The 57,671-nt window shown below is 60.6% G+C and carries 44 protein-coding genes, 1 tRNA gene and 1 other annotated feature (1 of these 46 running past the window's edge); of the genes, 23 read left to right on the forward strand and 22 right to left on the reverse strand.

Annotated elements, in window-relative coordinates; genetic code table 11:
- Window positions 1-162: 162 nt before the first annotated feature.
- The 3 genes from VH599_17055 (at window position 163) to VH599_17065 (ending at window position 1,838) form a co-directional block, all read left to right on the forward strand.
- Window positions 163-357: a hypothetical protein gene (locus VH599_17055; GenBank protein ID HEY7350030.1), complete on the forward strand. Its 195-nt coding sequence runs from the start codon at window positions 163-165 to the stop codon at window positions 355-357.
- 105 nt (window positions 358-462) lie between these two features.
- Window positions 463-1,053 (forward strand): RNA polymerase sigma factor, encoded by a 591-nt coding sequence (locus tag VH599_17060; GenBank protein HEY7350031.1) that lies wholly within the window; start codon window positions 463-465, stop codon window positions 1,051-1,053.
- A gap of 86 nt (window positions 1,054-1,139) precedes the next feature.
- Window positions 1,140-1,838 (forward strand): metalloregulator ArsR/SmtB family transcription factor, encoded by a 699-nt coding sequence (locus VH599_17065; protein HEY7350032.1) that lies wholly within the window; start codon window positions 1,140-1,142, stop codon window positions 1,836-1,838.
- A gap of 63 nt (window positions 1,839-1,901) precedes the next feature.
- Here VH599_17065 and VH599_17070 read toward each other — a convergent pair whose 3' ends face one another.
- Together VH599_17070 and VH599_17075 are read right to left on the reverse strand one after the other, a co-directional pair.
- Window positions 1,902-3,449, reverse strand: coding sequence for an aminotransferase class V-fold PLP-dependent enzyme (locus VH599_17070; GenBank protein HEY7350033.1), 1,548 nt, complete (start codon window positions 3,447-3,449; stop codon window positions 1,902-1,904).
- A 746-nt stretch (window positions 3,450-4,195) separates the two neighbouring features.
- The gene (locus VH599_17075) at window positions 4,196-6,967 is read right to left on the reverse strand and encodes a LuxR C-terminal-related transcriptional regulator (protein HEY7350034.1); all 2,772 of its coding nucleotides are present in this window, start codon (window positions 6,965-6,967) and stop codon (window positions 4,196-4,198) included.
- A 528-nt stretch (window positions 6,968-7,495) separates the two neighbouring features.
- Here VH599_17075 and VH599_17080 point away from each other — a divergent pair.
- The gene (locus VH599_17080; protein HEY7350035.1) at window positions 7,496-8,812 is read left to right on the forward strand and encodes an MFS transporter; all 1,317 of its coding nucleotides are present in this window, start codon (window positions 7,496-7,498) and stop codon (window positions 8,810-8,812) included.
- 191 nt (window positions 8,813-9,003) lie between these two features.
- Complete coding sequence (locus tag VH599_17085; protein ID HEY7350036.1) at window positions 9,004-10,311, forward strand: glycosyltransferase; 1,308 nt, start codon at window positions 9,004-9,006, stop codon at window positions 10,309-10,311.
- A gap of 96 nt (window positions 10,312-10,407) precedes the next feature.
- Here the strand turns inward: VH599_17085 and VH599_17090 are convergent, their stop codons facing one another.
- The 4 genes from VH599_17090 to VH599_17105 all read right to left on the reverse strand — a co-directional run bounded on the left by VH599_17090 (window position 10,408) and on the right by VH599_17105 (window position 15,620).
- Window positions 10,408-11,412, reverse strand: a complete 1,005-nt coding sequence (locus VH599_17090; GenBank protein HEY7350037.1) for an NAD(P)-dependent alcohol dehydrogenase — start codon at window positions 11,410-11,412, stop codon at window positions 10,408-10,410.
- A gap of 41 nt (window positions 11,413-11,453) precedes the next feature.
- Entirely contained in the window at window positions 11,454-12,434 is a 981-nt protein-coding gene (locus tag VH599_17095) for an NAD(P)-dependent alcohol dehydrogenase (protein HEY7350038.1), read from the reverse strand.
- A 49-nt stretch (window positions 12,435-12,483) separates the two neighbouring features.
- Window positions 12,484-12,756: a hypothetical protein gene (locus tag VH599_17100; protein HEY7350039.1), complete on the reverse strand. Its 273-nt coding sequence runs from the start codon at window positions 12,754-12,756 to the stop codon at window positions 12,484-12,486.
- Between the two features lie 215 nt (window positions 12,757-12,971).
- On the reverse strand, window positions 12,972-15,620 hold the full coding sequence (locus VH599_17105) for a LuxR C-terminal-related transcriptional regulator (protein ID HEY7350040.1): 2,649 nt from the start codon (window positions 15,618-15,620) through the stop codon (window positions 12,972-12,974).
- Between VH599_17105 and VH599_17110 the strand changes: the two genes are divergently transcribed.
- Together VH599_17110 and VH599_17115 are read left to right on the forward strand one after the other, a co-directional pair.
- Entirely contained in the window at window positions 15,598-15,885 is a 288-nt protein-coding gene (locus VH599_17110) for a hypothetical protein (protein HEY7350041.1), read from the forward strand. The two genes, VH599_17105 and VH599_17110, sit on opposite strands and share 23 nt — an antisense overlap.
- 160 nt (window positions 15,886-16,045) lie before the next feature.
- A complete protein-coding gene (locus VH599_17115; GenBank protein ID HEY7350042.1) occupies window positions 16,046-17,365 on the forward strand; it encodes a P-loop NTPase in 1,320 nt (439 codons plus the stop codon).
- Between the two features lie 27 nt (window positions 17,366-17,392).
- On the opposite strand, the gene VH599_17120 is transcribed toward VH599_17115, so the two are convergent.
- Complete coding sequence (locus VH599_17120) at window positions 17,393-18,247, reverse strand: Cof-type HAD-IIB family hydrolase (protein ID HEY7350043.1); 855 nt, start codon at window positions 18,245-18,247, stop codon at window positions 17,393-17,395.
- Between the two features lie 143 nt (window positions 18,248-18,390).
- On the opposite strand from VH599_17120, the gene VH599_17125 reads away from it, so the two are divergent.
- The 3 genes from VH599_17125 to VH599_17135 are packed head-to-tail and all read left to right on the forward strand — an operon-like array spanning window position 18,391 to window position 20,651.
- Complete coding sequence (locus VH599_17125; GenBank protein HEY7350044.1) at window positions 18,391-19,611, forward strand: threonine synthase; 1,221 nt, start codon at window positions 18,391-18,393, stop codon at window positions 19,609-19,611.
- Window positions 19,612-19,663: 52 nt separating this feature from the next.
- On the forward strand, window positions 19,664-20,194 hold the full coding sequence (locus VH599_17130; protein ID HEY7350045.1) for a methyltransferase domain-containing protein: 531 nt from the start codon (window positions 19,664-19,666) through the stop codon (window positions 20,192-20,194).
- A 16-nt stretch (window positions 20,195-20,210) separates the two neighbouring features.
- A complete protein-coding gene (locus VH599_17135) occupies window positions 20,211-20,651 on the forward strand; it encodes a hypothetical protein (protein HEY7350046.1) in 441 nt (146 codons plus the stop codon).
- Between the two features lie 55 nt (window positions 20,652-20,706).
- Here VH599_17135 and VH599_17140 read toward each other — a convergent pair whose 3' ends face one another.
- Together VH599_17140 and serS are read right to left on the reverse strand one after the other, a co-directional pair.
- The gene (locus VH599_17140; GenBank protein HEY7350047.1) at window positions 20,707-21,750 is read right to left on the reverse strand and encodes a CapA family protein; all 1,044 of its coding nucleotides are present in this window, start codon (window positions 21,748-21,750) and stop codon (window positions 20,707-20,709) included.
- Window positions 21,751-21,797: 47 nt separating this feature from the next.
- Complete coding sequence (gene serS, locus VH599_17145; protein ID HEY7350048.1) at window positions 21,798-23,078, reverse strand: serine--tRNA ligase; 1,281 nt, start codon at window positions 23,076-23,078, stop codon at window positions 21,798-21,800.
- Between the two features lie 651 nt (window positions 23,079-23,729).
- On the opposite strand from serS, the gene VH599_17150 reads away from it, so the two are divergent.
- The 6 genes from VH599_17150 to VH599_17175 all read left to right on the forward strand — a co-directional run bounded on the left by VH599_17150 (window position 23,730) and on the right by VH599_17175 (window position 29,417).
- A complete protein-coding gene (locus tag VH599_17150; GenBank protein HEY7350049.1) occupies window positions 23,730-24,914 on the forward strand; it encodes an FHA domain-containing protein in 1,185 nt (394 codons plus the stop codon).
- Between the two features lie 115 nt (window positions 24,915-25,029).
- Entirely contained in the window at window positions 25,030-26,106 is a 1,077-nt protein-coding gene (locus VH599_17155; protein HEY7350050.1) for an FHA domain-containing protein, read from the forward strand.
- Complete coding sequence (locus tag VH599_17160) at window positions 26,045-27,229, forward strand: FHA domain-containing protein (protein HEY7350051.1); 1,185 nt, start codon at window positions 26,045-26,047, stop codon at window positions 27,227-27,229. The genes VH599_17155 and VH599_17160 overlap by 62 nt, the downstream gene beginning before the upstream one ends.
- 24 nt (window positions 27,230-27,253) lie before the next feature.
- On the forward strand, window positions 27,254-27,973 hold the full coding sequence (locus VH599_17165) for an NTF2-like N-terminal transpeptidase domain-containing protein (GenBank protein ID HEY7350052.1): 720 nt from the start codon (window positions 27,254-27,256) through the stop codon (window positions 27,971-27,973).
- Window positions 27,974-27,980: 7 nt separating this feature from the next.
- Window positions 27,981-28,439 (forward strand): NUDIX domain-containing protein, encoded by a 459-nt coding sequence (locus VH599_17170; protein HEY7350053.1) that lies wholly within the window; start codon window positions 27,981-27,983, stop codon window positions 28,437-28,439.
- A 6-nt stretch (window positions 28,440-28,445) separates the two neighbouring features.
- Entirely contained in the window at window positions 28,446-29,417 is a 972-nt protein-coding gene (locus VH599_17175; GenBank protein ID HEY7350054.1) for a hypothetical protein, read from the forward strand.
- A gap of 147 nt (window positions 29,418-29,564) precedes the next feature.
- Here VH599_17175 and VH599_17180 read toward each other — a convergent pair whose 3' ends face one another.
- From VH599_17180 to VH599_17200, 5 genes are all read right to left on the reverse strand, one after another.
- Window positions 29,565-29,828, reverse strand: coding sequence for a hypothetical protein (locus VH599_17180; GenBank protein ID HEY7350055.1), 264 nt, complete (start codon window positions 29,826-29,828; stop codon window positions 29,565-29,567).
- 52 nt (window positions 29,829-29,880) lie between these two features.
- On the reverse strand, window positions 29,881-30,735 hold the full coding sequence (locus VH599_17185; GenBank protein HEY7350056.1) for a hypothetical protein: 855 nt from the start codon (window positions 30,733-30,735) through the stop codon (window positions 29,881-29,883).
- 202 nt (window positions 30,736-30,937) lie between these two features.
- Window positions 30,938-35,302, reverse strand: a complete 4,365-nt coding sequence (gene acnA, locus VH599_17190) for an aconitate hydratase AcnA (GenBank protein ID HEY7350057.1) — start codon at window positions 35,300-35,302, stop codon at window positions 30,938-30,940.
- 393 nt (window positions 35,303-35,695) lie between these two features.
- Window positions 35,696-37,276, reverse strand: coding sequence for a sensor histidine kinase (locus tag VH599_17195; protein HEY7350058.1), 1,581 nt, complete (start codon window positions 37,274-37,276; stop codon window positions 35,696-35,698).
- On the reverse strand, window positions 37,276-37,989 hold the full coding sequence (locus VH599_17200) for a response regulator transcription factor (protein ID HEY7350059.1): 714 nt from the start codon (window positions 37,987-37,989) through the stop codon (window positions 37,276-37,278). Before VH599_17200 ends, VH599_17195 begins: the two co-directional genes overlap by 1 nt.
- A gap of 237 nt (window positions 37,990-38,226) precedes the next feature.
- On the opposite strand from VH599_17200, the gene erpA reads away from it, so the two are divergent.
- Window positions 38,227-38,631, forward strand: coding sequence for an iron-sulfur cluster insertion protein ErpA (gene erpA / locus VH599_17205; protein ID HEY7350060.1), 405 nt, complete (start codon window positions 38,227-38,229; stop codon window positions 38,629-38,631).
- A gap of 95 nt (window positions 38,632-38,726) precedes the next feature.
- On the opposite strand, the gene VH599_17210 is transcribed toward erpA, so the two are convergent.
- Genes VH599_17210 through VH599_17220 form a run of 3 tightly spaced genes read right to left on the reverse strand, consistent with a single transcriptional unit; the run spans window position 38,727 to window position 41,497 of the window.
- Window positions 38,727-39,515 (reverse strand): ABC-2 family transporter protein, encoded by a 789-nt coding sequence (locus tag VH599_17210; protein HEY7350061.1) that lies wholly within the window; start codon window positions 39,513-39,515, stop codon window positions 38,727-38,729.
- 1 nt (window position 39,516) lies between these two features.
- A complete protein-coding gene (locus VH599_17215; GenBank protein HEY7350062.1) occupies window positions 39,517-40,365 on the reverse strand; it encodes an ABC-2 family transporter protein in 849 nt (282 codons plus the stop codon).
- Between the two features lie 43 nt (window positions 40,366-40,408).
- Window positions 40,409-41,497 carry an ATP-binding cassette domain-containing protein gene (locus VH599_17220; protein ID HEY7350063.1) on the reverse strand — a complete coding sequence of 363 codons (1,089 nt, stop codon included), beginning with the start codon at window positions 41,495-41,497 and terminating at the stop codon, window positions 40,409-40,411.
- Between the two features lie 601 nt (window positions 41,498-42,098).
- On the opposite strand from VH599_17220, the gene VH599_17225 reads away from it, so the two are divergent.
- The 3 genes from VH599_17225 (at window position 42,099) to VH599_17235 (ending at window position 44,179) form a co-directional block, all read left to right on the forward strand.
- On the forward strand, window positions 42,099-43,007 hold the full coding sequence (locus VH599_17225; protein HEY7350064.1) for a CHRD domain-containing protein: 909 nt from the start codon (window positions 42,099-42,101) through the stop codon (window positions 43,005-43,007).
- A 196-nt stretch (window positions 43,008-43,203) separates the two neighbouring features.
- Window positions 43,204-43,288 (forward strand) — tRNA-Ser (locus VH599_17230).
- A gap of 114 nt (window positions 43,289-43,402) precedes the next feature.
- Window positions 43,403-44,179 (forward strand): DUF4388 domain-containing protein, encoded by a 777-nt coding sequence (locus VH599_17235; GenBank protein ID HEY7350065.1) that lies wholly within the window; start codon window positions 43,403-43,405, stop codon window positions 44,177-44,179.
- A gap of 27 nt (window positions 44,180-44,206) precedes the next feature.
- Here the strand turns inward: VH599_17235 and glp are convergent, their stop codons facing one another.
- The 4 genes from glp to VH599_17255 all read right to left on the reverse strand — a co-directional run bounded on the left by glp (window position 44,207) and on the right by VH599_17255 (window position 49,359).
- The gene (glp, locus tag VH599_17240) at window positions 44,207-45,421 is read right to left on the reverse strand and encodes a gephyrin-like molybdotransferase Glp (protein HEY7350066.1); all 1,215 of its coding nucleotides are present in this window, start codon (window positions 45,419-45,421) and stop codon (window positions 44,207-44,209) included.
- A gap of 119 nt (window positions 45,422-45,540) precedes the next feature.
- The gene (locus VH599_17245; GenBank protein HEY7350067.1) at window positions 45,541-46,737 is read right to left on the reverse strand and encodes a transposase; all 1,197 of its coding nucleotides are present in this window, start codon (window positions 46,735-46,737) and stop codon (window positions 45,541-45,543) included.
- 338 nt (window positions 46,738-47,075) lie between these two features.
- Window positions 47,076-48,239, reverse strand: coding sequence for a hypothetical protein (locus VH599_17250; protein HEY7350068.1), 1,164 nt, complete (start codon window positions 48,237-48,239; stop codon window positions 47,076-47,078).
- Between the two features lie 10 nt (window positions 48,240-48,249).
- Window positions 48,250-49,359, reverse strand: coding sequence for a hypothetical protein (locus tag VH599_17255; GenBank protein ID HEY7350069.1), 1,110 nt, complete (start codon window positions 49,357-49,359; stop codon window positions 48,250-48,252).
- Window positions 49,360-49,875: 516 nt separating this feature from the next.
- Here VH599_17255 and VH599_17260 point away from each other — a divergent pair.
- Complete coding sequence (locus VH599_17260) at window positions 49,876-54,669, forward strand: glutamate synthase-related protein (protein HEY7350070.1); 4,794 nt, start codon at window positions 49,876-49,878, stop codon at window positions 54,667-54,669.
- A gap of 115 nt (window positions 54,670-54,784) precedes the next feature.
- Here VH599_17260 and VH599_17265 read toward each other — a convergent pair whose 3' ends face one another.
- On the reverse strand, window positions 54,785-56,173 hold the full coding sequence (locus VH599_17265; GenBank protein ID HEY7350071.1) for an ammonium transporter: 1,389 nt from the start codon (window positions 56,171-56,173) through the stop codon (window positions 54,785-54,787).
- A gap of 377 nt (window positions 56,174-56,550) precedes the next feature.
- Window positions 56,551-56,814, forward strand: a binding site (T-box leader).
- 55 nt (window positions 56,815-56,869) lie between these two features.
- Between VH599_17265 and lysW the strand changes: the two genes are divergently transcribed.
- Window positions 56,870-57,031 (forward strand): lysine biosynthesis protein LysW, encoded by a 162-nt coding sequence (gene lysW / locus VH599_17270; GenBank protein ID HEY7350072.1) that lies wholly within the window; start codon window positions 56,870-56,872, stop codon window positions 57,029-57,031.
- A 118-nt stretch (window positions 57,032-57,149) separates the two neighbouring features.
- A protein-coding gene (gene lysX / locus VH599_17275) for a lysine biosynthesis protein LysX (protein ID HEY7350073.1) crosses the window boundary here: on the forward strand, window positions 57,150-57,671 show its 5' portion. 324 nt of this gene lie beyond the right edge of the window; 522 of the gene's 846 nt are visible here — the first part of the coding sequence; it begins with the start codon at window positions 57,150-57,152; the stop codon falls past the right edge of the window.

The raw sequence follows: 57,671 nt of genomic DNA on the forward strand, positions 1-57,671 counted from the left end.
GGACGACCTGCACGAGACCCAAGCCAGCCGCTGCTTGACGCTTCAGGCAAACCCTGAGCGTATCTGTGGCCTCACCGCCTTCCATTGGTGGCCGCAACTCGCATGATAGCACTGCTATTTAACAGGATTTGGTATAAGACCGACGTGGCAAGGCAAGCATTCATGAGGCGTATATTACAATACATCAGCGGCTTTGCAAGAGGCTATGGTCGTCATAACCACGCTGCTTGTTCCTTTTGGGGGATTTCGGATATTTTCGGGCGCGTGCGGCTCTATACCGTGGGGTTTGCGATCTTTACCGTCGGCAGCACGCTGGATGGTTCCTGGTGTGCCTCTGCCACTGCACTCTCTTACTAGACTGTGAACTAGCTCACATTCCTCCGTATTGGCGCCTTTTCTCTGTAATGGTTTCACCCTGGCAGCGATGTACTGAGTAGCACATCCTGACTACAGAGGTGTCTGATGCAACCGAGTCCTTCCAGTTCGCACATGGATAGTCCAGCCGCCCTCTACCAGGAGTACGCGCCACTTCTGTTCGCGTACCTGCGTCGGCAGACGGCTTCGCTGGAAGAGGCGGAAGACCTGCTGGTGGAGGTCTTTCTGGCCGCGTTGGAACGCAACCAGCTTCTTGCCGTGCCCGAAGGGGAGCGGCGGCGCTGGCTGTTTGGCGTAGCGCAGCACAAGCTGGTGGACTCGTATCGGCGCTCGGCGCGCCTGCGGATCGTCCCGCTGGACGCGCTCCCCAAGACCTTGGAGGAAGACGCGACACAGACTCCCGAACAGGTCGTGCTGCGCCAGGAGGCGCAGATAGAACTGCGCGCAGCGATCCGGCGCTTGCCGCCGCCGCAGCAGCAGGTGCTGTACCTGCGCTTTGCGCATGGACTCGGCGCTGCCGAGATCGCTGCTGTCCTGGGCAAAGGCGAGGGGGCCGTGCGCATCTTGATCTGGCGCACACTCAAGCTCTTGCGCACCTATTTCGCGGCAGCCCTCCTGCCAGTGAGGATGGAGGACATACTGGCTGTCTTGCTGGTCAACCTGCGACTGGACAAATAAGTGAAGATGTTGTAACATATCATGAGAAGCTGATGTATCTAATGTATCATTACAACCAAATGTATTTCACCCTCCAGGAGATGATGATGAGTGAAAGTGATCAACTGGTCATCCTTGCTCAAGCACTGGCTGACCCGGTGCGGCTTGGGATACTTCAACACTTAATGGCAGGCCCCGCAACCGTGTCGGAATTGCAGTCCCTCACTGGCGTCTCTCAATCAAACGTCTCCAACCATCTGGCTTTGCTGCGCGAACGTGATCTGGTGCGAGCGGCACGAGAGGGGCGGCACATTATCTATGCCCTGCGCGATGCATCGGTGGGCCACCTGGTTGAGTCCCTCACGGTAGTGGCGGGGATGGTCCCGGTCAGGCTCTGGAAATCACCACAGCTCGTTGCTGCCCGTACCTGCTACGATCATCTTGCAGGCCGCTATAGTGTGGCTCTTTTTGATGCCCTGCTGGCTCTGGAGGCCATCAAGGAACCAGGAGCCATGCATGCTGAGGTGGAGCTTGGGGCCAGGGGGGAGGAGGTGTTTGGCAAGCTTGGACTCAATCTAAGCGCCGTGCGACGAGAACGGCGTCGCTTTGCGTTCGCCTGCCCCGACTGGACCGAGCGGCGCCCCCACCTGGGAGGCAGCCTTGGGGCAGCACTGTGGGCCACCTGTGTCGAGCATGGCTGGGTAGTCAAGCAGCAGGGGACACGTGCTATCGTTGTCACCGATCTGGGCAAGCAGCAGTTCTGGGAACAATTGGGTGTCCAGATGCCATTGCCAGAGGGAGCGTGACTGATTCATTTCCCCAGAAATGACCGGGATGAAGAAGGCAACTCGCCTGCTTTACCTCCTTCTTCACTCCATGCTATCAATGAAGGTCCGGGCGCCCTGTAGAAACCGATAGGCATCACTAAACGTCGTTGCCAGTCCAACAGAAGCGCGCAGGGCGCCTGTCTTTTGCCCATCAATCACCAGGAGAAATTGCTCATACGTCATCCGCTCTTTCTCCCCGAAACAGTTCGCCAGACGCTCTTTCGTAAAGTCCAGGGCAACCTCTCGGACTCCCGGATTGCAGAAGCATCCGCTGCGTAAGGAGATAGAAAGGTGATTGGTCTTTGCTTGTGCCTGATAGCAATCGAGAAGTTTTCCCTCTGGGTTCAAGAAATTGAAGGCAATCGTCCCGCCACGCCGGTCTGTTGTGAGGGGGCCATAGATTTGCACCACTGGTTTGCCATTGCTGTGACGCAGCGCGGTCAACTGCTCCAGCAGCCATCCGGTCAGGCACAACACACGCTCGTGAATCATTTCGATGCCAATGCTCGCAATATAGTTCAGCCCGATTTCTACCGCAGGGATGTTGAGGTAATTGACTGTGCCGTCTTCAAAGCCTGCCGCGCCCGGTGTCAGATAAAATCCAGCGCCGGTCTCTTCGGCGGCAATAACCGATGACAAGGTAATTGTGCCTCCAGCGTACCAGGGGCGTTGCAGTTTTGCCAACGCTTGTTTGCGCGCTAGCAGGCATCCGATGCCAGTCGGGTACCCGAAAATTTTGTAGAAGGAGAGGGGCACAAAATCGGGATGCCATTGACCCAGGTCCAGGCGATTGGTCGGGACAAAGGCAGCACAATCCACCAGTACATCCCATCCTTGTTCATGCGCCAGTTCGATCCATTCCAGGGGATGTTGCACGCCGCTGACGTTGGATTGGGCCGGGTAGGCGAAGAGGTTCGCATGTTTTCGTCGCGCCTGATGGAGTTGTTGCAGTAGATGCGCTTCGTCCACCCGCAAATCCGGCGGGGTAATCGGCACATAGGAGAACAGCGCGCCTTTCGCACGGGCAAACTCACGAATGCCGTTCACCGAGTTGTGATTATCAAAGGTCAGCAGGTACTGGCCGCTGGGGCCAAAAGGGTAGGCTTCACCGACGAGCTTGAGCGCCCCACTGGCATTGGAAGTAAAGATCACCTCATATTCCCTGGGATCAGCGTTGAAATACTCGAGGACGTAGCTGCGCGTGTGTTCCACCAGGTCTGTCATAGCCTGAGAGGCTGGGTTCGTAGAATGGGGATTGCCAAACACCTGACTGGTCAACAGGGCCATATGCGCACGCAGTTGGGATTCTGCGTACAGCCCACCGCCCGTGTAATCCAGATACACCTGCCCTTGCTGATCCAGGCGGTTGTACTCCCGCGCGCGCAGTTCGTCCAGATACCCGGTGGAAGCATACGTGGGATACCGCTGCTGAAAAGCCGCCAGCGCCTCCTCTATGGAAGGGAGAGGGCTGATCTGAGGTACGAGCGTGGATTCCCGGAGGGGCCTTCCACACTCGCCACCAAAAGGCGCATTGGCTGGTAATGGCTCACAACAAGAGGAGCAGTCACCAGGCGCAGAAGCCCAGGCCATAGGAGCGTCCTCCTTTTCCGCAAAGGGGCAGCATGCCCCAAAACACAACTGGGCACAGGCGGGTATGAACCATGATGGACAAAGTGGTCTATAGCTCCTCTACTCTTCACACCATCCGCGCAGCGTACTCAAATTCAGTAGATCCCCTCCACAGCCCGGGCATATCGGCTCGATGGCAGCTATGAGCCACCCCCCTTCGCCTAGCTTTCTCGTGACCCTCCAGAGTTCGTGGGCCTCGGCGCACCGATGCACCATAAGGAAGCTGCACTGGCAAAATGCTGTCGTGCAGAAGCCCATCTCCCAGGTTCTGGCCTTTTGTTGAGTGTCTTGCTGGAATGTGTCCATGATTCCTCTTTGCTGTTTATCAATCATTCTTCCCCCGCCCTCCCCTGGATGCGGACAGCGCCGCCGTGTGGTCTGCCAGAGCCGAGCCAGAGAGGCCCTACCACCTTTTGGTGAGTGAAACACGACCAGGTGCTACGCACCTGGGTACTGTACAAGCATCAGTCTAAAGGTTCAGCGCCAAGCGCGCATCGGGGGAATCTCCCAATTGGCAAGCCAGGCGTAAATTAGGAGGAAACCCCTATGCGCGCTTGATGGCCTGCACCATTCCATGCCGCCTGGAGCTTGGCAGCAAGGCGCTTCCGGCACGAAGGCTTGTGCCAGGGCTATTGGAGGAGCAGAGGAGGAGCCGTAGAGTGATCTCAAGGCACAGCAGAGTGCTGGAGAGGTGGGAGAAAGTCCTGCTATGCCAGCCCATGCCGGATGGCATAGGCGACGGCAGCGGCCCGGTTTTCGCAGCCAATCTTCTGGAAGATGCTGGTCAGGTGGTTGATGATGGTTTTCTCGCTCAGACCCAGGGTGTCAGCAATGGCGCGATTGCTCTGCCCCCCGGTGAGCAGTCGGAGAACCTGGGCCTGACGGGTGCTGAGTCCGGCTGGCAGAGTCACTCGTTTCCGTGAAGCAGGCAGAGCATTCGGCAGGGTTTCCTGGGTGCTGATCTGTGCTTGATCGGCGGCCCTGGACGATGGAGTGGGTTCAGTGAGCGCGACCTGAAGCGCCTGCTTTAAGGTCATCGTCTGTCCCTGTGCCCACAACTGCGCAAACAGCATCTCCCCACCCTGAGATGACGCTGCATTGCTCATCGGCGTCTCCAGGAGAGCGCGCAGGTCGTCCAGGTGTTGCTCACAAGCCGCCCGTTCGGCGGGCGCGAGTTGAAGACTGCGGCTGAGCCGGGGCAGGGCGGCAGCGAAGAGGACCGTCGCGTGCTGTAAGGCGCCTTCGGTGTGAGCGACGGAGGCGAGACCCAGCAAGCAGTGACCGGCTGGTTCGCTGGCTGCGATGCTCGCGGCCAGGCGCAGCCCGTCACGGTAGGTCGCTTTTGCCTGTTCCACCTGGCCCTGTGCCTGGGCTACCTGCCCCTGGATGGACAACAGGCGACCCGTCGCATAGCGATCCCCTGCCTGGTGCGCCAGTAACAGGGCTTCTACACACAGGGCATCGGCGCGCGCGTAGTCACCAGCCAGGCGGGCGAGGGTGGCTAAGCCTGCCAGCGACCAGTAGACGGCCCCGGCATAGCCGATGTGCCGGGCCAGCGTCAGGTTCTCCTCCAGCAAGGCATGCGCCTGGCCCAGTTCTCCGCGCGCGAAAGCAAGCGCGGCCAGGTGACGCCGGGTGCGCGTGCCAAAACCTGGGTGATGGTCAAACGCCTGTACCAGGTGTCGGGCCTGCTCCCAGTGGGCGATGGCGCGCGCCTCGTCGCCCTGTTTCTCTGCGAGGAGGGCGAGCAGGCTCTCGTGAAAGGCGACAAACCCCGGCTCGCCCAGAGCCTCACTCAGGGCCAGCCCCCGCTCGGCCAGGCGCTCGACTGCCGGGTAATCGGCGCGATAGAGCTGCACCTGGGCCGCCCAGCCCAGCGTCAGGGCCAGCCCCTCCTGATCGCCCAGCCGCGCCGAGAGCGCGCAGCTCTCCTCCAGCCAGGCCAGGCCCTCGGCTTGTTGGTGGTGCAGATACGCGGTCAAAAACCCCAGCCCGCACAGCGCCCGCGCCCGTGCCACGGTGAGCGCTTCCGCGCCGGGAAGGTCGAGCGCCTGCTGGAGCCAGGAAAGCGCCTCGAAGCGGGCGCCCTGGATGGTCCAGTACCGCCACAGCGCCCCAGCCAGGCGCAGCAGCGCCTGGGTCTCGCCGCGGTCGCGCAGCCAGGTCAGGGCCGCTCGCAGATTCGCTTGCTCCTGCTCCAGGCACATGTACGGAGGCGCTGGCTGGCCGCGCATCTCCTGGTAGGCCGCCTGCTCTGCGAGTGCCAGGTAATAGGCCGCATGGGCCTTCTGGCTGGTTTCGTGTTCCCTCTGGGCCACCAGGGCTTCCAGGCCATAGGCGCGCATGGTCTCCAGCATTCCGAAACGAGGCTCCCCGCCCTCGTGCGCGACAGGCACGAGCAAACTCTTATCTACGAGCGCCGTCACGTCATCCAACAGTGGCTCCTGGTAGCCCATGATGGGCACGGCGACCATTTCCAGTGCTTCGAGTGTGCAGCCACCGACGAAGACCGAGAGCAAGCGGAAGAGCCGTTGTTCTTGAGAAGAGAGCAGGTCGTAGCTCCATGCCAGTGTGTTGGACAGGGTTTGCTGGCGAGCAGGGAGGGTAGGTGAGCCACCTGTGAGCAGGGTCAGGCGCTCGTTGAGCCGGGCGAGCAACGCTTGCGGAGGCAGAACCTTGATCCGAGCCGCCGCCAGTTCCAGGGCAAGCGGTAAACCATCCAACTGAGTACAAATGTTTGCCACGACCTGCGCGTTGGTTGGCGTGAGCTGGAAGGTGGGGACGACGGCCTGGGCGCGCTCCAGGAAGAGTGCAACCGCCGGGTTCTGCGCAAGATCTTCTGGCGTAGCGCAGTAGCCAGGATCGGGCAGCGGAAGCGGCGCCACCGGGAACTGGTGTTCTGCGCGCAGGTGTAAGGCGGCGCGGCTGGTCACCAGCAGGGTGAGCGTCGGACAGGCGATGAGCAGATCCTCCAGGAGCGGCGCGGCCTGGAGGATCTGTTCAAAATTGTCCAGGACGAGCAGGGCGTGCCGGTCGTGGAGCGCCTCCTGTACCTGCTCCAGGAGGGAGAGTCCGCGACGCTCATGGACCTGCAAGGCGTTGGCAAGCGTTGGCGCCACCAGACCTGGCTCGCTGATGCTTGCCAGTGACACAAAGCTCACCCCGTCGCGGAAGGCCGTATGTAGGCGGCGGGCCACCTGCGCGGCCAGGCGGGTTTTGCCCACGCCTCCTGGTCCCACCAGTGTCACCAATCGCACGGTGGGACGGCGCAGCAGCGTTAAAAGCTGGTCCACATCGCGCTCACGACCGATCAAAGAGGTCAGTTCGGCAGGCAGGTGATGCTGGACAGCAGCTCTGAAACCGCTGACGGAACTGGACAGGATAGGAGGCCGGTTCGGTGTCAGGTGGTCGGTATGCTTGAAACGTTGTTCCGGCAAGCGCCGCCTCCGGGTAGCGCGGGTGTCGTGAGACTGGTGCAAAGAAGACTCCTCCCTATCGGCAGCTCCGCTCGCTGGTTGGTGTCGTGTGGCGATGCTGGGCGAACCAGGCAGATCAGCGTGTTAGATGATTGGCTCGTTATCATCAGTATACCTGAAGCGCTCACATCCGACATGGGTAAAATACGCCATCTTGGCCCTGGCGACGACCAGATGGGGCATCTGGTCGCCTAAGAGGCTAGACTGCGTGCGCGCTGGACCAGGAGAAGCTGAAAGAGGCGAGGACAGCGGCCTTTCGGCATTTATGGAAGGCGCCGTCTCATCTTCAGCGCCTCACTGCCTACCCTTGGTGGAGCAAAGGGACGACATCTATCCCCTCATCTTCATTGTGAAAGAGTATCACCTGCTTAGAAAACCCCTTTAATTCTGATACCAAGTCGAGATTGACGTTAACGTAAATGTCTGATATACTTAGAGATAAAGCTAACGATTTATGAGGTTTTTATGTTCGCTCGATTAGTTCGAAATCAAGCACGACGCCCACTGAAGATGCGCACTGGGGGATTAGTAATGGCACGGGCTTTCAGGGCACTGCGCCATTATAATTTCCGGTTGTTCTGGTTTGGTCAACTTATTTCGTTGATTGGCACCTGGATGCAATCCATCGGCCAGGTCTGGCTTGTTCTGGAACTCTCGCATAACAATGCGTTGCTACTTGGTCTGGTAGGCGCACTTCAGTTCCTTCCCGTGCTAATTTTGTCGCTCCTGGGGGGCGTTATCGCTGACCGCTGGCCTAAACGACGATTATTGCTCATCACCCAGAGCAGTGCTATGCTCCTGGCCTTCCTCCTGTATGCGCTCACTGTGACTCATATCGTGCAGATCTGGCAAATCCTGGTATTGGCTACCCTCCTGGGGACGATAAATGCCCTCGATATGCCAACCCGCCAGGCGTTTGTCGTAGAAATGGTCGGGCGCGAAGATGTCTTGAACGCCGTAGCACTCAACTCCTCCCTGTTTAATACCGCCCGCATAATCGGTCCAGGCATCGGAGGAATATTGATCGGCTGGTTGGGTGTCGCCCCGCTCTTTTTGCTCAACGGGATCAGCTTTATCGCCGTAATTATTGGTTTGGCGCTCATGCGCATTGACAAATTACTGTCGGTAGCCCATTCCAATAAGGGAGGTGGCTGGAAATCATCCTTTATTCAGTTGAGAGAGGGTCTGGAGTATATACGGCAGACCCCTATAATGCTCACCATCGTCCTCCTGATAGCTGCCGTAGGGACTTTTGCGCTGAACTTTAATATTATTCTCCCTTTGTTTGCTGCTGACGTGTTGAAAGTGGGAGCGTCCGGCTACGGAGCAATGTCTGCCATCACCGGGCTTGGCTCTTTGATAGCTGCCCTGGTCATTGCAGCTATTGGGCGCAAGCCACGCATGAGCGTCTTGCTTATCAGTGGAGCAGCGTTGGCCGCCTGCGAGGTAGGATTTGCATTGTCGCGTTTCTATCCACTTTCGCTCCTTCTGCTGGCAGCCATCGGGTTTGCCACCATCTCATTCTCTGCAACCGCCAATACCGCGTTGCAAACCGGCAGCCCTGATCACCTTCGTGGACGGATTATGGGCATGTATGTAGTCGTTTTTGCGGGTACAACGCCCATTGGCAACCTGTTTTCTGGAGGGCTGGCTAGTTGGTGGGGGCCTCCGTTCTCGTTGATCGTAGGCGCCACTGTCGCTGCGTTGGTAGTGGTTTTAAGCCTGCCGAAGCGTACAGCGGCCATCACTCCACCTCCAGATGGGATACCACCGGAGATGCTGCTAGATAAATCCGCCGCACCGATCCCGCCAGCGCCGGACCAGGCAAGCGTATCCAGCGCGAGATGAATGCTCGCGGAGCCGGGGGGATGCTCTCCCTTCAGTACATCAAGCTTGCGTAAGAAGCACTACTTCCTTACAATACCCACAAGGTCCGCATTTTAAGGGCTGGGCACTACACGAGAGGTCCATGAAAGCTGAGCCAACCGGAAATAGGTTATCTCATGCACCAATCATTCTAACGTGAGGAATTCTTTGTTATGGCGCGTATCATGCTTTCGACCTTTGGGTCATCGGGCGATCTGAATCCGTTTTTGGCGCTAGGGCTGCGGCTGCACGAGCGCGGACATGAGGTCCGATTCGCGATGCAGGAGCACTTTCGCGCGACGGTGGAATCGCTCGGCTTCCCAGTTGATGTCCTCAGCGGCAATGTGGTTGCCAACCTGGCACCCGCTGCTCGCCAGATGCTGGGCAAAAGCAACCCAATCAGATCGATCTCGCTGCTGGTGCAGCAAGGCATTCTGCCGACGCTTTCGGCCAATGTGGAGGAATTGCGCCAGGCGTGTGGCAATGCCGATCTGCTGGTCGCTTCTTCCGCGCAGCTGGCCGCGTCGTTTGTAGCCGACCTCACTGGCATACCCTGGGTAACAGCGGCGCTAACGCCTGTGACCCTGCCTTCCGCGCACATCATCACGCAGCCGCCGCCATTCACCTTACCGGGGCCAGTGCAGCGCGCCAGCAATCGCTTCTCCTGGGGGCTGGGCGGGCTAATCCTGGGGCGCATCGCGGATCGTCCTATCAATCGCCTGCGGGCGGGCTATGGTCTGCCGCCGCGCCGGGAACTGCTCTGGCTAGGCAATGCGTCGGAGCAGTTGGTATGCCTTGCCTGTTCTTCCGTGTTTCAGCCACGCCCACCTGATTGGCCTGCCTACGTGCAGGTGACAGGGTTCTGCTTCTGGGATACACCCTCCACCTGGCAAGCGCCTCCCGAACTCGAAGCCTATCTCGGCGAGGGACGCCCGCTGGTGGCCGTGACAGCGGGATCGATTGGGCCAGAGATGCGCCGGGCGTTTGCGCCCTACTTCCAGACCAGCATCGCGGCCATCCGCCAGGCAGGAGCACGTGCCCTGGTGATTGGAATGGCTGCTGATGATCTGGGTCAGCCAGAAGATAGGGAGGTGCTGGCGCTGCCCTTTGCGCCCTATTCGGCAATTTTCCCCCACTGCGCGGCGATCATCCAGCATGGCGGCATCGGTACCATCGCCCAGGCATTGCGCTTCGGAGTGCCCGCGCTGGTCGTTCCTTGGGGCTTCGATCAATTGTACTCGGCTAGCCAGGTGGCGCGCCTGGGTGCAGGCGCATACCTCCCCTGGAGCCGCTTCACTGTTGATCGGGCTGCTCGCATCCTCAACCAGTTCCTGCACACCTCCCGCTACCTCCAGGCAGCCCGGCATCTGCGTGACCAGATCGCCCAGGAGGACGGAGCGGCGGCTCTGTGCGCGGCGATTGAACAGCAGTTGGCCGCTCCTCAGATGTCTACGATCATCAGTGAGCGCCAGCAACCATAACAATCCGATCCCTTTTCGAGGAGGAGTCCGCCCTATATGGGCATTCGGTTGTCTGAAGTACCTCGGCGTGTCAGACGTCTCAGGGGCCGTGCTTTGTTAGGTTTTATTATCCTGTGTCACCGTGATGACGACATGGCCCTTTTTCTGTCCGGTTTCGACATATCGGTGGGCCTGGGCTGTTTGTTCTAACGGATAACATCGATCGATGACCGCGTGTATCTTTCCCGCTTCAATTAGCTCTGTGAGGAACTTTGAGTCTTCAGCGTATTCGCTCCCTGTCCTTGCTGCCCAGGGGATAACCTGCTTGTTGCTTCTCCGCGACGTCCATTGCCCTCGAACCCGGTGTGACAGCGGAGGGTTCCCTAGCAGATAGCGCCCATTCGGCGTGAGCAACCTGAAACTCCGGGAAAACGAACTCTTGCCTATCACGTCAAAAATCACATCATAGGTCTCACCCCTTTTCGTGAAATCCTCTTGCGTGTAATCAATGACGTGGTCTGCTCCAAGCGAGCGCAGCAGGTCTAACTTCCCGGCGCTATCCACCCCCGTCACCTCCGCCCCAAAGTACTTGGCAAGCTGTATCGCAAACGTCCCGATACTTCCTCCTGCACCGTTAATCAACACCTTTTCTCCGCTCTGCACCTGGCCTCTTCTCAGAAAATGCACGGCTTCCAGTCCACCTACAGGAAGTGTGGCAGCTTCCTCATAGGTCATGTTGGCTGGTTTGATTGCCATCACCCCCTTTTCAGGCAGACATTTGTACTCAGCATAACCACCCAATCCGATACCAGTCCAGGCAAAAACCTGGTCCCCTTTGCTAAAGCGTTGTACATCTTTGCCGACGGCTTCAATTTCACCAGCTATCTCCTGTCCCAGGATAAAGGGCCTTGGTCTTAGGCGTCTTAGGAGACCCACACCGATGAATATAGGAAGCCGATACGCGAGAGGGAGTTGTAAACTGCGCAGCTGACAGTCCCCTGCTGTGACGGTCGTCGCATAGATTCTGATCAGAACCTCATGATCCGAAAGCGCAGGTTTTGCTAGCTCTTGGAGCTGAAGCACTTCCGGTGGTCCGAATTTGGTCCATACCATCGCTTTCATGAGACCCCTCCAAGATGACATTGATCCGGGCTGTGTCTGGGCTAGCTGTTCTGATCCATTGTGATGACGACTTTTCCTCTGGCGTGCCCCTCTTCAAGATACCGGATAGCCTCCGCCGTCTCGTGTAACGGGTAACATCTATCAATTACAGGTACGACTTTTCCGGCTTCAAGTAGCTCTTTCAGAAACACCAAATCCTTCTGGGTTGGGTGCGCCAGCATGAACCCCAGTTTCTGTCTCCCCTTCCTTGACAGCACTGGCCCCAGGAGCAGGGTCTGGAGTAAAGCCTGGATTAAATGCTCCTTAGAGGCTCCGACCATAGCATAAATTCCCTTGGGGCGTAATGCACGCCGATACGCGAAAATGGAATGATAGCCGTTCACGGCCAGTACCAGATCATAGCGCTGCCCATTCTTGGTGAAATCCGCTTGCGTGTAATCAATGACATGATCTGCACCAAGCGAACGGACCAGGTCCACATTGTGTGTGCTGCACACAGCCGTGACTTCTACTCCGAATGCTTTGGCAAGCTGCACGGCAAAGGTTCCTACACCCCCGCCGGCGCCATGAATCAAAACCTGTTGGCCGGGCTGAACCTGTCCAGTATCTCGCAGACTCTGAAGCGCGGTGAGGGCTGCTACCGGGACGGCAGCGGCTGCCTCGAAAGTCAGCGCGGTTGGTTTCACTATTACGGCGTCTTCACGCGCACACGCATATTCGGCAAACGCGCCCAACCCCCTCCCAAAGACTTCATCACCGACCTGAAACTGTGTGACAGCCCCGCCGACCGCCTCCACTCGTCCCGCCAGGTCAACGCCGAGTCGCTGATCTTTTGGTTTGAGCAGCCCATTGCTCGTGCGGACCAGGAAAGGTTTCCCTCTCAGGCTATGCCCGTCAAGTGCATTGACGGAGGCCGCAGATACTTTTATCAGGACTTGATGATCTTTAGGGAGTGGTTTTTCTACCTCTTTGAGTTGAAGGGTGTCCGGTGTCCCGTAGCGGGTGAGTAGTATGGCTTTCATGCGTTTCCTCCACGTTTGCTTTGCTTCATCTTAAGGAGCTTGCCTGGATTTACTGTGTAACCTCTGACGCATCTGCCTGGCCGGGTGTAAGACAAATAACCGAGAGCAATGGCAGTCCGACATCCCGCACTTTTCTGAGCACCCCATACAAGGCGGCCTGATCAACCACCGGGCCGGTTAACAGCGTCTCGCCGTTGTCGAGAGCCGTGATGGTCAGTCCCCCAAACCAGTCTGACCAGTGATGGCCCAGATGGCCCTTGATCCTGATCTGATAGATCATTGGCTGACCCGGATCAATTTCCGCGTTCATGTCGTTGGTCATGATCCCGTCCCCCTTGTGGTCAGTCAGAACCATCGGTGCCGCGTGCTTGACCTATCAAGAGCATAACTCCATACCCCCTTCACAACGAGACACGAAAGTGTTGTTTGGAGTGTTGTTTTGGGGGCGCTGAGAGGATAGAAGGTTAAAACGTTTGGGTGCTGGAGAGCTGGCGGACAGTTCTTGAGACGGTGGTTGCGGACCAGTTGATGGTTCAGCTACAACAGATCCAACTCGCGGGCACGCGCGACTGCTTCGGTGCGCCGCTGGACCTGCAACTTACCAAAGATTTTCCGATTGTGCCCTTTCACGGTGTCCAGAGCCAGGAACAGCCGCTCGCTAATCTCATCATTGGAAAGTCCCTGCGCAATCAGGCGAAGCACCTCTAACTCGCGTCGGCTCAGTGGCTCGATCAAGGGCTGGGCAGGAGATCGCGGCGATGGGTTTGCGCTCTTCTGTGCCTCAACTTTACATACAGCCAGCAACTTCCCAATATAGTCTGGCATCCTCCCAAGAGCGGCTGCTTTGGACAAGAGCTGAGCCATTGGCCTCCCTTCGTCAACAAAGAGCCGGATGAAACTCTCCGGCTCAGCCAGCGCCAGCGCGTCCAGGAGGAGCTGCACCGCCTGGTCCCGTTCCCCCTGCGCCTGGAGAGCAACCGCCTGGAGCACCAGCACCTTGAGCCGTTCATCCGCCCACCCCCTGGCCTCCACCTGCTCTCGCCAGGGTGCGAGCACCGCCAGTGCTGCCGATGGATCTCCCTGCGCCAGGTACACACGAGCCTGGCTGACAGGGAGTTTGTGCGTCTCTGCCAGATGCGCGGCTGCCGCCAACTGGCCCTGGCGCAGCAACGGCAGCACCTGTGCGGCAGCCACTTCCGGGATGCGATGCACAAAGTTGTGCTGGCGCGCGGACTGGCTGGCCTGAGCTAAAAGCGTGGCCGCGCCGTCCACGTCGCCCTGCGCCAGTTTCAGGCGAGCCAGCAAGACCTCACAGAGAATGAATCGGTCAATCACACTCTCGTATTGCCGCGCCAGGTGGAGGCTCTGTCGCCCATGCTGCTCGGCAGCCTCCAGGTCGTTCCATTCGTAGCGGATGCGGGCCAGACCCAGATGTGCTTCGTAGATAATCTGAAGGGGTTGATCACCTGTCAGTTCCAGGACGCGCTGGTAGGTCTGGGCTGCCAGATGAAGCTGGTTATCTGCCTCCTGGATATTGCCCAGGCCGATGGTCGCCAAGAGGATGAAGAAGATATTCCCGGATGCCTGGCTGAGCGCAATGGCTTCGGTATAGGCCCGGCGGGCGGCAGTTCGATCTCCCTGGAGTTGGTAGGCAAACCCCAGCGTCCAGTAAGCGTTAGCACGGAGAGACAGGTTGGCAGGATGCAGATACTCCAGGGCGCGGCGCGACTGGGCCAGCATGGTTTCTACCTGATACCGAGTGAGCGCCAACGTCGCTCTGGCGGTGGCAATTTGCCCGACCAGGTTTCGGGTCTCGTCATCCCCCTCGGCGCCTTGCAGGGCGACTTCAGCCGCGCGCAGTTTCTCCTCCACGCCAGTCGTTTGACCATTCACCAGCAACAACGAGGCATACCTCACCCACAAGGAGGGCCTGGCATTCAGCACGGCCTTTGGCAGCGACGCCAGCCAGTCCAGGAGAGCCGCTGCCGCGCCACGGAGATGCATAGGAATCTTCTTGCCTTCCATCAGGCGCTCGGCGCGCTCTACATCATGAGCGGCAGCAGCGTGGTGAAACGCTTCTATTTCCAGGCCATTGTCTTCATACCACTGGCTGGCACGTCGGTGTAATTCGTCTATGCTCCTGCTTTCATCCTTTGGAGACGAGGCGATGCTCTGGCGCAGCCGCTGCCGCAGCAACTCCGCAAAGAGATGGTGGTAGCGGTACCACCGCCGCTCGTTGTCCAGGGGGACGAGAAACAGATTGGCATGTTCGAGATAATCCAGGGTGGCTTGCCCGGAAGCCGAGGAGGTGCACAGCACGGCATCACACAGGGGACCGCACAGGCGGTCGAGGATGGAGGTGCGCAGCAAGAACGCCTGGACGCTTGCGGGTTGCTGCTGCAAGACTTCTTCCGCCAGATAGTCCATCACGAACTGGTGGCTGCCGGTGAACGCGGTGATGAAGTCGGCGGCATCTTGATGTCCTTGCATGGAAATCGCAGCTAATTGCAGCCCGGCAATCCAGCCTTCGGTGCGGGTGGCAAGCAGCCCGATGTCTTGGGCTGAGAGGTTGAGGCCCATCACCTGGGTGAGAAATCCGGCGGCTTCAGAGGGGGTAAACCGCAAGTCGGCAGCGCGCAGTTCGGTCAAGTGGCTCCGGGCGCGCAGCCGGGCCAATGGCAGTTGGGGATCCTCACGGGTGGCAATGACCAGGTGCATCTGGGGTGGCAGATGCTCCAGCAGAAAGGTCAGGGCCTGGTCCACCGGTTGGGCATCCAGCACGTGGTAATCGTCCAGGACGAGGACGAACGGATCCGAGAGGGTGGTCAGGTCATTGAGCAGGGCCGTCAGAATTGATTCGATAGGCGGTGGCTGAGGGGAGTGGAGTACCCCCAACACGCTTTCTCCAATAGTCCTCTTAATCGCCTGTAAAGCAGCGACCAGGTACATCAGAAAGCGCGCGGGGTCGTGATCCCCTGCCTCTAGCGACAGCCAGGCTGCCGGTCGGTGGCAACTGGCGAGCCATTCACTGATCAGTGTAGTTTTCCCAAAGCCAGCCGGGGCCGAGATGAGGGTCAGTTTGCGGTGCAGCCCCTCGTTCAGCCGCTCGATCAGGCGGGGACGGCTGACCAGTTTAGATCGAGGCGGGGGGATATACAGTTTCGTGGCTAAAATCGGCGTAGACATACCACCACACCAGGCGTGCGCTGCGCCACAAGGCGTCATTCTCATCGGCCAGTATACCAGAGATCTGCACAAAAGACCAGTGGTGCGCCTTTGCGGTTCCACCAATTATCGGGGGTCACTGGTAGCGCCGCCTTCCAGGCGGCCAACGCTGCGCCCTGGCGAGCGTTCGCCCTGGGGGCCAGCGGACCAGCAGGCCAACGCTGGCCGCCAAGATGGCGGCGCTACCAGTAACACGCCTCGCTTGCCAACACCTCAGATTTGGTAGAACCCCGCGCGGCAGCCCTCTTTCTATTTTTCCGGCTCTATGTTAGTATGGGAGCAGGAATGGTAGAGGTAAGGAGGGGGGAGCATGGAGCGAGACGCAGGAAATAGCGTATATAGCTGTGGCGTTGGGGCTTTCAGTATTGCAGGGAAGGGTTGAGGCGATGGCAACAAGACCATGCGTACTTGTGTATACCAGGGAGCATAAGGAGATTGCGCCGGTTCTGTGGCGTGAGGGTCTGGATGTTGAAGTCGTGACTTCACAAGCAGAGCTTGAGAATGCGGCGGTGCGCAAGCGTTTCAAGCTGCTCCTGGTTGATTCGCTGATCAGTCCACCGGCCTCGCAGATTCGGGTATTACTGGACCAGAGACAATCACCTGGGCCAACAGAGCAAGGGAATACTTCTGAGGCTCCATCACCAGCGGCGGCAATTCCGGCGCTGATTATTATGCCGCCAGCAGACTCGTATTCTCTGGTGCAGGAGCAGATGCTGAAAGGGATTGTGGAGCTAGACGAACTGCTGTTCCGGCCCTATCGTATGGACGAACTGGTCTTGCGCGTGAAGGCTCTGCTGATTCGCAGTGGGGTAGACCTGACCGATTTGACACGCCTGGCCCCGCTGAAGCCCGACCGACCACAGGGGCGGGTGATCGCGGTTTTTTCGGCCAAAGGCGGAGCCGGAAAAACGGTGCTGGCCTGTAATCTGGCGGTGGCTCTGAAACGGCAGATGGGGCCTGGCGAACTGCTGTATCTGGTGGATGGCAACCTTCAGTTTGGGGATGTGCGTGTGGTGATGGATGTGCGCTCGCCGCAGAACGTGTTTGAGACCGGCGCCTACGAAAAGGGTATGTTGGATGGCGATGTCGTCAAGCAGATAACGTATGTCCATCCTTCGGGAGTCTCTATCTTATTATCGCCTACGTATTCGGATACAGCCGAGCGGGTCACACCCAATTCGCTTCAGCAGCTTTTCACGATTATTCGCGGGCTGGCCTCGCTGGTGGTGGTGGATTTGCCTACCTCCTATGAGGATAGGACGCTGACGATACTGGAACTGGCCGATGAGATTCTTCTGGTGGTCACGCCAGAGATGTCGGTGGTGGCGAACACGACCAGATTTCTGGAGGTGGCCGCGCAGTTGGAACTGGATGAGAAGGTACACATTGTTATCAACCGTTCAACCAGCCCATCAGGGATGACGCCCGCGCAGGTCAGGCAGGTCTTCGGCCAGCGTGTGCTTGGGGAGATCGTGAGCGATGAGCGCATGGTGATGCGCGCCGTCAATACCGGCCATCCTTTTACGATCAGCCAACCCAGGAGCCAGGCCGCGCAAGATGTGGCCCAACTGGCTCAAGGTCTCTGGCAAAGGCACCAGATCGAGCAGACATCCGCCCATAAAGCCATCAAGCTGACCGGCAAGACGGCCACGAGGCCGCTGAAGGGTCGGCGATTTGGCTTATTCAAGCCCACCACCAATACCTGACCTCCCCATGCTTCCCGAATGGACGCCTCATTTGTCGGGTCTGTTGCCGTTGAGTAAATAACGTTCGATGGCGAGGGCTGCGCCGTCCTGGGTATTTGAGAGTGTGACCGCGCGAGCCACCGCGCGTACTTCCGGCGGGGCATGGCCCATCGCTACCCCCAGGCCCGCGAGGCCGAGCATCGAGAGATCATTGAAACTGTCGCCCAGGGCCATTGTCTGGCCTGGCGCTAGCTGCAAACGGCTGCTGAGAACACTCAAGGCAGCGCCTTTGCTGGTCGTGGGACTCATCACCGAAAGTTCGGCGCTGCCATAACTGCCCAGCGGATTGAGATACGCCTGGCAGGGCAGATGACGCATATCGGCGGCAATGCGTTCCAGGCGCTCTTCCGGCCCAAAGGCGACGACGCGCAGGGGATCGTGTCCCCCGGCGCAGAGTTCGTCCAGGGGATGGCGCTCAAGCGGAGATGCCAGGAGCGTAAAATAGTCGCCTTCCCAGGGAGTGTCGCCGGATTCGGGGCCGGTCAGAACGCGCTCGCCGTCGTCCAGATCGTACTGCGCCAATGGTTGCAGGCCATGCCTGGCGATGGCGTCAACGGCTGCCTGGCCGACGACGGCAGGCAGCGGGTCGCTGTGCCAGCGTTCGCCGGAAGGGTGAACGCGGATGAGCGCACCATCATAGCTGGCGATAGGCCCCGTCAGGCCGAGGTCAGCGGCGAATCGGGCCGCGCTGAAATAGCGCCGCGCCGTCGCCAGCACTATCAGGACTCCGGCAGCCTGCGCCGCTGCGATAGCCTGGCGTGTGCGCGGGGTAATCTGGCCCTGTTCATTCAGCAGCGTGCCGTCAATATCCAGCATGAGCAGTTGGTACGGGGGAGTGGTCATCAGATATATCCTTTGGGCGCGCTAAAAAACAAAGAGGCGCGCGAGACACCTCGCTGTGTTTTGCTGATCGTTCAAGTCCTATAATAACAGATGTGCGAGAAAGCAGTGCAAGGAAGCAGTGCAAGAGAAGAGGATACCAGCCAATGTCAGCCTATAGTTATCTGACGCATCTGGAGTGCAGCCGCTGCGGGCAGGCGTATGAGGCCGAGCGGTTGCAGACGGTGAGCGCCTGCTGTGGCAAGCCGCTGCTGGCGCGCTATGACCTGGCGCGGGCGCGGCGCGAATGGGAACGCGCGGCGTTGGCAGAGCGCCCGGCAACGATGTGGCGCTATCATGAACTGCTGCCAGCGCGTCGGGGAGCGGATGTGGTGAGCCTGGGCGAGGGAATGACGCCCTTGCTGGCCTGCGAGCAGCTAGGCCGGGCGCTGGGGTTTGTGGGGGCGCGGGTGTTGGTGAAAGATGAGGGGCAGAATCCAACCGGCAGCTTTAAGGCGCGCGGGATGAGCGCGGCAGTGAGCCGGGCGCGGGCGCTGGGTGTGCAGGCGCTGGCGACACCCAGCGCGGGCAACGCCGCCGCGGCGCTAGGAGCCTACGCGGCGCGCGCGGGATTGCCCGCAGCGGTCTTTATGCCCGCAGACGCGCCGGAGAGCGCAAAAGTCCAGGTGGCCGCGAGCGGCGCGAACCTCTATCTGGTGCAGGGACTCATTAACGACGCGGGGGCGATGGTGGCGGCGCTGAAAGAGGAGCGCGGCTGGTTCGATGTGGCGACGCTCAAGGAGCCGTATCGCGCCGAGGGGAAGAAGACAATGGGCTTTGAGCTGGCAGAGCAGCTTGGCTGGCGGCTCCCCGCTGCGATCATCTATCCGGCGGGCGGCGGCACAGGTATTGTCGGCATGTGGAAGGCGTTTGAGGAACTGGAGGCGCTGGGCTGGATTGGTTCGGCGCGCCCGAAGATGAGTATCGTGCAGGCGGAGGGCTGCGCGCCGCTGGCGCGCGCCTTTCACGCCGGAGCGGAGAGAGCGGAACCCTGGCAGGGGGCGCAGACGTTGGCGGGTGGATTGCGCGTGCCAGCGGCTATCGGCGATTTTCTGATTCTGCGCGCGGTGCGCGAGAGCGGCGGGACGGCGCTCTCGGTGAGCGACGCGGAGATGCTGGAAGCGGCGCGCCTGCTGGCGGCCACCGAGGGCATCTTCGCCGGGCTTGAGGGCGCGGCGACGGTGGCCGCCTATCGCGCGCTGCTGGCGAATGGCGCGCTGAAGCCGGAAGATGAGGTGGTGTTGTTCAATACCGGCAGCGGGCTGCTGAACCTCGATCAATTTCCGGTGCAGGCTCCGGTCTTGCGCCCAGGCGAAAAGCCCTGGTGAGGCGATCTATGTTGGCAGGTTCTTTATGTAAAGAATCTGCCCAGGAGACCCTATGAATCATAACGACCATGTGCGCTTGCTGCGCGCTGGTGTGTCTGAGCCAGAAGGAGGCGTCTGGGCCGATCTTGGCTCTGGCTCAGGCGCTTTTACGCTGGCGCTGGCCGATCTGCTCGGCCCAACCGGCGAGATCTATTCAGTGGACAAGGACCGGGGGGCGCTGCGCGAGCAGGAGAAGGCGCTGCGCGCCCGTTTTCCGGCGACGACGGTGAACTATCTCGCCGCTGATTTTTCACAGCGGCTGGACCTGCCGCCGCTGGATGGGGTGGTGATGGCGAACTCCTTGCACTTTCAGCGCGAGAAAGGTCCGGCGCTGCAACTGGTGCGCGGCTATCTCAAGCCCCCAGGGCGGTTGATTCTGGTGGAATACAATGCTGATCGGGGCAACTGGTGGGTACCGTATCCGCTTTCGTATCGGACGTGGGAGGCGCTGGCCCGCCAGCAAGGGTTTACCAGCACCACGCTGCTGGCGACGATCCCCAGCCGCTATTTGGGCGAGATCTACTCGGCGCTCAGCCTGCGCTGAGCAAAGGATAGAGGCTATGAGCGAGACGAAAAAAATCCTGCTGCTTGAACGGGATTTGTTTTTTAGCGTGAAGATTCGGGATACGCTCAGTCCCCTGGGCTACGAGACGCAGGTGGCGCGTAACGCGGAAGATTTTGCGCGCAAGCTGGCGGCAGGCGCGCCCGCGCTTGCGATTGTCCATGCAGGGATAGCTGGCGTGGAGTGGGAGCAGGTGATCGCCCAGGCCAGGGGAGCGCGTATACCCACGCTGGCCTTTGGTTCGCATATCGATCTGGAGGCGCAGCAGGCTGCGCGGCGCGCGGGGGCGGATCGCGTGATCTCGAACTCGAAGCTGGCGAGCGATCTGCCCGCGATTGTTGCGCGCCTGACGAACGCTGATAAAGCAAATAGTCAGGAAGAAGTGGATGAGGAGGACGCTGAAGAGGAGGGCTTTATGCGCGAGACGAATCTGCCGTAAAGCCTGCTGAGCCTGAAGCAAAGCATCTTCTAACCAGTATAAGGCCATTGAGGGGTTAGCTCTTCAGGAGCTTTGGCTCGCCCCAGTCGCCGATGCGCGTGGCGACAAGCTCCCACGCGAGCAACTGATTTTTCTGGACAGTCAGAGTAAGGATGCTGCCGCGTCGGACAACCTCTTCATACATATTATCGAAGACGAAGTTCCCCAGGCTGTAGACGATGAGCCTGCCCTTGTAGGTTTCGTGCGGCTCGATGACATGTGGGTGCGCGCCGACGACCACATCGGCGCCGGAGTCTATGGCGACCTGGGCCAGATGGCGCTGATGCGCGGTGAGTCCGGTATCGTATTCGATGCCCCAGTGTAGATAGGGGATGACGAAATCGGCCTGGGCGCGGGCGCGCTTGATGTCTTGCCGGAGCGCGTCTTCGGTGAGCCAGGCATGGCCGGGCGTGCTGTCGGTGGCGGCAAAAGAAAAGGGGTCGATCTCGTCGTAGGCCAGGAAAGCGATAGTAGTATCGCGGACCGTCTTGAAGACGGGCGTGTGCGCCTGCTGCTTATTCTGGCCGCCGCCAATGGGGGTTAAGCCGCGCCTGGGCAGGGTGGTCAGTTCGTCGAGGAAGGCGGCTTTCCCATAGTCACCGCTGTGGTTGTTGGCAACCGAAACCAGATCGAAACCGGCGTTGAGCAGCCGATCATAGGCGCGAGCGTCGCCGCGAAAGTTGTACGACTTGGGGACCGGCGCGCCGAGTTTGGAGATAACGCATTCCAGGTTGCCGATGGTCAGATCGAAGCCGCGCAGGAAATCGGCGGTGTAGGTGAAGGGGTAGGGATCGTTGAGAGCCGTCGCCAGCATGTGGCTGTTGACAGTGCGCCCAAACATGACATCGCCGGTGTAGGCCAGCGTGACGGGCGCTGGCGGAGGAGTTGGCGTCGGCGTGCTGGTCGGCTGAGCCGTTGCCGGGCTGCTGAGCGGCGGGGGCGTGGTGTCTGTGCCGCAGCCTGCCAGCCCCAGCAGAGCTAAGCCACCCGCAGCTTTCAGCACTTCGCGGCGGCTCCAGGCGTGGGCTGATGATTGGCTGGTATGCTCGTGGGTTTTCATGGCGCTATTTTATCATGAGTTGGTCAATGCTTCCCAGCAGCCGGAGCTTATGCCTCTTCAATTGTTGCCACGCCCATGTAGGGGCGCAGGACGGACGGGACGACGATGGAGCCGTCGGCCTGCTGGTAGTTTTCGAGGATGGCGGCGAGGGTGCGCCCGACGGCCAGGCCAGAGCCATTGAGGGTGTGGGCGTATTCGGCGTGCGCGTCGTTGGCCGGGCGATATTTGATGCTGGCGCGGCGCGCCTGAAACGTTTCGCAGTTGCTGACCGAGGAGACTTCGACGAAACGCTGCTGGCCGGGCATCCAGACCTCCAGGTCATAGGTTTTGGCCGCGCTGAAGCCAAGGTCTCCCACGCAGACGAGCATGACGCGATAGGGCAGCACCAGACGCTGCAAAATATCCTCTACGTCGGCGACCAGCCCTTCCAGGGCTTCATAGGAGTGGTCCGGCTCGACGAGCTGCACCAGTTCGACTTTGTTGAATTGATGCACGCGTGTCAGGCCGCGCGTGTCGCGTCCGGCGGAGCCTGCCTCGCGCCGAAAGGCCACGGTAGCAGCGGCATAGCGGATGGGCAGTGTCCCTGGCTCCAGGATTTCATCGCGGTGCAGATTGGTGACGGGTACTTCAGCCGTCGGGTTCAGGAAGAGGTCATCTTCTGTGCAGTGATAGGCGTCGTCCTCGAATTTGGGAAGCTGGCCTGTTCCTAACATGGCGGCGCGTTTCACCAGGAAAGGCGGGAATACTTCCAGGTAATCATGCTCGGTGGTGTGCACATCCAGCATGAAGTTGAGCAGGGCGCGTTCCAGCCTGGCGCCCAGTCCGCGCATGATATAAAAGCGTGTGCCAGCGATCTTGACGCCGCGCTCAAAATCAATGAGCTTGAGCCGCTCGCCAAGCTCCCAATGTGGCGCTGGTGGATGCAGAAAAGCGACGGGTTCTCCCCAGCGCCGTATCTCGCTGTTGTCGTTTTCGCTGCTGCCTTCGGGGACGCTGGAATGCGGAAGGTTGGGAAATTGCAGCAGCAGCATATGCAGGTCGCTTTCGAGGTTGCCGATCTCGATTTCGAGCTTCTTGATCTCGCTCTGAGCCGCCTGAAGGGGCGCGGAAAGCTGCTTGCGCACCGCAGGCGACGCCGCGCGCAAGGCGTCGCGCAGCCGCTCTTCCTCGCGCTTATGCTTCGCGCGCAAGGCATCGCAGCGAGTAATGAGGCCGGCGCGCTGCTCCGCAAAGGCCAGTACTTCCTCCAGAGGCGCGTTTGCGCCGCGCTTGCGCAAGGCGTCGCGCACCAGATCGGGATGCTGGCGAATAAAATCCAGATGCAGCACGATGGGGTTCTCCTGCGGGCATAAAAGCCAAAGAGCGCCGATAGGCACTTCTGCAGAGGAGTATAGCATAGCCTTCTCAGAGAGGATACACCACCCATCCTGGTAAGGAGCGAGGCTTTGGGCTGGGGCGTCCGCTTTCAGGGTTCCACTAATTATCGGGGGTCACTTGTAGCGCCGCCCCCCTTCGGGAAGGGCTTCGCCAGAGCCGCTTGACCGCGCTGGGCGCGGCCATGCTCGCTCGGCTGTGCCTCGCTCGCGCGTCTCTGCCGCTTGCCTCGGCTGTTGCCCCGTCCTCTCGCTCCCGTTGGTCGCTCGCGCGTCCCTTCTTGGCGGCCAGCGTTGGACTGCTGGTCCGCTGGCCTGGAGGGCGCACGCTCGCCAGGGCGCAGCGTTGGCCGCCAAGAAGGCGGCGCTACAAGTAACACGCCTCGCTTGCCAACACCTCAGATTTGGGAGAACCTGCTTTCAGCGGCCCGTTGACGTTCGCTACTCCTGGCTCTATAATAGACGCTGACACCGAGGGCCGAGACAGGAGAGACGGCAGGGCAGAACCCCCTGACTCTCCTGGGCAAGAGGGGCGAGCTACTCACCGGCCATGTTGGCTGGCAGCCCTGCGCTGCCGACGAGATCATCGAAGTAAAAGAGGAATGTATGGGTGCATCCATTCGCGGACCATCCGGTCTGATCGATCTGGGAGGCCAGGCGCTGACCATTGGGCGGAGTCGTAACAATCGCCTGGTGCTGACGAATAGCCAGATTTCGAGTAAGCACGCGGAAATCCAACCCCTGGCCGATGGCCGTTATCAAGTAATAGATGTAGGCAGCACCAATGGCACGGCGGTCAATGGGGTCAAGCTGAGCGCGGGCCAGCCGCAGCCGTTAAATGCTGGCGATACAATTACGCTGGGTGGCTCCGGCGGGATTGAACTGCACTTTGAACTCACTGCCGACGCGCCCTGGCAAGCCAGTCAGCCGCAAGCGGCTGGCGCGCCTGGCGGTTTTGGCGCGGCTGATCCGGGGGCGGCTGCCCAGCCTTTTGGGGGCGGCATCGGCCAGCCGCCGCCTGGCCCTCCTGGCTTTGCGCCCGCGCCGGGCGGCTTTGGCCCTGCGGGGCAGCCCGGTCCAGGTGCGCCGCCATTTCCACCGCCCCAGGAGCCATTTCCGGCGGCTCCTGGGGGCTTTCCACCGCCCAATCAATTTGGCCCGCCAGGGGGACCAGGGAGCTTTGATGGCGCGCCGCCTGTCGCTGGCTTTCCGCCGCCAGGGGGACCGGGCCTCGCGCCGTTTGGAGTGCCTCCAGCCCAGGGGCCAGATTTTCCGCCGCCAGGTGGCGCGCCCTTTGGCCCGCCAGGTGGGCCAGGAGGTTTTCCGCCGCCAGGAGGGCCAGGCGGCGCGCCCTTCGGCCCGCCCTTTGGAGCGCCTGGCGCTCCGCCAGGCGCAGGCCCAGGCTTCCCGCCGCCAGGAGGCCAGCCGTTTGGCCCGCCAGGAGGCTATCCCCCGCCTGGGGGCGCTATGCCGGTCAAAAAGCGCACTGGTCGCAACCTCTTTCTGCTGGCGGGCAGCATCATTGTTCTGGCGCTGATCGTGGTAGGGATTGTGTTTGGTGTGAGAACGGTGCTGAACAAGAATCCAGCGCCGCCAGCCGCACAGCCGACGGCTCCAGCCGCAACACCTACAACGGCTCCTACAGGGCAGAGAGGGGGAGCGCCAGCAGCACTGGAAGCGCAGACGCGGCCCTCCGCTGAGGGCTTAGGAGGGCAGGGCGCTCGATACAGTGTCGTAATTTGCGTCGTTGGCGGCGCGGCGTCGTCAGTGGCAGTGATAAGCCGCGTGTGAGATTTCGCCAGCAGCTAGCAGGCGTGTAAGAAGTATATCATGGCGCTGGTGGCTGGACGCAAGACAACGCGCCCAGCCGCCGATGTCAGGAGTGTCGGGGGGAAGGAAGCAGCCAATGCCAGGCGCACTACTTGGTCCGTTTGGTCGTTACGAACTTGGCTTGGAACCTGTGACGATTGGGCGGTCATCCTCAAATAAGCTGGTCATCAACGATAATCAGGTGTCCGGTCGGCATCTCCAGGTGTTTCTTCAGGGAACAGGCTATATGCTGGTTGATGTCGGCAGCAGCAATGGCACGTTCTTCAATGGAGGACGGCTGGCGCCGCAGATGCCCCAGCCGCTGAGCAGTGGCGATGTCATCATCATTGGCAGCACCCGGCTCGTAGTGGAGCTTGCGGAGGGTGCTTTTCCAGCAGCCCCGCAACCGGCGGCCCCCCAGCCGACGGCGTTCGCGCCATCGGAGCAAATGGGCTTCTCTCCTGCTCTGACGAATGACGCGCCGCTGCCCCCTTTTGGCGCGCCACCCACGCCCAGTTACGGGCCGCCCGCGCAGCCAGGCGCGCCTTTTCAGCCTGCTGGACCGCCTCCCAATCCCTTCGGCCCTTATCCGGGAAACCCTCCGGGCCAGGCTCAGGGGTATTATCCCGGCGCGCCTGCGTTTGGAGCGCCGCCGCAGGGCTATCAGGGCGCGCCGGGAGTGGGCGTTGGGGCAGCCAGGCGCGGCAGCAAGCGGTTTCCTCTGTTGATTGGCGGGGTTCTGGCGGTGCTGCTGATTCTAGGCGGGACGGGCCTGGCGTTTTTCCTGCTGAGCCATCGAACGCCGCAAGGTCCATCCATCCCCAATGCGACGACTCAGGTAGTGACGCCCTTCTATGACAATCTGAAGAAGCAGAACTACACGGCGGCAACCGGGATGTTTACACCTGATTATCTCGAACTGCATGGTGGTCAGCAAAACTACATTACGGTGGTCTTTGAGCAGCTTGATAAGGACCGGGGCGCGGTGACGGATTACCATATTGTCAGCGTGAAGCCTGTTGGCTCCTCCACTACCAATGAGGTGGCTTCGGTTAATGTGACGCGCGACCCGAACAAGGGCGCATTTAATCCAGATACGCTTCAACTGGTGTATGAGAAGGGGAAGTGGCAGATCAGTCAATGGACACCTGGACAGCGCCAGAGCCAGGTGTGATGGCGTCTGGCAAGGCTGGGCGCTGCTTGCGGCGCTGGCGCACGATCACGATGAAAGGGACAGCGAGGTCGGCATGCGTGGAGCTTTGCGCGGTCCTTTTGGCCGGTACGAGCTTGGAAAAGAGGTTGTGACGCTTGGGCGCGCGCCTGCCAATACCATTGTTATTGATGATACCAGGGCTTCCGTTCGCCAGGCCGAGGTATGGCCGGAGGGCGAGGAATACACGCTGCTGGATGTGGGCAGTACGCATGGCACGCTGCTCAATGGGCGCCCGCTTCAGCCGCATGTGTCTCACCTTTTGCACGCTGGCGATGTCATCACCATTGGCGCGGCGCGTATCATTGTTGAGCTGGCGGCAGTTGGCGCTGCTCATGCGCCGACAGAGTACCTGGCTCCAGCAGGTGGAGGAGCCAGCGCGCCGACGGAGCGGCTGGCCTCATCGGCTGGAGGGGGTTTCGCGCCGACCCAGCCCATAGCGCCTTCTCATCACCCCGCTGATGGGGCATCTTCAGGGTATGTACCTCCGCCCCCACCGCCGCCTCTAGGTGGTTACGGCGCGCCACCGATCTCTTCAGCAGCCCCGCCTTATGCGCTTCCTCCGCCCTATGTACTGCCGTCTCCACCCAGGAGGCGCTCAAAAAAGAAATGGATCTGGCTCAGTGTCGGCGGCGGGCTGGCATTTCTGGTGATGGCCTGCGCCTGCGTTGGCCTGCTGCTCTACACACTCTATACCCATAGCCCGGAAGGCGTGACGGATGCCTATTATGCGGATATTAAAAGCCAGGATTATACAGCGGCCTTTCAACTGCTTTATAGCACGACGCAGCAAGTTCTGAATCTTGATGCGCAGAAGAATCATGTGGCAACCGGGCAGCAACTGTACATCATTTTGTTCTCCTGTCTGGATCGCCAGCTTGGGACGGTCACAGCCTATGCTACCAGCGCGCGCGGGCAGGAGAACGGCCACGCCTCGGTAAATGTGCAGGTGACTCGCGCCAAAGAGCAGTATATTGATCCAATACAACTCTTGCAGGAAAACAAAGGTTGGAAGATCGCGTTTTTCCTTCCGCCGCCCAACCAGCAATGTTCTGCGGTGAACGCTGGTTTGGCGGCGCCATTATAAACTCAGCCCAGAAAGAAGGGCTTTATGACCAATTCGTTGAATCCGTTTGATGATGAGAGGCCCGGTGAAACCTCAGCGACGGCGCGCGCGAGTTCTGGCGATCTCGCTGCTGCTGAGGAGCCGTTTGACCGGCGGCAAAAGCCGCAAAGACGACACGAGCTGAGTGGGCGCGCCGCGCGCCGCCACCCTTATTCCGGCCCGCTGTCGCCTATGGGCGTGCCTGCAAAGTTGCAGGGGAGCGACTCTGGCAAGCAGGGCAAACGGCGCAAGCTCCTGCCGCTCGTATTGGCGATAGTTGGGGGCATAGTCATTGTAAGCTGCCTGGGCCTGGGGGGGGTGATTACGGTCAACCTGCTCTCGATCCAAAGCGCGCTGAACAGTCCGCAGGCGACGCTCGATACGTTCTATAGCGCGCTCCATACGGGTGATTACGGGACTGCCTACGATCAGCTTTCTAGCAGCTATCAGAGCCGCCTGACAGAGGAGTCTTTCCGGGCGACTTTTGAACTGATTGGCACGATTGATAGCTACCAGATCAGCAACCTTCGGACGCAAAACAATCAGGCTACCGCTGCAATCAAGGTGACGCTGGTGAAGCAGGGCGGAGGCACGGCGGTTGATGAAACAAAGAGTGTGCAGCTTGTTCTTGAGGATGGCAAATGGAAGATCAATCGTGTTGATCCAAGTCTGACCAGATCAATCTGGCCCGTTGGTCAGCAGGCGCTGACCCTGGATTGCTGCTGAGTGTTCTATGCAACATGCCGATGTTGTGACCTGCTTTTTGCTGCGGCGGTGTCCTGATGGCCGCGAAGAAATATTGCTTTTGCGGCGCAGCCAGCGGGTGGGAACCTATCATGGCCGCTGGGCTGGCGTGAGCGGCTTTGTGGAAGCGCCGCCAGATGAGCAGGCGTATATCGAACTTTCTGAAGAGGCCCATCTGGAGCGCGAGGATGTGACGCTGCTGTGCCGGGGCGAGCCGCTGACCTTCGTTGACGCTGACATAGGCCGCGAGTGGACGGTTCACCCGTACCTGTTCCTGGTCGCCGATGCCGCCAGCATTCAGACCGACTGGGAACACACGGAGATGCGCTGGATCGCCCCAAAAGACCTCGGCCAGTATGAGACGGTGCCGATGCTCAAGGAGGCGTTCCAGCGGGTCTATCCACCCGAAACCCCACATGAGCAACCGGCGTCCACCGAAGGGCCATAGGCAGCGATGGCTGAGGAAAAGGCGTCAGAGCAGCCGATTGCGGCGCGTATCGCCTGGGTGCGCGATGATCGCGCGCATGGAGCCAGCGCGCTGGCCCGCGAGGCCGCCGACATTTTGCGCGTGTGCGCGCTGCAAGGGCTGGAGCCGCAGGCTGATGCGCTGGCGGCGCTCCAGAGGTTGCGCCAGGCGGCGCGTGATCTGGCTGCCAGCCGCCCCAGTATGGTGGCCGTTGCCAATACGGTTGGGCGCATCTGGGCTGAGGCGGCTGAGACGCCTGGCCTGCGCGGGTCTAACCCTTCAACGGCGCTAGAGCGGTTAGCATTAGAGCGGGCGAGCCGCGCGGCTGAAGAAGCGATCTCTGGTTGGGCAACGGCAGCAGAGCAGATCGCCAACCACGCCCGGCCATATCTGCGTGGCACGCTGCTGACGCACAGCCTTTCGGGGACGGTGCAGGCGGCTTTGCTGGCCTGCAAGCAGCAGATCGAGCAGGTCTATGTGACGGAGGGTAGGCCGCGCTGCGAAGGCCGAACGATGGCGCGGGCGCTTGCCGCCGCCGGGATGCGTGTCACGCTGCTGACCGACGCTGAGGCCGGGCTGTTTATCCCCGCATGCGCGGCGGTGGTGGTGGGCGCTGACAGCATTCTGGCCGATGGCGCGGTGGTGAATAAAGCGGGAACGCTCTTGCTGGCGCTGGCGTCTCGCGCCAGCCGCCCGCAGCGTGTCCCGTTCCTGGCGCTGGCGGAGCGACTGAAGATCGCGCCGTTCAGGCAAGCCCATCTGGAGGAGATGGACCCCGCAGAAGTCGTTTTGCCCGCCGATCTGCCAGGGGTGCGCGCGCGCAACATCTATTTTGATCGCACGCCCGCTTCGCTGGTGAGCGTGGTAATCACCGAGCGCGGTTTGCTCGATAGGGCGCAGGTGCGCGAGCAGGCTGCGCAGGCGCGGCGCTGGGCGCGGCTGTTGAAGCAAGCGGGTTGAAAGAATCTCTAGTGATTCTCTGGATCATCTGTCGCTAAACCTTCAGCGTCTGCGATACGAAGCAGCTTATCATCTGCTGTCACAAAGAGGGATAACGCAGCGCCGCAACATAACGCTTGGCAACGGCGCTTGTATCCAAAAAGACGATCATTCATCCCGCTCCGCACGTACCTCCTCAGCTATCGTTGTTTCAGCAGCCTGAAACACTTTACCGAGTTCATGAGCAAGTTCCTCAAAGAGTGCTGCTTCTTCGTCGCTCCCATAGGGAGGCAACGAGGCTTCGAGGGCTGTTTCATCGAAATCATCATTCGACAGCAAGCCCCTGGCTTGCATGGTATCAAGCAATCGCTGGCTTTCTGACGGTGATCGCTTTGTTTCTTGCTGCTGGCTCTGAGCCTTGTTCCTGCCCATGATCGTTTCCTCCTCCAGTGGTATGCCTGACTCGTGGCCCAAATGCGAGCATTTACCCCACTGGAGGAGCGGGAAGCTTAATCTGTACCCCACTCAAGGCCACCCAGGGTGTCACCACCTTATTATCGGGATGGATCGTCAGCAGATAGACCTGCCCACTGATGCCCACAGCGAGAATATCAATATAGTTCCCCGTGTTGTCATAGGCAGCATCGGTCTGGAGTGGAGCCAGTGGTTCCTGCCCTGGGTGTCCGAGATTCTGTTTGTTGTGCTCGGCATCATGAGCCAGCCCGCTCCCGCCCCTCTCACTGTACGTATGCCAGATGTTCCCGTCAGGACTCAGATAAAAAACATCAAGACGTGCATTATTTAGCGGATGATGGACCAACATACCGTGACTCCCCCCTTCCTGATCCTTGGGCAGGACAGTGGTGATCTCCAGTCCGAGGTTCTGCGCAGCATCCCTCAACTGCTGGATGGAACAGGTTTGGAGTTGCTCATTCACTGGGTTCATGAAATAGTACTTCGCATCGTCGTACCCGTAGACAATCACCCAGTGTCCAAGAGTGCTGCCTGGTGTGGGGTCTCCTGCATGATTCGACCAGATAGCGACCATACACTCATGTTTGTTGTCGAGCGCAGGCAGCAGCCAGTCAGCCTGGAGACCCCTGCGAAGGATACTTGGAACTCCATACTGATGAAACAGGGCATGGTACACCTCAGCGCCCGTCCCACCTTTAGGCGCGTCTCCATACTTCTTCGCAAAGTCCTCGATGTCTCGTACTGAATGGGGGCGACCAAAGTCGGTGAGGATCGAACTCGCGCAGGACTCACCACAGTCTTCATGGGGATACTGCCCACCCGCAGTGAGTTGATTGATACGTATCGGCGCCTTCAGTAGAACCATAGTATACCCTCCTTCGGGGTGAGAGGCTGCGAGTGAAGATTACCTACACATACCGTTCCTATGGTCTATCGGTAGTATACCATAGATGGGTTGACAGCAGCGATAGGCAGAAAGCGGGGAGAGGAAAAAGAGCACGCAGGGCGCTGTCAAACGATAGCGCCCTGCGTGCTTGCTTCCAGCATCGAGAGATAGCGTGCCAGGCTTACTTCATGAGGTCGCGCAGCACTGCCGGGAGGATGCCGCCGTTTCGGTAGTAGTCGATCTCGACCTGGGTGTCGAGACGAGCCAGAGCCGAGAAGCGCACCTGGCTGCCATCGCTGCGCACCGCGCGGATGCTGAGTGCTTTGCCAGGGGTAAGCCCCTCGGCAATGCCGGTCACTTCGTAGGTTTCGCGGCCATCCAGCCCTAATGAGTTGGCGTTCTCGCCAGAGCGGAACTGGAGCGGCAGGACGCCCATGCCGATCAGGTTGCTGCGGTGGATGCGCTCGTAGCTTTCGGCGATCACGGCTTTGACGCCCAGCAGCATCGTGCCTTTGGCCGCCCAGTCGCGCGAACTGCCGCTGCCATACTCGCGGCCAGCGAAGATGAGCAGCGGAGTGCCTTCCTGCTGATAGCGCATGGCGGCGTCGTAGATGGTCATGACCTCGCCATCCGGCTGGTGAGCGGTCCAGCCGCCCTCTTTGGAGACAAGCTGGTTGCGCAGGCGGATGTTGGCAAAGGTTCCGCGCATCATGACTTCGTGGTTGCCGCGCCGCGAGCCATAGCTGTTGAAGTCGCGCGGCTCCACGCCATGCGCGATCAGATACTTTCCGGCAGGGCTATCTTTGGCAATCGAGCCAGCCGGAGAGATGTGATCGGTGGTCACGGAGTCGCCCAGCACTGCCAGCACGCGGGCGTTGTTGATGTCGTTGAGCGGCCCTGGCTGGGGGGCCATGCCCTCAAAGAAGGTGGGCATCTGGACGTAGGTGGAAGCGGTGTCCCACTCGTAGAGGTTGCCTTCTTCGGGGACCGGCAGGGCGCGCCAGCGGTCATCGCCGTCGAAGACATGCGCGTACTCGTGCTTGAACATCTCCGGGCTGAGCGAGGCCGCGATGGTGTCACGAATCTCCGCCGACGAGGGCCAGATGTCGCGTAGATAGACGGGCTGGCTGTTGTGGTCGTCGCCAACTGGTTCGTGCGCCAGATCTACTTCGACGGTTCCGGCCAGGGCGTAGGCGACGACCAGCGGCGGCGAAGCCAGGTAGGAGGCGCGCACGTCGGGGTGGATGCGGCCCTCGAAGTTGCGGTTGCCGCTGAGGACGGAGACGACGGCCAGGTTATTCTCCTGGATGGCTGCCGAAATCGGCTCCAGCAGTGGCCCGCTGTTGCCGATGCAGTTATGGACCGCTATCGTGCCAGCTAGAAAGGCATGAATGTCATCTACAGCCAGGTCGAACACTTGCCGTTTGCCTGCTGCCTGGCGGTCCACTACCTGAAGGGTGAAGGTGGGGAGGGTCAGCGCCTCTTTCTCGACACAGTAGCGTTTGGCAGCATCAGTTTCCGCCCGCGAGCGTAGCGGCGCAAACCACTCGCGCACCCCCATTTGCTTGAACATCTCGACAGGTGAGAGGAAGCCGCAGCTATCCCGATGCAGCGGTTGAAATGGGCGTGCCGTCGCTTGTGGGAGCCGCGAGAAGCGATCATGTCCCTCAAGCAGCGAGTAATGCGGGAATATCGCAGTTTCGCGCTGCGTCAGTTCTGCCGCCGCCATACGGCGCGCACGAGAGAACGACAGTTCGCGCTGCGACTCGTGCAACTCTTCCAGACGAGACGACATCCATAGGCGCTGTTCGTTGATCATCTTCACTGTGCGCCAATACACCGCTGCTGCACTGGCGCGCATCTGCTTGTCTATACAGTAGCGGAATCCAACGCGCTCCACGAACGAAAGGCCATCTGGAAGCGCCAGACGAACCTCGACACGCGGAATGCCATCGTGTGCAGTGGGATAGGAGGAGGCCGCCTGCCGCGTCTGATATTCATATATCCTGGCCCCGTCAGTCTCGACACCACAGCGCGCCAGGAGGCGAACAATATCGCCGATGATTCGTTTGAGGGTTTCTGTCTGTTCTGGTTTGACGCTCTGAGAAAACTGAGGAGGTTCGAGCGTTGATTGTTCTTCATCTTTGCCCCAGCGGTGTAAGACGGGAGCGTGTCCATCCGCTCCGAAGAGGCCGCCCAGGAACTCGCGCAGCACCGCCACAGGACATCGCTCGTCCAATACAAATGCTGGCAGCATCGGAGTCTGCTCGATGCGTCGCCCGATGCGTACACCAGGCAGGGTGCTGATGGCTTTTGTGAGATGCATCGGCAGCACAATGGTCCACTTCCGCTCGTCGTAGCGCGTGGCTGCGGGGCGGCAGCCCGTCAGCAGTTCGACATCGTTGAGAACGGCTGCGCGGTCAACGGCCTGTCCAACGTGCATGCGCCCTTGCCCAAGGACGCTGATCGAGCCGTCGCTGAGGAGATGACCCACCAGGCGCGCAAACGCCAATGTGCGCAGCCGTTCCTGCGGGGTATCCAGGGAAAACGTCAGGCCGCCCGCGCACAGCGCGTAGCCAGATTCGTCAGCGCCAGGCTCGTCCAGGGGGGCTTCCAGTCCAACCACTACGCGATCCTGGCCCTGCACAAGCTGGTCTGCGCGCACCCAGCGACCATCCGCACACAGAATCATATGGTCCGGTGTGCAGACCAGGCTGCGTCCATCTTGCAGGACGAGTGAGACACACGCACGCATGCCTTGATCTATCGCTTCGGTTTGCACAGCCATACGCAGCGTACCGTCTGCCGTAGGGCCGAAAAGCACCGCTCCACCCGCGTCTGGCATGTGTTCAATGCGACGCGCTGTTCCGTTGGCAAGCAACACAGGAGTCCCTGCGGCTATGCACGTCGTACACCCGTAGCCGACGAGATGGAAGCCCAACGCTTCGAGATAGGGCATCAGTCCGGCGCGTTCCAGGTAGTCGGTGACGACCTTGGAGCCAGGGGCCAGGCTGGTCTTGACGGAGGATCGGACGCGCAGCCCGCGCTCGACGGCGTGCTTTGCCAGCAGTCCGGCCCCGACCATCACGGTAGGATTGGAGGTATTGGTGCAACTGGTGATGGCGGCAATGACCACCGAGCCATTGCGCAGGGACACACGCTCGGAGTCCAACTGCACCTCAACGGCTGTCGGCGCGGGCGCAACGGCGACTTCGCCTTCATCGCCGTTGCGGTGGACAGCCGCAGCGGGGGCCGGAAATGCCGAGTAGAAGTTACCGCGCACATTGGGCAGCGCCACGCGGTCCTGGGGGCGCCTGGGGCCGGCCAGGCTTGGCTCGACGGTGGAAAGATCAAGTTCGATCAGTTCGCTGAACTGCGGGTCGGGTGTTTCGTCGGTGCGGAAGAGGCCCTGCTCTTTGGTGTATCGCTCGACGAGATCAACCACGTCCTCGCGGGCAGTCAGGCGCAGGTAGCGCAGGGTTTCGGCATCGGCGGGAAAGAGCGCGGCGGTCGCGCCGTACTCGGGGGCCATGTTGGAGAGGGTAGCGCGGTCAGCCAGGCTGAGTTGACTCAGGCCCGGCCCGGCGAATTCGACGAATTTGCCAACTACGCCGCGCTTGCGCAGCATTTCGGCGACGGTCAGCACCAGATCGGTGGCCGTTGCGCCTTCTGGCAAGCCGTTGGTGAAGCGGAAGCCGACGACGATGGGCGTGACCATCTCGATGGGCTGGCCCAGCAAGACGGCCTCGGCCTCGATGCCGCCGACGCCCCAGCCCAGCACGCTCAGGCCGTTCACCATTGTCGTGTGTGAGTCGGTGCCAACGAGGGTATCGGGCAGGGCAATCGTTTCGCTGCCCTCCTGCCTGGTCTGGACGACCTTTGACAGATACTCCAGATTGACCTGATGAACAATGCCGGTGCCAGGGGGTACGACGCTGAAGTTCTGGAAGGCTTGCTGCGCCCAGCGCAAGAGGGCGTAGCGTTCGCCGTTGCGTTGGTATTCCTGCTCGACGTTGAAGTTGAAGGCCAGCGATGAACCGAAGCGGTCCACCTGGACGGAGTGATCAATCACCAGATCAACCGGAACGAGGGGGTTAATCTTGCCAGGATCGCCGCCCAGGGCTGCGACTGCTGTGCGCATGGTCGCCAGATCAACGACAACAGGAACGCCGGTAAAGTCCTGAAGAATGACGCGCGCGGGCAGGAAGGCAAAGGTATGGTCTGCGGGCTGCGTCGGACTCCAGCGCGCCAGGGTGGTTACGTCTTGCTCGGTCACATGTGGGCCGCCGCACAGGCGCAGCAGATTCTCCAAAAAAATCTTGACGGTAAAGGGGAGGCGTGTCAGATCGGCAATGCCCTGGTCGGCCAGCGACGCTAGACGATAACAGGCTACTGATCCGGCGGCGGTGGCGAGACGCTGCCTGGCCCCGAACGCCGCGCTCTGCTCTTGGCGGGGCGTTCCGGCTCCTGAGCCAGCCCCTTCGTGTTGCTCCAGCAAGATGGGGACAGCGTTGTACCCCTGGTGGAGCAGATTCGTCATTCTCATGAAAAGCGCTCCTTGGTCGCTGGCGGTGCTCAATAGAGCATGCTCAATATCGCCAGCGGGAGGAAATAGGTGAGCATCTCTATCCGTATACTATAGCATACGGCAGTGCTGGTGAGGGGAAAGGGAAGGGAGCGCAAAGAAGAGAAAAGGGGAGAAATGGGGAAGAGAAGTGTAGAAGGAAAAAAGAAGGGCGGTTCCTACCGAGCTGCCAGGGGTCCGAAGAGCGCCACTTGACGGTCAGTGGTGCTGCCGCTTGTTTGCCGCCTCGCCAACAACAAGCAGGCGCAGCTAAGTTCAGCATGAATCCCGCCCTGGTGATAGTGTAGCCGGAAGCGCCCCAGGACGCATCGGCAGAAATGCGTAACCTGTCCAGGTAATACGACTGATTGCCAGTCAGGCGCCTGTCGGCAGCGCCAGGCACACTTCAACCGCCGTTCCCTGGCCCGGCGTCGAGGTGATCTTGAGTTCCGCGCCCACCAGCCCGGCGCGCTCGCGCATCCCCAGGATTCCCAGGCTGCTGCTCCGGCGCTGTCTTGCTCTGGTCAGATCGAACGCCTGTCCGTCGTCCTGCACGCGGAGGCGCAGCAGCCCAGGCTCGTAGGCCAGCAGCACTTCGGCCTGGCTGGCCTGGGCATGGCGCCAGACATTAGAGAGCGCCTCCTGGGCGATACGAAAGAAGACGAGTTCTGCCTCGCCGGGGACTGCAAAAGAGGAACCCTCGATGCGCAGGGTGCAGGGCAGCCCTCGCTGAATGGCTCCCTCTGCCAGCCAGTCGAGCGCAGCCGCCAGACCCAGATCATCGAGGATGGATGGGCGCAGATCGCGGCAGGCGCGCCGCACGCTTTCCAGCGAGCGGTCTGCCAGTTCGCGCAGGTCTTCGACCCAGCGGGCGTCGTTTGCCTGGGCGCGCCCGGCGCTGCGCGAGTCGGCCAGGGCTTCCAGGCCGCGCGAGAGGGCGATCAGCGCCTGGGCCGTGTCGTCATGCAGTTCGCGCGACAGTCGCCGCCGCTCGTCTTCTTGCGCCCGAATAACCAGCGCGGCATAATCTTGTAGTTCCGCCTGGCGGCGGCGCGCCTGGCGCAGTGCTTGCAGGCTGGCGCGCAGTTCTTCGGTCTGACGCTGGAAGCGCAGGCTGACGATTGCCAGATAGTAGATGGCAAAGAGCGGCGCCAGGAAGAGTACCCAGGCTAATTCTGCCTCCAGATCATCCAGTTCCTCGACCAGCGGGAGCAGTGGCCCGATGCTCAAAAGCAGCAACTGAAAGCGCGCCGCAGGCGTTCTGAAATAGGCTGTCCAGTAACGCAGCGGGGATTTGCCAGGGCTTTTTGCCACCAGGGGTAATGCGATCGCGGGATAAAGGATGAGCATGACCATCGCTCCGACAGCCGCAGCGCCCAGCCTGATCTCAAATGGTGGATGATGGATTTGTTGTCCGGCTATCCAGACAAGCGCCGTATAGCATCCTCCGCCAGCCAATACCACTACCCCATTGGTTGCCACGCGATAGCTGGCTTCTTTGATTCCTCTGGTCTGTTGGGTTATGGCTATGATCTGCAAGAGGGTTTCGATGATGACGGCGGCCAGGACCGCCGTCTGTGCGCCCAGCAACACGGCGCACGCCAGATATAATGGGAGGGTGATCTGCGGCAGCGAGAAGCCCTGCCCATCTGGCGCAAATTGCGCCTGAAGATCAATTACCCGATTGCCGCCCAGCAAGGCGCGATAGGCTAGCCAGCGCGCGCCCAGTTCAACCAGCAAGATCAGCAGCGGGAAGATGAAGGCCGCGCGTTCCCCATAGGGCGCGACTGGTGGGAGATAGGTTTTCAGCGCCCAGGCAGCCAGAGCAACGATGAGCGATAACGATATGACTGTCACCAGCACTTGCTGTATGGTGTTTTGGGTGGTCTGGCGCGTTTCTGGCTGAGCCACGCTTTCTGTTTCTGGCGGCGCGTTCGAGGGCGCATGCACAGACATCAGGTATCCCCCTCAGTTTCCTCAAGACGAATCCAGCCACGTCGAAGCGCCTGTAAGACGGCCTCGGTTCGTGAGCCTACTTGCAACTTGCCGAAGATATTGCCGAGATGGGTATGGACGGTGCGCACGCTCAGGCCCATGCGCCGGGCAATTTCTTTGTTTGGCAGCCCACGCGCGGCTTCCCGCAGCACCTCCATTTCACGATCACTGAGCGCCGCTTCGGGGAGCGCGTTCGATGGCGTGCCGCCTGCCATGCGGCGCAGCACGCGCGCTGCTACGGCTGTGTCTAGAATTGGCTCCCCGCGATGCACCGCGCGCACAGCCTCAACCAGTTCGCGCCCATGAACGTTTTTCAACAGAAAGCCTGCGGCCCCTGCCTCCAGCAGCGCCATCACATATTGATCATCATCATAGGCGGTCAGCGCCAGCACGGCTGTTTGAGGGGAAAGCTGCTTGATGCTCCTGGTTGCCTCGATGCCATTGCCTCCAGGCATGGCGATGTCCATAATTACTACATCCGGGCGCCCCTGTTCGACGGCGGCAACCGCTTCTATGCCGCTGGCCGCCTCTGCGATCACCTGCACGTCAGACTCCGCTTCCAGCAGACGGCGCGTCCCCTCGCGTACCAGGGCGTGATCGTCTGCCAGCACGACACGAATGGGCAGTGGTTCTACCACGTCGTTTGCTTCCAATAAGAGATCGGGCTTATCCATCTGCGCCTCCGCGCAACAACGCCTGTTCATGTGGCGCTCGCTGACCCCGTATAGCCAGTATAGCACTCCTGGCGCTTTCGCTCCATCGGCAGATATACGTACAGCATAGTCGAAGCAAGGCGTCACGGCATTTGCTCGCTTGACGGATACCCCCCAGAGGTAGTATAATCTGGGCAAAGAGCAAGAAACGTTCTTTTAACCGATTCTGCCCTCAAACCGAAAGTGAGGTTGGTTTCCATGATTGAGCAGAAAGATACTGGCTCCGAAGTCGCTATCCCGTTGGTCACGTTGACTTCTGTGGCCGCTGAAAAAATTCGCGCGCTGCTGGAGCAGGAGGATGACGCTGAGCTGGGCCTGCGAGTTTTCGTTGCCGGTGGCGGCTGCTCTGGGCTGCAATATGGTATGACGCTCGACACTACCCAGGAGGGTGACGAGGTGGTCGAGGTGAATGGCGTGCGCGTCTTCATTGACGACATGAGCGCGACGTATATCGGCGGGGCCGAGATTGATTACCTTGACGGCCTGATGGGCGCTGGCTTCACCGTCAATAACCCTAATGCCGTCAGTACGTGCGGCTGTGGGCATTCCTTCAAGACAGCCGGTGACGGCGGCCAGGCCCGCGCGTGCGGCTGCGGCCACTAGACGCCCAGCGCATCAGAGAGAAGATCAGGGCGAAGACTGAGCAGCTATCCTCAGCCTTCGCCTCTTTTTGTCTCTAGAAGCGGTCCAGCAGCATGCTAGATCGCCTGCGCTCCCAGCTGGTTGCCGCTCTCGTAGCGGCGCAGCCCTCGATGAAACACCAGCCAGGCCAGCGTGGCAATGCCCAGCGTGAAGGCGAGCAGCCCTAGAAACAACGGCCAGCGGAAGGAGCGCAGCAGTTCCACCGGAAAGTACGAGATGAATCCGGCGGGCAGTACGGTGAACAGCAGCAGCTTTACCGCGCCGTGAAAAATGGCCGTCGGATAGGTGGCGAAGCTGATCAGCGCGCCCATGAGCTGCTGCGACAGCCCTTCGCTGTTGCCCAGCCAGAACGCCAGCGACCCCAGCAGCACCAGAAACGCTGTGAAGATGATAGCGACCATCAGCGCCAATGCCAGGTAGAGCAGGAAATCGAACGGTGATGGGCGAATGAACAGGATAAACACCGTTACGCCAAAGATCAAATCGCCCCAGGCGCTGGCGCTGGTGGCGCTGATCAGCACGTGCAGCAAGACGTTTTTGGGCAGCGTGAGGTAGCTATCCAGCGCGCCGCTGGTGATGACGTCTGCCAGGCGCTGCGCCCGTCCAAAGATGCCGGTTGCCAGGCCAAAGCCCGCCGTCGGAACGGCCCAGATGACGATGATGTCGCTGACCACCCAGCCCTGCACGACGGGATAGCGCCGGAAGAAGAGCCACCAGAAGCCCAGCCACAGCCCGTCGTTCAGGGCCATGCTGATGACCTGACTCCAGAATCCAGCCCGATATTCCATAGCCGCCTGCAAATTGGCGGAGAGATACCCGCCTAGAAAGCGCAGATAGCGTCGCATCTCAGCCTCCGTTGATATTCACGCGCCGCACCGCCAGCCGGTAGACGGCTGCCACGAGCAGCCCCAAAGCCGCCAGCGTCAGCCCTTGCTGCGCGAGTAGTCCCACGAATTGCCCCAGATCAAACTTGATGATCGTTCGCGCCGGGCCATAGAGCAGGGCTGCAAAGGGCAACGCCCGCGCAATGGACCCCAGCGGCTCCGGGAAGAGTTCCAGCGGCACCAGCACGCCGCCCAGCACCAGCACCAGCCGACTATAGATGAGCGCAAACGATTCGGTTTCTTCGGTCCAGAAGGCCAGCAAGCCGATGGCAAAGAGCGCCGAGAAATCAATCGAGATGGACAGAAAGATGACCAGCGGCCCTGCCAACAAGCCCCAGAACGATAGCGGCGGCGGCCCCACAAAGACCAGCGCCACCATACAGGCAATCACCCCGGATATTGCCAGGCGCACCACGCGATCACCCAGGTAGTACGCGTATTGATAGAAGACATAGCTACAGGGCCGCCCCAGCAGATAGGCCAGGTCTCCTGAGCGCACTTCGCCATCCACCCGGCGATTCAATGGCGACACGCTGGTGGCGAGCGTCTCCACCAGCGCCAGATACCAGATAATATCGCGGAGTGTAAAAGCGCCCAGGCGCCCGCCCGGCTGCGCGCTGTAGGTTGTTTCCCACAACTGGACGAAAATGACCATCAGGGCCACTACGACCACTGCCCGAAAGGCGATCTCGCTGATATAGGCGATGCTGCTCGCCAGGCTCATCCGAAAGATAGCCCAATATTTCCCTATCTGCCGCAGCCGTCTCGGCTTTTTTCGGGCTGGCCCGGCCATTCTGAAAGCCTGTGCCATAGTTGTTTCCTCTCTTAAGAGCCATATCCGCAGCCGCCGCTGGCTAGGGGGCGTTATCTCCATTCTGAGCGCCTGCTGCGCTGGAGGCAGCCTCTTTTGTTCCGTAAATCGTGGCGATGATCTCCTCCATCGGGGGATCGGCGATGTTCAAGTCCAGCACACGGTAGTTTCGCATCAATGCGCTCACCACCGGCTCGATGGGCTGCTGGCGCGTGTCTACTTCCAGCTTGACGCCGTGTCCCCTGGCTTTGACGACTCTGACCCCCTCGAACCCTTCCAACCCCATCAGGACCGCTCGCTGCCCGTGCGCGCCATTGTTTGCCGGTTCCCTCTGACCTTCCGGCGCGACCACTTCTTCCAGCAGCAGGTCTATGGTTTTACTTCTGAGGTATTCGCGTTTCAGCGTTGCCACCGGCGCATCGAGAATGATCTGCCCGTCGTTAATTACGATGGCGCGGCGGCAAACTTGCTCCACGTCGCCCGCGTCGTGCGAGGTCAGGAAGATGGTCGTCTGTTCTTCGGCGTTTAAGCGACCAATCAGGTCGCGCATACGCTGCTTGGCGATGACATCCAATCCGATAGTTGGCTCATCCAGAAAGAGTACCTCTGGCCCATGCAGCAGCGCGGCGGCCAGTTCGCAGCGCATGCGCTCGCCCAGGCTCAGCTTGCGCACCGGCGTCGTCAGGTAATCCTGAATCTCGAATGCCTCGACCAGAAACGTCAGGCGCTTTTGGAAGATGATCTCGTCCAGATCATAGATGCGCGCCAGCAGACGAAAGGTATCGCGCGGCGGCAGGTGGAACCAGAGCTGCGATTTTTGCCCAAAGACGCTGGCGATGCGATAGGAGAGCGCCCGGCGCTCGCGCCAGGGAACACAGCCCAGCACCCGCGCCTCGCCCATTGTAGGGTAGAGAATGCCGGTCAGCATTTTGATGGTTGTACTCTTCCCCGCGCCGTTTGGCCCGATGAAGGCCAGCATCTCGCCGCGCTCCAGACTGAAGCTAACGCCGCGCACGGCTTCGCGCACGCGGTAGACTGGCCGGAAGAGCGCGTGGACGCTGCCGCCTAAGCCAGCTTCGCGCTGGCGCGTGCGAAATTGCTTGCCTAAGCCATCTACCTCGACAACATTCATCGCTGGTTCCTCCTTTTGGCATATCCTGCCTGCTCCAATGCTCGCCACGAATCCCCTGGAAAAACAGGCGGGGTACGCAGCCCTTATCTGGACTCGTACCCCGCCGGAGATCGCTCTGTTTAGGATCATGGTCTAACCGTCATCTATTCCTGAGATGGCTGGCTCCCTGGAGGCACGACGCAGCGCGTAAAAGGGCATAACGCCCTCAATAGTAAGGGCGCTATAGCACTTGCCCGACACCATAGCGCAACAGGAGGTGAAGCTGGCGTGAACCGCTTCATCTCGGTGATACTGCGCTGCTTGTCGTGCTGACTCGGCTGTCATCGTGGGCCACCATTTCAAAAGAAACATAAAACCCGCACGCTTCTGTGAGCCACAGGCGCCATTGCGGGTGGTTATTTTCAAGTGTACTGTGAAATTGGTGTTTTGTCAATCCTCTCAGGAGGATACCTCATCCATTTCCACTCACCAGGAAAGATTCCCCCACCGTCTTATCCGCGATATGATCTTTATTCTTCTTAGTTTTGGCGCGAATAGTTGGTCTCAATCTTGAAGAATTTTTCGCAGATCACCGGCAAACCAACGTTAGAAAGGCAAGGCGATGGTTCATAAATCGCGTTTTACACGCAGCGTCAGGAGCACTGCTGTACTGGGAGCAGCCATCGTGCTATTTCTGGGCGGATGTGGCGGGATAGCGCGTGGCGCTGCCTTTCAGCCGACGGGTACCGCGCCACCGCCAACGGCTACCACGACACCTAGCGCCGTTGGCAATGCATTCATGGCGCCTCAACCCAATGGTTCAGCAGAACTCACCTGGGATCCCGGCAATGACCACACCTTGACGGTGGCGCTTTCACTGGCTGGCCTGGCTCCCATGAATCCAGGCAGCTATCCCAGCGCCCCGTATCCCGCTACGCTCGGCTCTGGAGACTGCCAGCACCAGGGGAGTATGCTGCATCAGTTGGCAGCCGTCACGGCGGATCGATACGGCGCAGGCTCCAGCGCCACGACCATCAAGGGGATAGCGGGCGGCATCCCGGCCAGGGATTGGTATATCGCTCTCCACGCGCCCGCAGCAGGCAATCAGGGGGCTTCGCTGGCGTGCGCAAACGTCATCAACCCCAAGCCTTCCACTACAGAAAAGCAATCGGTGAAGGCGCGGCTGCGTGGTGTGCCTCATGAGCAAGGCGGGGAGGGAGCGCATGGGAAGGCGCGTCTGAGCCTCTCTGGCACGACCTTGACCGTGACCCTCTCATTAGTTGGTCTGGCCCCAGGAAGTCACCACGATGCTCATATTCATTCTGGTAGCTGCGCAAAGCAGGGGCCGGTAGTGCATCCGCTGGAAACGGTGGTGGCTGATTCTTCTGGTCGCGCGCAGGTCGTGACGACCATTCAAGGAGTGCAGGCCATCTCCGACAACTGGTATATCCACGTCCACAACGGTACGGACCTTAAAACCCAGGCCGGATACCAGCCGATTGCCTGCGGAGATGTTTTCGTCAGGTCGTGACCACGTGTATGAGCGCATAAAGCCCTGGTCAAGCCTTACTGGCCGGCGTCAGCGGCCCCTGGCAGAAGGGATAGGCAGGGATAGCACCTGTAATATATCTCTTCTGGCAGGGGTTCGCCAGTCTTGTATAGACGAGTTGAGGCATATTGTGAACCCTTGACACAACGCAAAGCCGATGCTATGCTACTTTCGTACTGGAGGGATGGCAGAGTGGTCGAATGCGGCGGTCTTGAAAACCGCAGAGGTGCAAGCCTCCGGGGGTTCGAATCCCTCTCCCTCCGCCGCGCGCGCAAAGCGCCTCTTTTGTTCCCGACTGATGATCCTGGCTAAACTATGACGCGCTGGGTATTGGCCCTTCTGGTTGAGTTGCTTTGCCACCAAAGATAGGAGCTATCATGACCCTCGCAGGCACACTTCAAGAGACGAACCTGGAGGATGTGCTGCGCTTGATTGATGAGCAACGAGGCGCTGGCTTGTTGATTGTCAGGTATGGCAATCTGGCTGCTGAACTCTATCTGAAGGCGGGCCAGGTGCTGTGTGTCCAGCGGAGCGGTGTCGGCCAATCCTTTAGCGAGCGACTGGTGAATGCTCGCCTTGTCACCCCGCAGCAACTCGGCTATGTGCGCGCACTCTATCAGGAAAAGCCGATTAACAGCGAAGTGGACCTGGCGCGCGCGCTGCTGCAATGCAACTATCTCACCGAGCGGGAGCTGCGCGATTGGGTGGCCGATGATGCTGTTGAGCTGCTGGTGGTGGCGCTTAGTTGGGATGGTGGCGAGTTTGAGTTTGTAGAACATGAGGCGCCGCTGCCGGGGCGGATGGTTATCACCATTCCGATCAGCGCGGTGCTGGAAGAGGCTCTGCGCCATCTTGCTGAACGACGGCAGCGCGTTTCTGCCACCAGGATGGCGGTGACGCTTGATCTCGTTCTCGACTTTGCTGAAGAGGCGCGGCCAGCCGCCAATGGAAAGGTCCAGATTACCCCGGATCAGTGGCGGTTTCTGACGGCTATCAACGGTAGGACTCCGCTTTGGGAGGTGTGCCGACAGTTACGCCTTTCAGAGTCAGGGGCGCTGCGTCTGGCTTCCGAGCTACTTTCATCAGGTGTGCTGGTGGTAAACGGCCTGCAACGGGATACCGCTGGCAGAGCGGCTGGTCCAGCAGCAGATTAGGAATCCGTATCATCCCCTCACCAGAGCTTAATCCAGGCCCTCCACGAGGAGCATAGCCTGCACCATCTCGCCTGGCTGCATGGGTGGGCTGTTTTCAGGAATGACCAGCAGCGCGTTTGCGCCCAGCATCGAGGTGAGGATGTGGGAACCCTGTGGGCCGGTGGTCCTGGCGACAAAGCCGCTTTCTTGCAGTTCCACCCGCGCGCGCACGTAATGGCGGCGGCCTCCGCTCTCAGGGACGCTGTCGAGCAGGCGCGCCTGAACTCTCGGGCGCAAAAGCTGGGCAAATCCCTGCATCTTGCGCAGCGCCGGGCGGGCGAAGAGTTCGAGCGTGACGGCGGCTGAAACCGGGTTGCCGGGGAGTCCCAGCAGCGGCGTGCCGCCGAGTCTGCCAAACGCCAGCGGCTTGCCGGGCCGCAGGTTGACGCGCCAGAACTCGATCACGCCTTGCTCGCGCATGATGTCTTTGACCAGATCGTAGTCGCCAACCGATACGCCGCCTGAAGTGATAATCAGATCGGCCTCCTGGGCGGCCTGGAGTTTGGCGCGCAGTTCCTCTACCTGATCGTGGGCGATGCCCAGCGGGCGTGGGATGCCTCCGGCGCGCGCGACTGCCGCCGCGATGAGATAACTGTTGCTGTTGCGAATCTGGCCGGGGCGGAGCGCCTGGTGAATCTCTACCAGTTCATCGCCGGTTGCCAGAATGGCGACTACCGGGCGGCGGTAGACAACCACCTCTGAGACGCCCAGCGAGGCCAGTACCCCAATCTCAGCGGGGCCAAGAAGGGCGCCTTCTTCAAGCACACGGGTTCCACGTCGAATATCTTCGCCAGGATAGCGTATATTATTCCCCTGGGCTACGGGGTTCTCTACCTCTACCCAGCCCGCACCCGTTTGCGTCAGTTCTTGCTGAATGACCGCATCGGCCCCCGGCGGCACAGGCGCGCCGGTCAAGATGCGCATCGCTTCGCCTGGACCAATCGGGCGTTCGGCAACCTGGCCGGCCTGGACGATGCCCGCCAGCCACAAACGTCGCGGCTGCTGCTGCGAAGCCTCCTGGGTATCGCTGCTGCGCAGGGCATAGCCATCCATAGCCGAATTGGCGAAAGGTGGTACCTCTTCCTGGGAAGCAATCGCTTGCGCCAGCACGCGCCCTGACGCCTCGGCAAGCGGCGTCTTCTCAGGCTCCAGGCGTGTTATTTCAGCCAGAATGCGATCCAACGCGACTTCAACCCGCAGCATAGCAGCCTCCGTTTGTTTGACCAATGCCCCAGGCTCTGTTTCAGCCTGAGAGGTGTTCAATCCGATCCCTATCAATCTCTATTGACACTCCCCCGCTTAAAAGCTGGGGGATTCTTCCTTCAGCCAGCGAACTTAACAGACCGCAAGCGCTTGCGGTTGCCAGAGGTTCCCTGTCCAGAAGCGTTTTGCTCTGCCGAAGCAGAACCCGTTCCCGCCTGCCCGGCGGTACGGAGAGCAGCATCTAGGATGTTGAGGGCAGCATCATGATCGCGGTCAAGGACCAGTCCACAAGTTGGACACACGTGGGTACGAGTCGAAAGACTCTTCTGGACCCGGAACCCACAGCCAGAGCAATCCTGCGTGGTGAAGCGTGGGGAGACGGCCACCACGGGAATGCCATGCAGGGAGCCATAGTATCTGAGCCAGCCCAGGAACAGCCCCCAACTGGCATCGCTGATACTCTTGGCAAGATGGTGGTTCTTGACCAGGCGGGTGATCGAGAGCGCTTCGTAGGCAAGGAAATCGCTAGATTTCACCAACGCACCCGCTTGTTTGCAAGCGAAGTCTTTACGTTGCCTGCTGACCTTGAGATAGCCTTTCGCCAGACGTTTGATGGCTTTCTTCCGGTTCTTGGAGCGCTTGACCGTGCGCGAGACGCGCCGATGCAGGCGCTTCAGTTTGGTTTCGGCCTTGCGGAGATACCGAGGATTGGCAACCTGTTGGCCGTCCGAGTCGGTGTAGAAGGCTTTCAAGCCCACGTCAATACCGACCTGCTTCCCGGTTGGCTCGTGCGTGATCTGCCTTGCTGCCCCTACTGCAAACTGCACATAATAGCCATCGGCTCGACGCAGCAGGCGCACGCGCTTGATTTGGCTCATGGGAAACGTCTCGATAGCGCGCGTGCCAATGAGCCTGAGCGTGCCAATGCCGTGTCCATCGGTGAAGGTGAGCCGCTTGCCGCCTGGTTCCAACTTCCAGCCAGAGGTTTTGTACTCAACGGAACGGTTATCCTTCTGGAAGCGCGGGTAGCCCTTCTTCCCTGGCTTCTTCTGTTTGCAGTGCTCGTAGAAGCGGCTGATAGCGAACCAAGCCCGGTCTGCTGCCGCCTGCCGAGCCATCGAATTGAGGCGAGCCGCAAAGGGGAAGTCTTTCGCCAACTGAGCGCAGAGGGCTTGCAAGTCGTTCTTGCCCACGCCGCGCCCATCCATCCACAGGCGCAGCGCCTTGTTGCGCACAAACTGCGTGGTACGGATGGCTTCATCAATCGCGGCGCGCTGTGTTTTGTTGACCCTGAGCTTGTACTCCAGTATCAGCATGTATCCCCTGTTGGCGTGCTGCCTCACGAATCAGCATCTCTAGCACCGCAGTGCGAGCAATCCCATGCCGGGCTGCGAGCGCAGAGAGCAAGGACCAGGCTTCTTCAGAAAGGCGAAAGTTTTTGGATTGTTTCATGTCAACAGTATATGATATTGCAGTTACGTTGTCAATACCTTAGCGTTTGGGCCATGCATCCCCCGACTAAAGATCGGGAGCTTTCTGGCTGGTTTTCTGTAAGAGCATGATACTGCGAGAGGGTATCAAAGGTCAAAAAAAGCGCCAGCCGCAGGTCATCTTGCGGCTGGCGCTCGGAGAGATGGGCCTTGAAGCGCGGAGGTTAGCCAGTGAAGACGCGGAAGATTTTGCGGATCAATCCTTGATCCTCGCCCTCTTCCTCCAGGTCTTCGACTTCTACGTCGTCGAGTGAATAGCGTGGGTCAGGGCGCGGCTGATCCTGCGCGCCCCAACTCGCTCCACCGGATGGCCGGGGTTTCTGGGCGGCGGCATAAGGCTGCTGCGCCAGCGAACCTGATCCTCCTGGCTGCTGGGGTCGTGGCGCTGGCATGGGCTGATCGGGCCGCCGCTGGGCCGTTGGAGACGCGCCTCCTGCTGAATGTCCACCCGGCGCAGGCTGTTGTGGGGCAACCGTCTTTGGCGCGGGCACAGCAGCAGGCGTTGGCCGTGTGGGCGTGTCGGGAATGCTTCCTGACATTGCTGCTGGCCGCCCAGGCGTCTGAGCAGCAGGCGCAGCCTGGCGTGGTGGCGCTTCTGGTCGTGGCGCAGACGGAGAGAGCGGCGCTGTTTCCAGCTTGCCGATCTGCTCAGGGGCAGTCGGAGCGGGCTGGGCTATGCTTGGCACCGGCTGGGTAGATAGTTCGGTGGCTGCCTGCGCGCGAGGGGCCGCCGCTGGTTTGGGCGCGGGCGGCTCAGTGCGCTGTGGTGGAGAAGCCGGGCGCGCAGGCGGCGCAGCAGCGACGCGCTGCTGTCCAGGCGGTTCTTTCTTGGCTCCGCTGGCCGCCGCCAGATCGGAGGGGCGAATGGCGCGCATTGGCCCTGTCCCGCCGCCCTGAAGCGAGAACATGCGCTTGCTGGCATGCAGGCGGGCCGCGTCAATCCAATCGTAGGCGCCGATGAGAGCGTGTTCGCACCAGCCGGGGTAGTCTGTTGGCGCCAGGCCAGCGCGCTCGAAGTAGTCGAGGCGGTGCATAGTTAGCACCAGCCACTCTTCTCCTTTGCCCACCAGGCGGTCAAGCAGATCAACATCGGAGACTTTGTTTGACTGGAGGCGGCGCATCGAGTCGAGTTCAGCCGAGGAGGGCTTAAAGAGCGCCTCTTGCTTGTCGTTCTCTTCTAGCTCGGCGCGCAGCTTGGCAATCGTCTCATCGAGCTGGCGTGTCGCTCTATCAACGTACCAGGTCATGTAGCTATCGGCCACTTGCTGTAGCGCCCCCAGCGGGATCTGTTCGTAGAGTTGGGTGATTGCTGTTGCGTCGGAACTCATATGTATCCCCCTAGCTCTGCTGGCGCCAGCGTTGCCACCAGCGCTCTACGGATTCATGAAGGCGCATATCTTCTTCGTTTTCAAATGGCAAAGAGACGCTGAATCGCTGCTTGTTGTCGCCCTCATCCGACTGGTCTTCGGCCTTCTCGTTTTCCTGGTTGATTTCCATGCTTTTGAGCCACTGAGGCACGATGAGGCGTGGCTCGGTGTAGCCTTCGGTGGGGCGTGATGCGACCAGTTCATCGGTGTCTGAACGCTTTTTCTCAACCCGCGCAGCGCCCTCGGCGCGCGCGGTTAATTCGGCGGTGGCAATTGCTTCGACGCCGACGGCAACCGAACCGGAGGCAGGCTCTGATGCTGCCTTTTGTGGTTCAGGCGCGCCCCTCGATTCGCCCAGTAATGCGTTCAGCGCAGATGACCCTGTTGAGGCTGGTTCTGCCAGTGGCGCGGTGGGCAGCGTGGTGATGGGCAGCGGCGCCTCTCCTCGTGTCAGATTTGGCCCCTGGCTGGCAAGTAAGTTGAGCGCCTCTAATGGGTCGGCTGGCGAGTTCTCTGCCTGCGCGAGCAGTTGTTCCAGCAGGGGGTCAATGGTGTCTGCTTTCGCTGGCGCTTCAGCGCGCGGCTTTTCCGCTGGAGCAGGTGGAATGATCGGCTTCTCTGCGATATTTTTAGGAGGAGCCGCCGGTGTCGCCATTGGCTTTGGCTTCATGGGGTCGGCTATTGAGGCTGCAATAGGGGCTGCCATCGGGGGGGCCGGTTTTGCGGATACTCTCTCCTCCTGAGTTGGCGCTTCTGGCTTGCTGGCCTGCGGGACTGGCCTGCCCGTTATTCCTGACGCTGCCTGGGTGGCGCTCGCCTGGCCTATGCCCCCAGTCGTTGGAACGCCGGTTGTGGAGCCGCCGTTGCGGCCAGCCCTGGCTGCCGATGCCTCAGATGCTTTGGTGAGAGCCGCCTGTCCGAGCAGCGCCGCGATAACTGGATTGGAAATATCTGGTAGAGGGGTCTCTTTGGGGGGCGCCAGTTTTAGCACCCGTTCACGCTCCGCCTCGTGGGCAGCGATTTCGTCACGCAGCCGCGCGCCCACTTCCTGGTGATGGAGCCATTGTTTATACTTGCCCATACTCACCGCCTTACTTGAACGTTACCGCGCTTCCAACCTGATGGGGCGCGGTTCACCTCATCCCTGGATTAGCCTGGAGAAAGTCAGGCCCATATATTTGCCCGCAGGCTCAGCGCAGTATACCATAGGCTCGCTGTGTCAACAACCGGAATAGCCCGAATGGGGGGGCATGCCGGAGGGGAAATTGCCTCAGACGGCTGTCAGGGATTGACAGGAGAGCATTTTCCATGTACAACATGTTATACAAATAGAGCGCACCACCGACTCCAGGTGATTGCCAGGGGCTGCTGATGGCCCCTGTCCCCAGGTGCGATACAGGGCGTTGCGGCCTTTCGCGCTGGCATGGTTCCACCTGCCGGTGTGAAAGGCTTTTTGTGTTTCCAGCGCCGGGAACCAGGACGCCGCTCCAGGAAGGTCATGGTTGTGAGCAGGGCTTCTCTTGCCAATTCGCTCCTATGACCCATCTTCTCTGAGGCAACATTCACCACTGGAAGCTGCTATTACTAGGAGGTTTGAATGGACCAGAGTCAGGCGTCTGTGGCGCAGAGGCGCCAGGGTTCAATCAGTTCTTATCTATCCCTGTCATCCTGCGGCGATCAATCATCCCCCGCTGCTGATCTATCGCCGTGTCGAGATTATCCCTTGTATGCTCCTCAGTTTGAGCATGACGCCTGCGGCACAGGCTTTGTGGCGAACCTTACGGGATTACGCGAGCATCGCATTCTCACCGCCGCGCTGGAGGCGCTGATGAACCTGGCGCATCGCGGCGCGCTGGACGCTGACGACGAGACCAGCGATGGTGTGGGAATGATGACGCAGCTTCCCTACCGTCTGCTCAATGCCTGGCTGGCAGAGCAGGGTTTGCCGCCTGTGGCCTGGCAGAGCCTGGCGGTGGGCATGGTTTTTCTGCCCGGGGACGATGAGGCCGCCGCGCAGGCGCGTGAGGTTATGCGCGATGCGCTTGAACGTCGGCGGGCATCGGTCCTGGGCTGGCGTGTTGTGCCGGTCAATCCTGAGAGATTGGGCGCGGCTGCGCGGCGAACGTGTCCACGGATCGAGCAGGTGCTGGCGCTGCGGCCAGACACCGCGACACCGGACGACTTCGAGCGGCTGCTGTATCTGGCGCGGAAAGAAACCGAGTCCCGACTGGCCGCCGCCGGAGTGAGCGATGTCTATATCGCCTCGCTTTCAGCACGTACCCTGGTCTACAAGGGTTTGCTGACGGCAGCCAATCTGCCACGCTTCTACCTGGACTTATGCGATCCACGCTTCGAGAGCGCGCTGGCCCTGTTCCATCAACGCTACAGCACCAACACGTTCCCAAGCTGGCGGCTGGCTCAGCCTATGCGTCTGCTGGCGCACAACGGCGAGATCAACACCATACAGGGGAATCGGAATTGGATGGCGGCCCGCGAAGCATCGAGCCTGGCGAACCATTGGGGCGATGAGGCTGGCTGGCTGCGTCCGATCATTGATCCTGGCGGCAGCGATTCTACCAGCCTGGATAATGCGCTGGAGCTTCTGATACGCTCAGGGCGCTCGCTGCTCCAGGCGCTGGCCTTGCTGGCTCCTGAAGCATGGGAGGGACGCAGCGACCTGGCTCCACCTATACGCAGCTTTTTCCAGGCGCAGGCGCCGCTGATGGAGCCGTGGGATGGCCCGGCGGCCCTGGTCTTCAGCGATGGAACCCTGGCAGGCGCGGCGCTGGACCGCAACGGTCTGCGCCCTTTGCGCTATGTCATTACGGGCGATGGTCTGGTTGCGCTTGGCTCCGAGGTCGGTATCGTGCATCTTGACGAGGCGCAGATTGTCGCCAAGGGACGCCTGGGTCCAGGCCAGATGCTGGCTGTTGATACGGCGCGTGGTCTGGTGCTGGATAACCAGCAGATCAAGGAGGAACTGGCCGGTCTTGAGCCGTATGCCGCCTGGGTCGAGCGCCATCTCATCCCCGTTTCAGTCGCGGCGAAAGAGGAGGGCGGTGGAGCGGTTGCCAAGCGCCCGATCCCTGATGACCTGCTGGAGCAGCAGGCGCTCTTTGGCTACAGCCACGAAGATATAGAGCTAGTGCTGCGTCCGATGGCGCAGGAGAGCGCGGAGGCGACCTGGAGCATGGGCGACGATACCCCGCTCTCGATCTTCTCCCAACAGCCGCGCTCCCTTTCGACCTATTTCAAGCAGCGTTTTGCGCAGGTGACGAACCCTCCCATTGATTCCCTGCGCGAACAACTGGTGATGTCGCTGACGACCTATCTTGGGCCACGCAGCGATGCGCTTGCCAGCAGCGAACCTGCGGAGACGCTGCTGCACCTCCCCTCTCCGCTGCTCGATGACGCGGCGCTGGCCGCTGTGCTGGCCTCGGCCCGTACCCATCAGATAGCAGTAAATCGTGTTCAGACTGTCTACGCGCTCGCTGCGAGCGATCCTGATGATGAGGATAAGGGCCGGACCCTGCGCTGCGCATTAGACGGTCTGGAAGAACAGGCGGTTGCCGCCGTTCGCGCGGGAGCCGGTATCCTGCTGCTCAGTGACCGCGCCGCGCCGCCTGACAACGTTCCTATGCCGATGCTGCTGGCGCTGGCGGCGGCGCATCACGCGCTGGTGCGCGCTGGCTTGCGGCTGCGGGTGGGGCTGGTAGTTGAGACTGGCGCTGCCTGGGACGCGCATCAAATCGCGCTGCTCGTCGGCTATGGGGCTAACGCGGTCTTGCCCTATCTTGCGCTGGCGTCAGTGCGCGCTCTGGCAGGCAGCCGTGGGTTGGAGAATATGACGCTGCATGAGGCTGAGGGGCGCTATCGCCATGCCATTGAGAAGGGGCTGCTGAAGGTGATGGCACGCATGGGGCTTTCGGCGCTGGAGAGTTATCTGGGCGCGCAGCTTTTTGAGTGTCTAGGTGTCGCTGGCGAACTGGTAGAACGCTACTTCCCCGGCACGCCCTGGGCTTTGGGTGGGCTGACGCTGGCTGATTTACACCGGCAGGCCCGCGCCCAACACGCTGAGGCTAAGCGACTTGCTGCGCTGCGGGCTGCCGCTCAGGCAGATGGGCAACCTGGCGCTGATCAGGGGGCGCGCGAAGGCGAAAGAAGGTCTGGCGCGATCCGCCCGCGCCTGGCTGATCGCGGATATGTGCGCTTCCGCCGCGATGGGGAATACCACGCGGCGAACCCGCAGGTGGTCAAGGCGCTGCAACAGGCGGTTGATAGCGGCAAACAGAGCGATTACCAGCACTATAGCAATCTGGTCGCCAGCCGCCCAGCGACGGCTATCCGCGATCTACTGGCTTTTCGGCCCGGCCAGCCGATCCCAGTAGAGGAAGTTGAGCCTGCGGAGGCGATCATTCGGCGTTTTGTGAGTACCGCGATGTCGCTGGGCGCGCTCAGCCCGGAAGCGCATCTGACGCTGACGCTGGGGGTCAATCGCGTGGGCGCGCGCAGCAATACCGGCGAAGGCGGAGAAGACCCCGATTGGTACACCGGCACGCGCGACGGGGTTTCGACGAACAGCCGCATCAAGCAGGTGGCTTCGGGTCGTTTCGGGGTCACGGCTGCCTATCTGGCCCATGCCGAGGAATTAGAGATCAAGATGGCCCAGGGTTCCAAGCCGGGCGAGGGCGGGCAGTTACCGGCGCGCAAGGTGACAGATTTGATCGCGCGCCTGCGCCATACTGCGACGGGCATCCCGCTGATTTCGCCGCCGCCGCATCACGATATTTACAGCATCGAAGACCTGGCCCAGTTGATCTACGATCTGAAGCAGGTGAATCCGCGCGCGGCGGTTGGCGTGAAGCTGGTTTCCGAGCGCGGCGTTGGGACTGTGGCGGCTGGCGTTGCCAAAGCGCACGCCGATTATATCCTGATTAGCGGGCATGATGGCGGGACCGGCGCTTCCCCACTGAATTCGATCAAGAACGTTGGCAGCCCCTGGGAACTGGGACTGGCGGAGGCCCAGCAGGTGCTGCGCATGAATGGGCTGCGTGGCCGCGTCAGGCTGCGAACAGATGGCGGCCTGAAGACCGGGCGCGACATTGTGATGGCGGCCATGCTGGGCGCTGACGAGTTCGGCTTTGGCGCCGCCGCGCTGATTGCGCTGGGCTGCGATATGGCGCGTCAGTGCCATCTGGATACCTGCCCAACCGGCATTGCCACGCAGCGCGAAGACCTGCGCAAACGCTTTACCGGCAAGCCGGAACAGGTCGTCACGTTCCTGCGCCTCATTGCTGAAGAGGTACGCGAAATCCTGGCTGGCCTTGGTTTTCGCAGGCTCGATGACGTTATCGGGCGGGCAGATTTGCTCATCGCCTCGAAGGAGGGAGCCGCTGAAGCCAGGGCTACCCCTCTGCCGACACTCGACCTGGACGCCCTGCTTGCCAGTGGCCCGGCTGATACGCCCCGCCGCTCTACCCCTGCGGAGCAGGTTGTATCGCTGGCAGGCGGCAAGCCGCTGGATGAAGAAGAGCTGCTGAACGATGCCCTTCCGCTGCTGGCGCGCGGCTATGGGGTGCTGGTCCATGAGCACATTCATAACGCGCATCGCACCGTAGGCGCTGGCCTGGCGGGCGAGATTGCGCGCCGCTGGGGCGATAGTGGCCTGCCCGCTGGCAGCATCACCTGCCACTTCACCGGCAGCGCCGGACAGAGCTTTGGCGCGTTCTGTGTGCCAGGGCTGCGCCTGATTCTGGCGGGCGACGCCAACGACTATGTGGCGAAGGGTATGACGGGTGGGCAGATCATCGTGATGCCCCCGCCGCATCACCGTTTCAATGCTCAGGAGCAAATTATCGTCGGCAATACCGTTCTCTACGGCGCGACGGGAGGACTATTGCTGGCTCGTGGACGCGCCGGAGAACGCTTCGCGGTGCGCAACAGCGGGGCGGTTGCCGTCGTGGAGGGCGTAGGCGATCATGGCTGCGAGTACATGACCGGCGGTGTGGTGGTGGCGCTGGGGCCGACGGGACAGAACTTTGGGGCTGGAATGTCTGGCGGGATCGCCTATGTCTATGACCGGGAGCAGCGTCTGCCCGATCATCTGAACCCGCAGATGGTGCGGCTGGAGCGCATAGAGAGTGATGCGGAAGCCGCCGATCTGGAGGCGCTGATTCGCCATCACGCGCAGGTGACGGGGAGCGATCTCGCGGCCTCCCTTCTGACCGGCTGGCAGGATGCCCTGGCCGCGTTCTGGCGGGTTGTTCCTGAAACAGCGACGGAGGCGGCGCGGCCTTTGCAGACGGTGGTATCCGGCCTGCAACTCGCGCCGGGCGCGCCGCCCTACGCATTGGGAGAACGTGTGGCTGCTGTGAGAAGGATGACTGGCTGATGATGAAAACCCTGTTGAAGCGTTGTCACCTGTAGCGCCAGCCGCCGTCCCTGGCGAACCGTTCGCCGCCAGGGACGGCGGCGGTACACGCAAGAGGCCGCTGCGTGCAGCGCCGCTACAAGCGATAGCCTTCTTCCCCGTGGACGGCCAGATCAAGTCCTTGCGCCTCTTCCTCGCTTGAGACGCGCAGTTTCATGGGAGCGAGTAATTTCAAGAGGATGAAGGTGATGCCAAACGAGTAGGTCAGGCTGACCGCAACTGCGAGGATCTGTACCCAAAGCTGTCCAGGGTTGCCGAAGAGCAGCCCATTATTGCCCGCGCTGTTAATGGCTTTTTCGGCAAAGACACCAGTGAGAATAGCGCCCGTGACGCCGCCCATTCCGTGCGCTGCCCACACATCGAGCGTATCATCAACGCGCATACGTTTGTTGCGCAGCAGAAGCATGAGATAGGTCACAACCCCCGCGATGATCCCGATGGCGATGCTTGCCATCGGCCCTACAAAGCCGCTGGCCGGTGTGATCGCTACCAACCCGCAAACGGCCCCGGTTGCGGTTGCCATCGCGCTTGGCTTCTTGTTTTCGGCCCAACTGAGGACCATCCAGGTCAGCGCGCAGGCGGCGGCTGCGGTATTGGTCACGACAAAGGCGCTTACGGACAACGGGGAGGCGGCCAGAGCACTGCCCGCGTTAAAGCCAAACCAGCCAAACCAGAGCAAGGCCGCGCCGAGCAGGACGAAGGGGACATTGTTCGCGGCGATTGGCTGCCCTGGCCGATACTCGCGCCTTTTGCCAATCACGATGGCTGCGGCTAAGCCTGCAAAGCCCGCGCTGATATGAACGACGGTCCCTCCGGCGAAATCGAGCGCCCCAAGGCTGTGCAGCCATCCGCCCGCGCCCCAAACCCAGTGGGCGATGGGGTCATAGACAAGCGTGGACCAGAGAATGATGAAGAGGACCAGCGTGCGGAAACGCATGCGCCCGACAAACGAGCCGATGACGAGCGCGGGCGTGACAATCGCAAACATGGCCTGGAAGATCATGAAGGCAAGCTGTGGGATGGTTCCGGCATAGCTGGCGTTGGGCGCATAGCCCACGCCGCGCAAGCCGAAGAAGTTGAGTCCGCCGATGACGCCGCCCATATCGTTGCCAAAGACGAGGCTGTAGCCAAAGAGCACCCATTGGATGCTGACAATTCCAAGGATGAGCAGCGATTGTTTGATCAGGCTCACCACATTTTTGCTGGAGACCATGCCTCCATAGAAAAAGCCGACGGCTGGAGTCATGACCATCACCAACGCGGCTGCCGCCAGAACCCAGGCGGTATCCCCGGCGTTGATGGCTTTGGGATCATAGGCTCCTGCGGATGCTCCGCCGAACCAGGTGGTTGCATAGCCAATAGCCCCGCCAATCACGAAGAGGAGGAGGACTTTCAGCCGGAAGGCGCGGTTGTAGATAAGGGGCATCCTGGGTGCAGGGGGTCGCGCTGCTTCAATTGTCGCCATCTGTTGTCACCAACCTTCTACCTGTCTGGGGTCAACGGGTTTCTTGCCTGACTGACCCCTGCTGACCGACGATAAAAGAGCGTCCTGTGACTCATTTCGTCTTTGAGGAGAAAAAAACCGCCCCTGGTATGCAGGACTGCCTGCATACCCGCGCCAACGCGGTGGGCCTCCGTCGGTGGAGAAGGGTGTGTGCTAGGGGAAGTGGCCTTTGTGTATTCTGCACACATAATTAGGGTAAACGATGCTGGCTAAGCCGTCAACCGTCAAATTATCCAGCCCTGGAGGTGAAATATCTGTGCATTCTGCACAAATATTCTGGCAAGGCGACCCTTGACACGCAGAGACGCTATCGGCTACAGTATAGAACGTTCACAAGAGAGAAAACGCTAAAGGGGAAGAGTACCCGGACAATCACCAGCAGAGACCAGGCGGTTGGTGCAAGCCTGGAGGTTGAGGCCCGGCGGAAAAAGGCCCCTGAGTGTGGGAAGAACGAGGGTACAGACCCTTTAGTAGACCCCACCGGCTGCCACCGTTACCCGGCTAGAGTGTGTTGGCACTCGAAGAGGCTTTGCGCCGCGAGGCGCAGGCGAATGAAGGTGGTACCACGACCAGGCGCATTTCAGGCGCTGCTCGTCCTTTACGAGCAGCGCCTTTTTGTATGTCCGGCAGACTCGGTAACAAGAAAGGAGAACGACGATGGCAAGCTGTCCAGAATGCGGGGGCGGCGTTCCCGCCGCCAATGTCGAGCGCGGGGAGATACTCCCCTGCCCCGATTGCGGGGCCGAATTAGAGGTTCGCAGCGTCGAGCCGCTGGTGTTGGAACTGGCCCCGGAGATTCAAGAAGATTGGGGTGAGTAGCGGACGCGGCAAAGCTGGTGGCATGGAATGCCAGGGTTTGATGACAACATCCTGAAAGCGACAGACAAAGGAGGCCCATCTTGGGGAAAGGACCGTTCAGCCGATAACCGTTGGGATTCTGGCATCGCGGGTGCGCGTCGAGGAGAAGCTGCTGATGGAAGCGTTCCGCGCGCGCCAGATAGATGTAGTCTTGATTGATGACCGCAAGCTTGTCTTTGACCTTGTGGCTCAGCAGAACGTGTTGAGCCGCTATCAGATTATTCTAGAGCGCAGCCTGAGCCAGTCGCGCGGTATGTATCTGCTGCACGCGCTCGCTCAGCTTGGTATCCCTACCCTCAACCGCTACGACGTGGCAGCCGTCTGCAACGACAAATACCTCACAACCGCTGCCCTGGTCCGCCAACAGATTCCGACTCCACGCACACTGCTGGCCTTTACGCCGGAAGCCGCGCTGCGGGCGCTGGATGAGATTGGTTATCCGGCGGTTCTCAAGCCGGTAGTCGGTTCCTGGGGCAGATTGCTTGCCAGAGTCAATGACCGCGACGCCGCCGAGGCAATTCTGGAACACAAGGAGACGCTTGGCTCCTACCAGCACAGCATCTTCTATATCCAGGAGTATATCCCCAAGCCCGAACGCGAC

It is taken from the genome of Ktedonobacterales bacterium, from assembly GCA_036557285.1.
Lineage (GTDB): Bacteria > Chloroflexota > Ktedonobacteria > Ktedonobacterales > DATBGS01 > DATBHW01.

What these genes read in the sequence shown, in the direction of transcription:
- VH599_17085 (HEY7350036.1), top strand. Translation starts at nt 9,004, where the DNA reads ATGGCGCGTATCATGCTTTCGACCTTTGGGTCATCGGGCGATCTGAAT.
- VH599_17120 (HEY7350043.1), bottom strand. Translation starts at nt 18,247, where the DNA reads ATGACCACTCCCCCGTACCAACTGCTCATGCTGGATATTGACGGCACG.
- VH599_17150 (HEY7350049.1), top strand. Translation starts at nt 23,730, where the DNA reads ATGGGTGCATCCATTCGCGGACCATCCGGTCTGATCGATCTGGGAGGC.
- glp (HEY7350066.1), bottom strand. Translation starts at nt 45,421, where the DNA reads ATGCTGCGGGTTGAAGTCGCGTTGGATCGCATTCTGGCTGAAATAACA.
- VH599_17245 (HEY7350067.1), bottom strand. Translation starts at nt 46,737, where the DNA reads ATGCTGATACTGGAGTACAAGCTCAGGGTCAACAAAACACAGCGCGCC.
- VH599_17210 (HEY7350061.1), bottom strand. Translation starts at nt 39,515, where the DNA reads ATGCGACGCTATCTGCGCTTTCTAGGCGGGTATCTCTCCGCCAATTTG.
- VH599_17265 (HEY7350071.1), bottom strand. Translation starts at nt 56,173, where the DNA reads ATGGCGACAATTGAAGCAGCGCGACCCCCTGCACCCAGGATGCCCCTT.
- VH599_17165 (HEY7350052.1), top strand. Translation starts at nt 27,254, where the DNA reads ATGACCAATTCGTTGAATCCGTTTGATGATGAGAGGCCCGGTGAAACC.
- VH599_17235 (HEY7350065.1), top strand. Translation starts at nt 43,403, where the DNA reads ATGACCCTCGCAGGCACACTTCAAGAGACGAACCTGGAGGATGTGCTG.
- VH599_17100 (HEY7350039.1), bottom strand. Translation starts at nt 12,756, where the DNA reads ATGACCAACGACATGAACGCGGAAATTGATCCGGGTCAGCCAATGATC.
- VH599_17260 (HEY7350070.1), top strand. Translation starts at nt 49,876, where the DNA reads ATGGACCAGAGTCAGGCGTCTGTGGCGCAGAGGCGCCAGGGTTCAATC.
- VH599_17215 (HEY7350062.1), bottom strand. Translation starts at nt 40,365, where the DNA reads ATGGCACAGGCTTTCAGAATGGCCGGGCCAGCCCGAAAAAAGCCGAGA.
- acnA (HEY7350057.1), bottom strand. Translation starts at nt 35,302, where the DNA reads ATGAGAATGACGAATCTGCTCCACCAGGGGTACAACGCTGTCCCCATC.
- VH599_17195 (HEY7350058.1), bottom strand. Translation starts at nt 37,276, where the DNA reads ATGTCTGTGCATGCGCCCTCGAACGCGCCGCCAGAAACAGAAAGCGTG.
- erpA (HEY7350060.1), top strand. Translation starts at nt 38,227, where the DNA reads ATGATTGAGCAGAAAGATACTGGCTCCGAAGTCGCTATCCCGTTGGTC.
- VH599_17070 (HEY7350033.1), bottom strand. Translation starts at nt 3,449, where the DNA reads ATGGCCTGGGCTTCTGCGCCTGGTGACTGCTCCTCTTGTTGTGAGCCA.
- VH599_17065 (HEY7350032.1), top strand. Translation starts at nt 1,140, where the DNA reads ATGAGTGAAAGTGATCAACTGGTCATCCTTGCTCAAGCACTGGCTGAC.
- VH599_17090 (HEY7350037.1), bottom strand. Translation starts at nt 11,412, where the DNA reads ATGAAAGCGATGGTATGGACCAAATTCGGACCACCGGAAGTGCTTCAG.
- VH599_17060 (HEY7350031.1), top strand. Translation starts at nt 463, where the DNA reads ATGCAACCGAGTCCTTCCAGTTCGCACATGGATAGTCCAGCCGCCCTC.
- VH599_17080 (HEY7350035.1), top strand. Translation starts at nt 7,496, where the DNA reads ATGGCACGGGCTTTCAGGGCACTGCGCCATTATAATTTCCGGTTGTTC.
- VH599_17155 (HEY7350050.1), top strand. Translation starts at nt 25,030, where the DNA reads ATGCCAGGCGCACTACTTGGTCCGTTTGGTCGTTACGAACTTGGCTTG.
- VH599_17225 (HEY7350064.1), top strand. Translation starts at nt 42,099, where the DNA reads ATGGTTCATAAATCGCGTTTTACACGCAGCGTCAGGAGCACTGCTGTA.
- VH599_17140 (HEY7350047.1), bottom strand. Translation starts at nt 21,750, where the DNA reads ATGAAAACCCACGAGCATACCAGCCAATCATCAGCCCACGCCTGGAGC.
- lysW (HEY7350072.1), top strand. Translation starts at nt 56,870, where the DNA reads ATGGCAAGCTGTCCAGAATGCGGGGGCGGCGTTCCCGCCGCCAATGTC.
- VH599_17200 (HEY7350059.1), bottom strand. Translation starts at nt 37,989, where the DNA reads ATGGATAAGCCCGATCTCTTATTGGAAGCAAACGACGTGGTAGAACCA.
- VH599_17105 (HEY7350040.1), bottom strand. Translation starts at nt 15,620, where the DNA reads ATGTCTACGCCGATTTTAGCCACGAAACTGTATATCCCCCCGCCTCGA.
- VH599_17170 (HEY7350053.1), top strand. Translation starts at nt 27,981, where the DNA reads ATGCAACATGCCGATGTTGTGACCTGCTTTTTGCTGCGGCGGTGTCCT.
- VH599_17175 (HEY7350054.1), top strand. Translation starts at nt 28,446, where the DNA reads ATGGCTGAGGAAAAGGCGTCAGAGCAGCCGATTGCGGCGCGTATCGCC.
- VH599_17255 (HEY7350069.1), bottom strand. Translation starts at nt 49,359, where the DNA reads ATGGGCAAGTATAAACAATGGCTCCATCACCAGGAAGTGGGCGCGCGG.
- VH599_17180 (HEY7350055.1), bottom strand. Translation starts at nt 29,828, where the DNA reads ATGGGCAGGAACAAGGCTCAGAGCCAGCAGCAAGAAACAAAGCGATCA.
- VH599_17135 (HEY7350046.1), top strand. Translation starts at nt 20,211, where the DNA reads ATGAGCGAGACGAAAAAAATCCTGCTGCTTGAACGGGATTTGTTTTTT.
- VH599_17125 (HEY7350044.1), top strand. Translation starts at nt 18,391, where the DNA reads ATGTCAGCCTATAGTTATCTGACGCATCTGGAGTGCAGCCGCTGCGGG.
- VH599_17095 (HEY7350038.1), bottom strand. Translation starts at nt 12,434, where the DNA reads ATGAAAGCCATACTACTCACCCGCTACGGGACACCGGACACCCTTCAA.
- VH599_17250 (HEY7350068.1), bottom strand. Translation starts at nt 48,239, where the DNA reads ATGAGTTCCGACGCAACAGCAATCACCCAACTCTACGAACAGATCCCG.
- VH599_17115 (HEY7350042.1), top strand. Translation starts at nt 16,046, where the DNA reads ATGGCAACAAGACCATGCGTACTTGTGTATACCAGGGAGCATAAGGAG.
- VH599_17130 (HEY7350045.1), top strand. Translation starts at nt 19,664, where the DNA reads ATGAATCATAACGACCATGTGCGCTTGCTGCGCGCTGGTGTGTCTGAG.
- VH599_17220 (HEY7350063.1), bottom strand. Translation starts at nt 41,497, where the DNA reads ATGAATGTTGTCGAGGTAGATGGCTTAGGCAAGCAATTTCGCACGCGC.
- VH599_17185 (HEY7350056.1), bottom strand. Translation starts at nt 30,735, where the DNA reads ATGGTTCTACTGAAGGCGCCGATACGTATCAATCAACTCACTGCGGGT.
- VH599_17055 (HEY7350030.1), top strand. Translation starts at nt 163, where the DNA reads ATGAGGCGTATATTACAATACATCAGCGGCTTTGCAAGAGGCTATGGT.
- VH599_17160 (HEY7350051.1), top strand. Translation starts at nt 26,045, where the DNA reads ATGAGAAGGGGAAGTGGCAGATCAGTCAATGGACACCTGGACAGCGCC.